Here is a 57,671-nt window from a genome sequence, read left to right on the forward strand (position 1 = left end):
TGACGAATCCACCGCGACGGCCAAGGCGACGGTGAGCGTGGGCGGGACGGGCAGCAACCCCGGTACGCCCAGCCAGCCGGCGGCTTCCACGGGTGGCGGCTCAGGTGCCCTGGGCGGTTTGTTGCTGCTGCCGCTGCTGGGCTTCGGTTTGGCCCGCCGCCGCGGCTAGTCCCCGCTGATGCGGACCTGCGGCGTGCTTGCCGCAGGTCCGGCTGCCTGACAACGCCCCGCCAGGATGATCTGGCGGGGCGTTTTTTATGTCGGGGGGCTGGTGCCGTCGAGCAGGTGTGCGGCGTGGGTTTGGAGCCAAGCCAGGGCATCATCGGCGTCCTGCTCGAACCAGGCCTGGGCCGAGCCCAAACGAAAACTGTAGCCCCAGGCATCCATGTCCGCCCAGGCACGCCGGCGTCCGAATCCGGTGATGCGGTCAGCCAGCAAGATCTGCAGATAGCAGACCGCGTTCTCCTCTGCATCGTCGCTGGCAGCGTCGGTGTGCAGGTGTCTCCGGCCGCGGGCTTGTGCGCACAGCCAGTGCCCACCTTCGTGCAGTACCGAGTGGATCGGCGTATCGGCTCGCAGGTAGAGCCGGTCGTCAATCAGACCGGCTTCCTCGTCCCCCCAGTAGCTGCCCGGGATGGGGTCATCCGCAGGGACTTCAATGAGCGTGAGACCGTGCGGCGAGAAGAGTGCGTTCAACTCCGCCCGCCGCACGTCCGCTACGGTGAGGACGGTTGTCGGTAGGCCGGCGGCCATGGGTCGTCGGTCTTGAGGTAGCGATCACGCAGCAGGGTCTGCCGGCTGGTCATCGATTGAAGGCGCCCCTCGATGATGACGGCCTCCGCCGCGGTGGTCAGCTCCAGCGGGTCGCCTGACCAGACCACGACATGAGCTCGCTGACCGGGCATGACGCCCGCTTGCGCATGCTGCAGGCCGTAAATCTTCGCCGGGTTCACCGTAATGGCCGCCAGGGCCGCATCCCAATCCAGGCCATGCGCCACGGCGTTGCCTGCCAGCTGCCGGATGTTCCGTGACTGATGTGACTCGCCATCCTGGGTGATGGCGATGAGCACGCCGGCCCGGTGCAGAATGGCGGCGGCATCGGCTCGCGCACCCAACTGCTCGAAATTGGCCGGGAGGTTGGCTGTTGGATCGAGAATCACCGGGACCGACGCATTCGCCAGCGCATCTGCCAGCATCCAGGCTTCGGTGCCGCCGGCAATAATCAGGCGTAGGCCGAAGGCTTCACCGAGGTCCAGTACAGCCTGAATGTCGGAGGCGCGATCAACCCGCGCGACCACGGGCAAGTCGCCAGAGAGTGCCTGTTGCAGCACTTCGCGAGCCGGGCGTCGCACCGCGTATCCGGGATTGGCCACGGCCTGCTGGGACTCGGGGAGAGCCGCCCAGGCCTGGGCGTCCTCCAGGGCCTCGCGTAATTGTCCGAGCGTGCCCGCGCGGGACCCACCGGCAAAATCGGCCCCGTGCTCGCCCAGAGTGACGAACAGTGCGGCACGTGGCTTGAGCACCACGTCACGCGCGGCGGCCAGATGCACGATGCTTCCCCGGCCGGCGAACAGGCTGCCGTCAGGTGTGCTGAGCCAGGCGGAGGGACTGGATGGGGCCACCATTGCGCGGGTGACGCCTTCAATGCGGTTAATCGGAAACAACGTGGACCGCGGATTAATGGCGCCGGTGATGTCGAAGGCAGCCCCGAGGTGGGCGCTTTCCGCCGCGGAGTCGACGGTTCCGGCGACGAGTTCCACCTCTTCGGTGCCCAGGTCGGACAGCGCATCGAATAGCCCAGGGGTTACGACTTTGCCTTTGCCCTCGATGCGGTGGGTGTCATCGCTGACGGCTAGCTTGGGTCCAAGAGCGGCAATCTTGCCGTCGCGGATTAGCACGGTGGCCCGGTCCAGGGTGCCGGCTTCGCCCAGGCTGTGCACGGTTGCTCCGGCAATGGCCAGAGGCTCGGCGGCGCTGGCGCTACCCAGGGCCAGACCGGAGGCGCAGGCCAGTGCGATATGCAAGTGGGTGCGGCTCACGAGTTCACCTCCAGAATGCCGAGTTTGAAGTCCCGCTGTGGTTGGCGGCTGGGGTCATGCCGGTCGTAGACACGGGCGCCATCGATAAAGACCTGGTCGGCCAGGGTATAGACCGAGAAGGGGTCGCCAGACCAGATGACCACATCGGCCATCTTGCCGGCCTCGAGCGTGCCGGTACGATCCAAGATGCCCAGGGCCTTGGCGGGATTCGCCGTGACCCATCGGATGGCCTGCTCCGGTGCGATGTCCAGGCCGGCGCGGTTGCCGGCCGCCATGGCCTTGGCCGCCTCCTGATTCAGGCGCTGGATGCCGTATTCGTCATCCGAGTGCACGATCGCACAGCCCTTGGCTGGCGCATCGACCATGGCGATGTTCTCGCGAATGCCGTCGAAGGCTTCCATCTTGAAGCCCCACCAGTCCGCCCACAGGGCCGCACAGACTTCGCGCTCGGCCAGCAGGTCCGCGATCTTGTAGGCCTCGACTGCATGGTGGAAGGCGGTGATCTTGTAGCCAAACTCGTCGGCGATCTCGAGCATCGTGGCCATCTCGTCACCGCGGTAGCAGTGGTTGTGGACCAGAATGTCGCCGCGCAGCACGCCAGCCAATGTTTCCAGTTTCAGGTCACGCTGTGGTTTGTCGGCCGGGTCGGCCTCCTCGCCGAGGGCCAACCAGTCGTCCCATTCCTGACGATAGGCCTCGGCCTCGATCCATGCCGATCGATAGCCATAGACATTGCCCATGCGGGTATATGGGGTTTGGCGGCCTGGGCCGTAGACGCGTTTGGGGTTTTCTCCGCAGGCCATTTTCAGGGCGTGGGGTGCCCCCGGGAACTTCATGGCCTGATAGGTCACGGCGGGGACATTCTTGAGGGTGACGCCGCGGCCACCGAACAGATTGGCCGAGCCTGGGAGGATGAGCATGGATGTCACACCGCCGGCCAGCGCGGTATCAAACCCTGGGTCTTGCGGCCACACGGCGTGCTCGGCCCAGACGCCGGCGGTGTTGTTGCCGGTGATCTCATTGCCGTCGAAATGTGGACCAACCGACGGCGAGGGATAGACGCCCAGGTGCGAGTGCGCGTCGATTAAACCGGGGGTCACCCAGCGTCCCTCGGCATCGATGCGGACTGCATCGCGCGGGGCGGACACCCGGGTGCCGATGTCGGCAATCCGGCCATCGCGCAGCAGCACACTGCCGCCGTCGATGCGCTCGCCGGTGCCGGTCAGCACGGTGGCGTTTTCTATCAATGTCGTCTTTGACGGCAGGGGCTGATAGGTGGATGCGAACGGCGTCCGTTCTGTGTCCTGTGGGTCCGTGGAACTGCCGCAGGCAGCCAGCAACAAAGTGACCAGGGGCGCAACAAGCCAGCGCGATGACATAGGTGAATTCCGCAGGGAGCGATGGTGGCAGCGTAACCGAGCCGCCAGCCTGGGGTGAAGCCTGTTGAATCCGCCTCCACTTGGCCGGTTGTGGGAATCTTCTGCCAACCGGCTGATTTGTCGGGGTAAACGGCGAGCTTGGCGGTATCTTTGCGTGTAACCAAATCGTAAAGTTATCGGTGAACGCCTGACATCGCATCGGGCGGCGTTCCGGAATCTTGCGCCGGAACCGACAACATCATCCTTCACAAAACCGCAGCCAGTCGGCCAGGCCGACAGTGTGGCTGCACGGAGAACTTGGTCATGGGGTTCGCTATTCGTCCTTTCGCGGCGGTGCTGTCTGCCAGTGCCGCCCTGCTCATGTCTGTGCCAGTAGCGCAGGCTTCGGAACCGCCGTCACAGGACGTGACCGCGCCCACCAACATCGGCGACACGCTGGTGGTCGAATGGACCGGCACCGCCCTGGCGGGAGCCAGCGGTGCGGCCACCAATGCCTGTACCCAGGGGACCGACGATTCACATGACATCGTCCTGGCCCTGCCTGACGACTACTACGATGGTCGCTCGCTCATCGCGGACTTTCATATCGAGTGGCCGGTGGGCACCAATGTCGGCATCGTCACCGACCCCGATCTGGTCCTGACCGTCTTCCAAGATGGCGCGGCGTTGGGATCCAGCGATGGCGGGTCGCCGGAGGAGAACGTTCGCGTGGTCGACCCCGCGGCAGGGACGCTGACGGCGGTCGTCTGCCCCTTTTTCGCCAGTGCGACGACAGATTACACCGCGAGCCTGACGCTCACCGTCGAGGGTGAGGCGGCCTGCGTCGCAGCGCCGACCAAGGCCATTGCGGCGGCATCACCCGTGCCCGCCTCCAGCGGTGCCACCGGTCCGGAAACCTTGCGCATCCGCAACTTCGACAAGTTCCTGGCCGAGGACGCCACCAGTCTATCCGCCGTGCCGACCACGGGATTTGCGGGTCGGCTGCAGCACGCCCAGTTTGATCGTCAGTTGGGCGTGCCGACGTTCCTGTGGGCCGAAGCCAATGCGCCCAGCGCCTCTGTGGGCGCGCTTGCCAGCGACCGAGACATCATGATCGCCAAGGCGCGTGCGCATCTACGGCACGAGTCCAAGCTGCTCAATCTGACGGATGCGCTCATCGATGAAGCCGAGGTCAGCTTCGCCGGCTTTAACGGAGCGGGCCCGGCTGTCGTACGTTTCCGCCAGCGGGTGGGAGGCCTGGAAGTCTTCCAGCGCTATATCAATGTGCTGCTGGACCGCAATCTGGATCCGGTGGCGGTGTCGGGTTACTTCGCGACCGCGTTCGATCCGGTCGAGGTCGCCAATCACAGCACCACGCGCTCGGCGGCCCAGGCGATTGCCGCGGCCTGGGGCACGTTGGGTGGCGTGATAAACGTCCTGGATCTTGTGCCCGAGGAGATCGACGGCGAGTACACCTGGTTCTCGCTGCCCGCCCTGTCGGGTTCGCATGCGCTGGAACGACGTCCCCGCGTGCGGTCCATGTACTACCCGCGGGCCAACACGCTGGAACCGGCGTTCTATGTCGAACTGTTCAGCCGCACCCGTTCCGGTGGTGCGCTGAGCGCGTTTGCCTTTGTGGTCTCGGCGCAGACCGGCGAAATTCTGCATCGCAAGAACCTGGTGAGCGATGCCACGTTCACCTACCGCGTGTTTGCGGACACGGTGGCGCCCTTCACGCCCTTTGACTCCCCGCTTGGCAACGAGCAGACACCCTTCCAAGGTGCCGGGCCCGATGTCGAGGTCCCGCGCATCCCGGCATCCGATGTGCTGGTGACGCTGGAGTCCGGTCCCATTAGCACGGGTGATCCGTGGCTGACGGAAGACGCCACCCAGACCATTGGCAATAACGTCGAGGCCTGTATCGATGCGGTCGATACGCCGGTGTCGGGCATCATTTCCAACCCGCTGAACATCTGCACCGAGATCACCCAGGACACGCCGGATATCTACGCACCGACTAACGGTGAGCGGACATTCGACTACACGGTGACACCCGATGGCGACCCCAGCGAGCAGGAAGCCCAGTACGGTGCCATCGTCAACATGTTCTACATGGTCAACTGGATGCACGACTGGTGGTACGACCATGGCTTCGATGAGCAGTCGGGCAATGCGCAGATGGTCAACTACGGACGGGGCGGGGCCGAGGGTGACCCGATCCTGGCCCAGGGCCAGGATGCCTCTGGCCGTAACAATGCCAACATGGCAACGCCGGCTGACGGTTCGTCGCCGACCATGCAGCAGTACCTGTTCGATGGCGAACTCAACGGCGAGGTCAAGCAGCTGACGCCGGAGGAACTGGAGTCGTTCAACTTCACCGGCGCTTCCTTCGGGCCATCGACCTTCGATGTAACCGGCACGGTCGTCCCGGTTAGCGATGGCGTGGGTGATTCCGATACCGATGGCTGCGGCCTGACCGATCCCCTGCTGGGCCTGGTCAGCACGCCGGGCGTGCCCCAGCCGAGCCTGGCGGGCAACATCGCCCTGGTCGATCGCGGTGGCTGTGCGTTCACGACCAAGGCGCAGTTCGCACTGGTCTCGGGCGCTTCGGCCATGGTCGTGGTCAACAATGTGGACACGGCTCCGATCACCATGGGGAACGGCGATGTACCGATCGTGCCGGTGCCGACCAGTCCGACGGATCCGCTCTATCAGATCCCCTCGGTGATGATCAGCAAGGCCGATGGCCAAATCATCAAGGACAATCTGGCGGCCGGCGAGGTGACCATGCGTGTCAACCGCGAGGAATCCATCGACTCCGACGGCACGCTGGACAACCAGATCATCGCGCATGAGCTGTTCCACTACGTGCATCACCGGCTGACCGACTCCAGCAACCAGCAGGCTCGCGCCATGTCCGAGGGCTGGGGCGACATCAATGCCTTCATGCTGTCGGCCCGGGCGGATGATGCCAACGCGCCGTTCAACGAGAACTATTCCGGTGCCTATTCACTGGCCGGCTATGTGACGCACAACTTCTGGTCGGGAATCCGTCGTGCGCCGTACTCGACTGAGTTCTCGCGTAATGCCTTCACCTTTAAGCACATTGCCGATGGTGAGCCGACGCCGGATGGTGGCGATGGGGCCACGAACTCGGCCGTGCACAGCTCGGGGGAAATCTGGGCCAACATGATGTGGAACTGCTACGCCGGTCTGATCAACGACCCGCGACACAGCTTCGACGAAGCCCAGTCCCGGATGAAGGACTACATCATCGGCGGCTTCAAAATGACGCCGGCCAACGCGACGTACACAGAAGCCCGTGATGCCGTGTTGTCGGTGGTCCTCGCCAACGACTACCAGGACTTCGAAGCCTGCTCCAATGGCTTTGCCGAGCGCGGCGCTGGCCTGTTCGCCGTGTCACCATCGCGTGACAGCGCCGATCATGTCGGCGTGGTGGAGGACTTCACACCGTTCGTCTGCGAAGCCAGCCAGGGCGGTGGCGATGGCGGCAGTGACGGCGGGGACCGCGTCGCGCCGACCGGGTCCAGCGGCAGTCTGGGTCTGGGCGTGCTCGGGGTCTTGTTGCTGATGAGCCTGCTGTTCACCGGGCGTCGATTCTCGCAGTCGCGTTTCAACATTTAACGCCTGATAGCCAACCAGCCGGGCGCTGAGTCATCAGCGCCCGGCTTTTTTGTGCCCGCAGTGAGGCAATGAGGCGACACGGGTTCGCAGTTTGTGACCAGGCTTGGCACCTCGAAGTCACAGGCTGCCTGCTGTTCAACTGAACGGGTCTGCGGTGCCGCCGGTCCTGTGTTGTGCGGCAGCGGTCGGGCGCATGTGCAGCGATTGGCATTAAACCCGCATGCTGGTCGCCATCTGGGGCATCCTGACGCGAAGGGAGCGGGATGATGCGAGTGTTATTCGCGCTGCTACTGGGCAGCGTGTTCATGGTGGCCTGCTCAGGCGACTACAGCGGGGGCGATGGGGCAACGGCCCCCGGAGCAGGTGCCGGTGGGGGTGGCGAGGATGTGCCGCTGAACCTGGCGGGACGTGATCAATACCTTGCCCAATGCGCATCCTGTCATGGCGGCGACGGACAGGGCACGCCGTCCGGGCCCACACTGGTGGGCTGTGCGACCTGTGGCAGCGTGGACTCGCTTGCCAGCCGGATCGGCAACACCATGCCGCTGGCCGATCCTGCGCTGTGCGGGGACGCCTGCGCCACGAACACGGCGGAGTACGTTCTCGCCGCGTTCAATACCGCATTCGACGATACCGCCGCGAAGGCGGTGCTGGCGGAAATCGTACCGGCCGACCCGGTGGTCACCCTACGCAAGGCCACCCTGAATCTGGCCGGTCGTCTGCCGACCGCCGCTGAGATTCACAATGTCGAGACGGGCGGTGAGGCCGAGTTGGTCCAGGTGCTCGACGTGCTCATGCGTGAGGATGCGTTCTACCAGCGGCTGATCGAGATCTACAACGACGACCTGCTGCAAAACAAATACCTGGGCGGCGAGAACGCCGTGAACCTGTTGCGGGCCAGCGATTTTCCACAACGTCGCTGGTATCGGGACCTGGGTCTGGACACCGAAGACAGCGACCAGCGGGCCTTGTTCGACTATCTCAAGGCCCAGACCAACGACGCCGTGGCCCAGGAGGCGCTGCGTCTGGTCGAGTACATCGTGCGCAACCACCGGCCGGTGACCGAACTGCTGACCGCCGACTATATGGTCGCGAACTACTACTCGGCGCGTGCCTACGGTGCGGAGCATCAGCAGGCCTGGCGCCGGCTGCCGGAGCCGCCGTTCCCCGAGTATCCCTACGACCCTGATGATTACCGGCCGATCCGCATCGCCAATGCCGACTACGGTGAGATTCCGCATGCCGGTGTGCTGACCTCGGCCATGTTCCTGAATCGGTTCCCGACCACCGAGACGAATCGCAACCGCCACCGGTCGCGCATGGTGCACGCCCTGTTCCTGGATACCGATGTGTTGCAGCTGTCTGGGGTGCGCCCCGGTGAGGCGGTGGACCTGGACAGTGCCACCCCCACATTGGACAACCCCGCCTGTTCGGTTTGCCATACGGTGGTGGACCCCGTGGCTGCGGTTTTCCAAAACTGGAATTCGCGTGGGCAGTACCAGCCGAGCCGGCTGAATGGTGGCTGGCATTCCGACATGGAAGCCCGCGGTTTTAACGGCGCGGCCATGCCGCTGGCCGGCAACGTCGACCGGTCGGTGGCGTGGCTAGGTGAGGTCATGGTGCAGGACCCTCGATTCGCTCGGTCGGTGGTCAAGCGTCTGTTCCGCGGGCTGACCGGCCAGGTGCCGTTGCCGGTGCCGGCGGCCGATGTGCCTGCCGATGCCCCCGAACGGCTGGCCTATCAGGCCCAGACCGTCCATTTCAACGCGCTGCGTGATGCCCTGATTGCCGCTGACTACCGCATCGAACCGGTGATACGCGGGATCGTGCTGGGCCCTTATTTTCGCGCGGATGCGATCCGGTCCGATGCGGCCTCGACGGTTGCGGTCCATCAGCACAGTGGCAGCGAGCGGCTGCTGACACCCGAAATGCTGCATCGGAAGATCGAGGCAACGCTGGGACTGGCCTGGGAGCGCTGGGGGCACCCCCGCCTGACCAGTCGGCGCGGCGACAGTCTGGCGGTTCTCTACGGCGGCATCGACTCGGACAATGTCATTACCCGCATCGTCGAGCCCAATGGGCTGATGGCCTCGCTGCAACAGCGCATGGCGCATGAAATGGCCTGTGCGGTGACCGCACGCGACTTTTTCAGGGCGCGGGAGCAACGACGGTTGTTCTTGCACGTCGATCATGAGGACAGCCTGCTGGACGAGGCGGGCAGCATCGATCCGATCGTTCGCCCGCGGGTGGAGCAGACGTTGCAGCATTTGTTCTGGTCGCTGCTGGGTCTGCAGCTGGACCCGGGGGATCAGGAGATCCAGCGGGTGCTGAACCTGATGGTCGAGGTGCAGTCACTGGGGCGGTCGGAGTACGACGACCGTATCAACTACAGCTGTGACCTGACCCGGCATCCCGACACCGGTGAGGACCTGCCCAGCGAGGACAAGATCACCCGCGACCCGACGTACATGCTGCGGACCTGGCAGGCGGCACTGGTCTACCTGCTCACTGACTATCGTTTCGTCTACGAATGAGGCCGGCACCATGAATCGACGCGACCTCTTGCAGCTGCTGGGCTCTGCGGGCCTGGCGACCATCGCCCCGCTGGGTTCGACAGCCCGCGCCCAGTCTGCGCCCAACCGCCACTTCGTGTTCGTCAATGCCGGTGGGGGCTGGGATCCGACCAGTCTTTGCGATCCGAAGGGCCATGCGGAGCGGCCCGATGGCCGCGGCCCGGTCAATCACTATCGTGCCGACCAGATCGGTACCGTCGGTGGCACGGATCTCCGCTACGCGCCGTTCCCCGATCCCGAGTTGGCGACCTCGACCCTGCGTGACGACAACCCCATCACCAGTTTTGATGCCTTTTTTCAGGATGTCGGGCCTGAGTTGCTGGTCATCAACGGGATCGACACCGAGACCAACAATCACGACACCGGCTCCCGCACCGTTTGGAGCGGCTCGGAAGCGCAGAACCAGCCGGCGTTGGCGGCGCTGATTGCCCAGGCCCAGGCGCCCGACAGTCCGTTGGCGTTCATCAGTAATGGCGGCTACGACTATGCCAACGGGCATATCGCGCCGACGCGACTGTCGGGCACCAGCGTGTTCCGGGAGCTGTCGCATCCGAATCGCTCGAACACGAACGACAATGCCGATCTCGCCAACGAGCAGACATATTTTTTGCCCGATGCCGTCGATGCGGCCATTGCCCGCGCCCGCGCGGATCGCATGGCGCGCCTGGCCCAGCAGTCGGCATTGCCGATGCGACGGGCGGCCGCCAATGCCCTCTTTACGGTGCAGGGCGGCGATAGCAGTCTGTCGCGCCTGATCGAATTTCTGCCCGGTGACGTCTCCAGCGGTCTACGCGGTCAGGCCGAGCTGGCCGTTGCCGCGTTCCAGGCGCAGGTCGCCGTCTGCGCCAACCTGACCACCGGCGGTTTTGATACCCACGGCAACCATGATCGCGATGCCACCTATCGCATGGCGGTGCTGATCGATGGGGTGCATCACCTGTGGCGTAGCCTGCGTGATGCCGGCATTGCGGACCGCACGACCGTATTGATCGGCTCGGACTTCGGCCGCACGCCGTTCTATAACGACGGCAACGGCAAGGATCACTGGAACGCCACCAGCCTGATGGCGTTTGGGGCCGGGGTGGCGGGCGGTCGAGTCGTCGGTGGGACCGACGCCAACTTCACCGAGCGGCGCATCGACCCGACCACGTTGCGGGCCACCGACGACGGTGGCCTGCGCCTGCGGTTTGCCCACGTCCACCGCGCCGCCCGGCGCCTGGCGGCTGTCGATGGCAACGCCGTCGTTCGCGCTTATCCGCTGGACGCCGAGGATCTGGACCTGTTCGGCTAAGCCTGTCCGTTGCCGGGCGTGTGTCTAGCTGCGCGGGCCATCGCAGGCCGGCAGTGGCGTCTCGCCAGGCAGCATCCAGATCGGGCTGGAAAAGGCGATGGGTTGTCCGCTCTCGGCGTCGCGGATTCGCAGGAAGATGTAGGACTCGGCGTCCTCGACGGTCACCGATGTATTCAGCTGCGCCGTGGTCTCGACCGCCAACACGGTATTGCCCCTCGTCACCAGTTCAATCGTAGCCGGCAGGGGCGTGCCGGCCCGTCTGACCGATGCCGTCAAGTCTAGCTGGCGACCTGCCGGACGCCGTAGCCGTGACCCCATGGGCGCGCCGTCGATGCGGAAGTCGACGCGCAAATCCCCGTAGTGCTGCGCCGTGGCGTACATGCGCCGTGCCAGCAATGCCTCCTTGAGATCGAGGCGGTCGCGTGAGCGGGCGATGAGTACGGTTTTCGGCAAGCTGCTGGCGCCCCAGTCGGTGCCGTGGTGATCTTCGGAACTCACGGCGCCGACGTGCCAGCCCTGATCTAGGGCATGGGCGAGCCAGGAACCACCCGGCCCACCGGAATCGTACTCGGAGCCCTTTCCGAAGACTTCGAGGCCGACCGCGCGTTGATCCATGCCAGGGACATGCCGAAACCCGTTGAAGGCGTAGGCCGGGTCGCTGCCGCCGATTTCGCGGACGAAACTCTCGATGTCGTCCTCTCGCCCGGGGTGGTTAAAGCTGATCAGCGCGTCATCGCCTCCGCCAAACTGCGCCGGGTACATCAGCCATTGCCAGAAGTCGGCCATCGACACGGCGTAGCCAGGGGTGGTCTTGGCGTTGATGACGTGCTCGGAGAACAGCACGTTGATGTGCCCAAAGCGATCAGACGTCCACTCGAATCCACGAATGGCGGTGAAATCGGGCGTGGTCGCCGCGGCCACCTGCTCGGCCGTGGCCTGCCACTTGATAAAGGAATTCAGCGGGTCGTCATCATCGGCGATGACGCATTCAAGCAGCTGCTCCGAGGCGCAGTCACCGGTCACCGTTAACGGCAGGTGGGTGTTGTCCGAGTGTTCGGTGCTAATCGCAAAGTCGTATCCGCGCTCTGCAACCTGTGCAAACACGTCTGCGGGGCGGGTGTTAACGGTGCCGTCGGAGTAGCCCGTGTGCTCGTGTACGGCACCAATGTAATGCTCGAATCCACCGTCCTGATACAACGGATTGCAGGCTGTCGCCGGGGCATCAGGTGGCAAGCGCTCCAGCAGATAGCTGGGGTCGACGAGATTGCCCAGCAGATCGGCACAGGCCTGGGTGTCCAGATTGCCGAGACAGTCCAGCAGATCGGGGTCGGTCAAGATGAGCTCGGAGAAGGGGCAACCCGGCGTGGTCGGGCCTGCCGTGCAAAGTGCGAAGTTGGCGGGGTCGAGCAGATCAGCGGCTGGGCCAAGCGGGCAGCCAGCCTGCAACGGGTCGGTCAGGCAACTCAGCGGGTCGGGGGGCGGGGCGCTGCGCCTGTTGGCCGGCAACTCGATGTCGCGGGAGGCGCTGGCCAGACCGTCGCTGGCCGAGATGCGGAAGCGGAACCGGGTCTCCGCGTCTAATGCAGGCAGGGTGATCCCAGCCTGGGCGCTCTGGGCATCGCGAATGGCGACGGCAGGCGCTTCGCCGGGCAACTGTTCCCAGTTCAGTGTGATCGGGTCGGATTCCGGGTCGCTGACGCTGGCGGACAATACGATGTCATCGCCAGCGTAGCCGACGCTGGGGTCGGCCAGGGCCTCGTCCACGCTGGGCGCGGAGTTGGCCACCGGCAGAACGGTGACCGTCAGCTGATCCTCACCCTGGGCACCGGCATCATCTGTGGCAACCAGTGCAAAGACCAAGGCGGTTTGATCGGCGACGGTCGGGGCCACAAAGGTCGCGGTACCTGGCCCGGTAGATTCCAGCGTGACGGCGGGCTGGTCGAACCGGGGTTGCCATTGCAGGCTTACGATACTGCCGTCCGTATCGCTGGCGCTGCCACTGAGCATGACGGTGGAGCGGGCATCAACGGTCTGATCGTCTCCGGCTTCCACCACGGGCAAGGCATTGGCCACCACATCGAAGACCTCGACATCAACGCTGTCCTGGGCCTCGAAACCGCTGGAGTCGGTCGCGCTGAACCGAAACGTCAGTCGGGCGGTGGCTTCGACCTGCGGCGCGGTGATCAGCAGTCGGTTCTGGTCGGACGACCCGGACACGACGGCCGTGGGGCCGGCGACCTGCTCCCATCGCAGTCGACGAATCGACCGTCCACCTTGCGCCGTGGCGTTGCCGAAAAGTTCCAGCGATTCGCCTTCCTCCACCTGTTGGTCGTCGCCAGCCGAAACGTTGGGAGCCTGCGTGGCATCCGACCGATCCAACACGGTCAATTCCAGCGTGCTGCTGGCGAGGGCGCCGGCGTCATCCATCGCCTCGGCCGTGATGAGCAGACTGGAGCGTGTCTGGACCTCGGGCGCCGTGAAGCGGTAGAGCGTTCCATCGGCCTCCGGTGAGACAGGGCTGGCCGTACCGCCGGTCACCTGCCAGGTCAGTGCCTCGATGCGACCGTCGATATCCGAGGCTTCGGCGCGCAGCGTGACGGCATCGCCCTCCAGGACTTCGGCGGGCCCGAACACCGCAACCCGAGGTGGTGCATTGGTCACGGCGGCCGGCTCGGGATCGCCCCCAGCACAGCCGTGGAGCAGGATGACAGCTGCAGTCAGCAGCCAAGACGGTATTTGCTTCATTGTGAGGTTCCGGCCATCAAGGGAACGCCCCCTAGCGTGGCAAACACGCAGGCGGTTTTTGTTTAGCGAGAGCTTAACGCTGTTTGGTGACGGCTGGGTTGCAGGTAGCCAGAGATGCAACTTCAAGGCGCGGCCGCAGTCCGTTATCCATACACATTGTTCCCGCCGCCCCCCTGACACTTGACGCAGGAAGCGTCACGGCCCGGGCGGGCTGGGGCGTCAGGAGGATGCATGATCCGATGTCTAACCGGAGCCATTGTGCTGGCCTGTGTGCTGCCGGCATCCGCGGCCGATTGGTTTGTCAGCCCTGATGGGCCGCCTGAGGCCGAGGGCCGCTCGGTCAGTTCGCCGATGGGCAGCATTCACCGCGCGTTGGCGCGGGCGCAGCCGGGCGATACCGTTTATCTACTGCCGGGGGTGTACGAGCAGGACATCGAGACCCAGCGCGACGGGCGGCCGGGAGCCCCCATCACAATCGCCGGTCTGCGTGACGATGACCTGAAGAATCGCCACGCGGTGGTGTTACCCGCCACCGTAAAAGGTGCCGGCCGGGCGCGGGTGGTGCAGATTCGCCACAGCTATATCCATCTGCGCGATTTCACGGTCGACGGACTCCATGGTGACCCTGCTGATCCGGACAACATTCGCGACAAGCTGGTCTTCGTGCATAACGAGGAGCGCAAGGGCGGGCTGCGGGGCGTGCGTATCGAACGCATGATCCTCACCCACGCCGGCGGTGAGTGTCTGCGGCTGCGCCATTTCGTAACCGATAGCGAGATCGCCTACAACAGTATTAGCGACTGCGGGATGCACGACTTTCCCTTCTCGGCTGCCAGCAAGAATGGAGAGGCCATCTACGTGGGCACCTCGTTCAAGCAATGGGACGATGGCAAGAACCCGACGGATGGACCCGACGTGTCCACCCGCAATCGCATACACCACAACCTGTTGACCACGCGTGGCAATGAATGCGTGGACCTGAAGGAAGGCACCACCGGCAACGAGGTGTACGCCAATCACTGCACCGGCCAGCTCGACGCCAACTCGGCTGGCTTTAATTCTGCGGGCAACGGCAACCTGTTCCGCGACAACGTGGTGTATGGCAACGCCGGTTCAGGTTTTCGTTTTGGCAGCGATCGGTCGGGTTACGGCATCGATAACACCGCGATCGGCAATCGGGTCATGCACAACGCCCAGTTCGGCTTCAAGATCATGGACGAGCCCCAGGCCCGTCTTTGCGGGAATGTCCTGTCCAGCAATGGGAAGGGGGCGTGGTACTCGGATCGCGATGGGCGTCACGCGCCGGGCGCGCCCTGCTAGCGGCGTGGAGCGCGGGGCGCCGGCTGGATAGAATCCCGAGGGCATCGTCGCCTGCCTATCCGGATCTGCCGTGGCCTCTTCTTCCTGGCATCGAAACCCCGAGATGATCGTGGCGCTGTCGGCCCTCGTCGTCAGCATCTTCACCGTGGCGATTGGCGCCTACTCGGCATGGATCGATCGCAGTTACGCACGCGCCGCCGTGTGGCCCCGGCTGGAAGCCGGTCGGGGGTTCGACGGCGCCCAGTTCACCTACGTTGTTGCCAACCGTGGTACGGGGCCGGCGCTGATCCGACACGTACAGGTCGCCCTGGATGGCGAGCCGGTGGCTGACTGGTCGGGTTTGTTCGACCGTTTGGGTACACCGCAGCGGAGCTACTTGCAATCTCAGGTGTCCGGCCGGACGTTGTCCCCCAATCAAACCGTGGAAGCGCTGCGCATCGATGACCCCAGGCTGCTCACGGCGATGGTCGAGGCCAGTGCGGCAGGCCGGTTCGATGTGCGCCTCTGTTACTGCTCGATCTACGAACAATGCTGGGTCACCGACGGTGGCTTGCAGGCGCAGGAGGTGGCCAGTTGCACCGTCCCGGAGCACCAGCGCTTTATCCAGTAGGTCGGCCGTGAACCGGCCGGAAGGGAGACACGATGGAAATCTGTGAGGGCACGGTGTTCTTTGTGGACATGCGCAACTTCACCTTGTTGTGTTCGCGCATGGCCGGAAACTCGGACGAGGACCGCGTTGGGCCCTCAGGTCAGACGCAGTACGAGGAGCGGCTGAGCTTTCTCGTCAGTGAAATGACCGAGCTGTACGCGACCTGGCGAACAATCATCCGTGTGCACGTCGATGCCGGGCATATCGATCGCTATCTGTTCCAGGTGTTGGGCGACGGCGTCATGATCGCTGTCGATGGACCGCGGCATGCGCAGGTGGCGTTTAGCGCCGCCCAGGACATGGCGGCCAAGGTCCATCAGCGCTTGCGTGAATTCTCCAATCCTCGCATCGAGTCACTGGGTATTCGCCGTCGCGCAGACTGGCTGGATTTCGGGATTGGCATCTGCTCCGGGCAGTTCGCCTACGTCAAGGTGCCGGATGGCGGTCAGGAAGATGGGGATCGCTACACCATTCTCGGAACGGCAGCGAACTATGCCTCCCGTGTCGAAGAGGCCAATAAGGATCATTTCGATACGCGCATCACCATCGCCCAACCGACCGTTGATTTGTTATGCGCCGACGTCGGACTGGACCCGACAGCCTACCGGGCCATCGAGGACCACTTTGGCCTGCGCTATCTCTGGAAGCATCGTATGCAGGGCGTCAAGGCCATCGGGCTCTACATCTACCCGGTCACGACTGCCTAGGCCGCCATACGCTATCTGCAGGACGCTTTTGCCTGCCGTCTGCGGCATAGTCTTTCAGGGATTCGTCAGGGGCGGCTGCGTTCAGCAGGGGGAGATTGGGGATGGGGAAAGGCTTTGCACTGGTCGTCACGCTGTTCGCGATGAGCGTGGCTGGCGCCAGCGACCGCGTGGCGCTTTTGGTTTCGAATAGTGATTACGAGACGCTCCCGCAGCGGTCGTCGGAGGTTGCGACGGTCGAGGCGGCATTGGAGACACAGGGGTTTACCGTCACCTCGGTGCACGATGCGCCGCTCTTGGAGCTACTGGATGCCGTGGAGGCCTTCAAGCAGGCGAGCGCCAGTGCCGCCCAGGTTCTGGTGTACCTGGATGGTTATGCCGGAGCGGTCGATGGCGGCATGGTGTATGTCCCTCAGCAGGCCAGCCTGGCCAGCAAAGCCCGGCTGCCGTACGAAACCATCGGGCTGACCAGTTTCGCGGCAGCAGCCGAGCAAGCTGCGGAAACTGGCGTGGTCATTGTCAATGCCATTTCGCCACCGGAATCACTTGCACTGGAACCGGTTGCTTCGATCCCTGACGAGCCGTCAGTCGCCATGGTGGTCCATGCCGGTGCGGACTCCGGCGACCTACCCAACGCATTGGCGCGGGCATTAGACAGTGATCCGAAAACGTTGGGTGCTCTGCTAAGCAAGTTGGCCCCGCTCGGCGTTCGGGTGGCAGGGACCAGGGGCCGCCTGGGTCTGGCCTGGTCAGGTGCTGCGGAAGCGGCCGCATCGCTTAGCGGCGGGCTGTTTCTACCGCCCCCGCCCAGTCGATCCTCGCTGACCAAGGCACAGGACCAGGAGACGGTTTACTGGCAGTCATCGGGTTGCACGCAAGGCGAGGCGGCCGGCTGCAACGCTTATCTGCAGGCGTTTCCTGATGGTGTGTTTGCCTCGCTGGCCACACTGCGACTCGCCACCGCGGTGCTGGACTTCGAGATTGAAGCGACCGAAGCGCAGGGCACCGCCACCGAACAGAGTTCCGCGCGCTCTGGGCCGGGTGCTGAGTACCCGGAATTGGCGATCATCGACGTGGGCGATCGACTGGCGATTACGGGTGCGGTGACCGCCGTGCCGTGGTGGCGAGTACGTCTGGACAGCGGCCAGGTGGCCTTCGTGCCGCAGGCTGCGCTACCGGCTGGCTCTGCTCCAGCGGCGCCCGCTGATATGGCCGACCCGACCGTCGAGGCCGTCCGGACCTCGGTGGCCACCATCCCCGATGGTTTACCGGATCCGTCGCAGTGGCTGCGTTTTGGTGAGCCAGCGGGATCCTGCTCGGCTTGCGTGGAGCTAGTCGATGTCTCCAAAAGCCTGTCAAGAATCCAACTAACCTTACGGAACAAGTACTCGGATCAGGGGTTGCAGCGCCTGGATTACCGAAAGCCGCGACGACTCTGGATGGCCCGGACGGAAGTGACTTTCGATCAGTTCGATGCGTTCGCTCGGGCCACGGGGCAGCCTTTGCCCCATGACAGTGGTTGGGGACGCGGCCAACAACCGGTGATCAACGTGACGCACAAGCTCGCCACGGCCTACGCAGACTGGTTGTCATTGATGACCGGGGCGCAGGTTCGGCTGCCGACCGAATTCGAGTGGGAGGCCGCAGCGCGTGGCGGTGAACGCAGCCAGTACTGGTGGGGGCGTGACGTCGGCGACGGTCGGGCAGCCTGTCGGGAATGCGGCTCAACATGGGATGGGCGCCAGCCGGCTCCGGTCGCGTCATTCGACCCGAATCCCTATGGGTTGTACGACACGGCGGGCAATGTCTGGGAGTGGGTGGACGGATGCCGGAACGTTGGGGATTCCCAAGTCGACGTGAAGACCGCACCCAGCCGATTCCAATGCGATGAACCTTTGCATCTTGGCGGGTCCTGGAACTCACCTGCCCGGCACTTACAACCGAAGTATCGCTATCTGTCCTCTAATGCGAGAGAGAATCCCGATATCGGGTTTCGCGTGATCGTGACCGAGTACGAGTAGACCCTGTGTCCGTCTCAGAGTGCACGAGGTAGAAAATCGTCGACAAACGTCTCCGGGTCGATCAGTCGGAGCTGCCGTGTCGATAACTCAAGAGTTTCTGCTTCGACCGCACTCGATTGACGACCCAGCGATTGCGTGTGGGTTCCCAGTACATGTCGCAACCCTGTTCTGCAGCGAGCCGAATGGCCTGTTCGATGGTCATGATGACGTGTCTTTCTCACTCCGCTAACTAGCAGATCGTTGCGGAAGCGCCATGTCGAATCATGTCGAAGGGTGACAAGCGCTGCGGTCGAGGGCCCGCTATCGATCTGGAGTCAGGTTGGTGCCCTGTTGCGCACATGGCCCAGCCAGGTTGACGTTTGTCGACTCGACCGGGACCCGGTGACGACGCTAGGCGTGGCTCGCATCACGACCGCGTTCATAGAGCTTCGCTGCTGCGGTCCGCAAGGATGGAGGCGGCAATCGCCTCGCCCTTGGATTCCTCCACGAAGTGGCCTGTCTCGGGATAGAGGTGCAGGTCCTCGTCCAGCCGTGGCAGGGCGTCTCGCCATTGCTGGATGACGCTGGGCTTGGCGCAGGGGTCCCAGGCGCCGAAATGGCCGGAGACCGGGATGTTGCGTCCGGTCGGTCCCCAGTTGGCGGGCAGCGCCTGCTGGAGGGTCGCGTAGAACGCGTGATTGTCCTGCACGCCATGCCGGGCGTCGGTGTAGCGGTATCCATGGCCCCAGCAAGGTGTTTGCAACACATTGCGTTGGGAGCTGCGGGCGTTGGCCCGGCTGCGGAACTGCTCCGAGAAGACATGGCCCGCGGTGCCCGGCTCAATGGCACGCCGTACGAAACGCCATTGCATGCGTGCCGAGCGAGCCGCCAGGCGGATGAAGGGTTGGGGATCGGCGTCTTCCAACACCGTGGCCGCGACACCACCCCAGGTGGCGTCGGGCATCAGGCGAGGGAACACCGACCAGGGCATCCAACGCGCCGGCCAGTTGTTGTAGCGAATGCCATCTGGCGGCATCGGGAAGACGGTCGTGTTCAGCACAACCAAGCGCTCGACCCGGTCCATCATGCCGGCGAAGCTGCCAATGCCGATCGGGCCGCCCCAGTCGTGGACCACCAGCGTGATGTCCTGCAGGTCCAGGTGGCGGATCAGCTGGGCCAGATTCGCGGCGTGATGAACGTCGACCATCTCGAAGTCGGCCTGGTCCGATAGCCCGAAGCCAATGTGGTCTGGAATGACGATGCGCAGGGCTGCGCCAGATTCGATCAGGGCATCCCGGCAGCGTCGGTAGGTGTAGGAACATTCCGGGTTGCCGTGCACGAACAGCACCGTGCGGTCCGGACTGTCAGGACGGGTCTGGTGGTCGATGTAGAACAGCTGCTTGCCGGCATCCAGACCATCGGGAATCTGAAACCAGCGGTCAGCGCCGGCCGGGCAGTAGTCGTGGGGTGGCTGGCGCAGAGGAGTGTTTGAGGCAATTCGCATGATCACCGCCCGGGCGCGGGAATATGTTGGTCGATCAGGATGGCGTTGCCGTCCGGGTCCGTGAGGGCGATGTGCGCTGGGCCCTGTCCTTCCGGGTCCGCTGTGGTTGTGAGCGTCAGGCCGGCTTCCTGGAGTCGGGCCTGGATGCTGCGCACGTCCTCGAAACTCTCAACGGGGTTGCAGTGCTGATCCCAGCCCGGATTAAACGTCAGGACGTTGCCGTCGAACATGCCCTGGAACAAGCCGATGGTGTGCTCGCCGTTGCGGAGGATTAGCCAACCTTGTTCCATCTCTCCGGCGACTGGCTCAAATCCCAGCTCGCGGTAGAACGCGAGCGATGCCTTGATGTTCTTGACGGCAAGGCTGACTGAAAACGCGCCCAGTTTCATCGGCTGTGCTCCCATGGTTTGCGGCTGCTTGAGTGCACATCATGGAAGTGCTTTGCGCAGCGCGCCAGTCATCCGGCGGTTAGGCTGGCGCGGGTCCACGCGCACGGCTCAGTTGCCAGAGGCCGACACCGTGGAGCCCGCCCAGCGACAGGCAGATTAGAGAACTCCAAAGCCAGAACATCGGGCTATTACCCATGACGGGCTCTGCGACCCAGTACAGCCCGACCAGACCCCGCAGCAGATAAATGCCCGCAATCAGGCTGAGCGCCGTCCGTAGCAGTGGCAGCCTGGGCAGCAGTCCGGCCCCTGACCAGGCAACGACCGCCCAACTGGAGAGCACCAGCACGATGGCCGATGTCACCAGTGTGGGCATCACGTGACCGGCCTCGGCGAGTCGGGCCATGTGCTCCCCGGCGCCGAAGAATCGATACCAGGGCCCGCCAAACAAGATGCAGCCGATGTGCAGGAGTGCAGCGACTGCGTTGCAGGCGCCCGCGATGGCCAGAGTCCCCTGCACTATGGGTTCATCGGTGACATCAGCGATTGCGTCCGTACTGCTCATGACTGGTCACCCAGTCACCGGTGGCCACGGCTGCGGCCAGCGACAGTTCGCCTGCAAGGACGGTGGCGCCGATGATCTCGGCCAGCTTGAGTGATTTGCCCTGACCGTAGCAGTCCATCATCTCTAGGCACTCGCGCTGGCTGGGTAGGCCGGTGCCACCGCCGTAGCTGGCGCAGATCAGCGAAGGCAGGGTGATGGAGAAGTAGTAGCCATTGTCATCGGTCAGTTCGCCGACGGCTGCACCGACACAAGACTCCGCGACATTCGCGGCATCCTGGCCGGTGGCAATAAAGGTTGCGGTGATGCCATTGGCGGCATGGGCGCCGTTGTTCATGGAGCCGGCCATGAACGCGCCGGTCATCGACATGATGCGGCGCTGGTACAACGACTTGCTGTCGATGCCCATGATCTCGCGCATGAGCTTGTCCGGCACCGTGCATTCAGCAATCACCCGCTTGCCGCGACTATGCAGGAAATTGACCTGTGATGGCTTCTTGTCCGTGTCCATATTGCCGGACAGCGAAAAGCGTTCCACCGCGTAGGGCGTGTTAGCCAAAATCCACTGACAGGCCGCGTGCGTGGCTTTGCCACACATGTTCTGGCCGGCGGCGTCGCCCGTGGTGTAGTTGAATCGCAGGTAGAGAAAGCGCGCGGCGGCGTAATGCTCGATATCACGCAGTTTGCCGACACGGGTCGTGGCTTCGGCGGCATCGCGAATGGCGGGCATCTGCTCTTTGATCCACAGCCCGAAGCGCTTGGCGGTCTGGGCATTGTCGAACGCGAAAACCGGTGCGCGCTGCATGGCGTCGTCGGCGACCGTCACCGTCACGCCACCAGCCTCGCGGGTCAGTCGCATGCCGCGGTTGTAGCTGGCGACCAGCGTGCCCTCGGCGGTGGCCATGGGGACATAAAACTCCCCCTGGGCATGCTCGCCATTGACACGCACGGGCCCCGCGACGCCCAGCGGTACCTGCGACACGCCCATGAAATGCTCGCAATTGCCCTTCACCGCTTCGGGATCGAAGCTGTAGCTGCCGGCGTGCTTGAGTTCAACACCTGTTTGCTCCCGGACAAAATCGCGCCGCATGCGCGCTGCCTCCGGGGAGTAATCATTGGTCCGATCGCGGGGGATGCGGTGTCGATCGACCTGGTGGGATGTGCTCATGACCTGTCTCCTCTGTTGTCGCGGCCTGCGGAACGCCGGCCAGGCCTATTCCGCGGCCAGTAGTTGTTCGATATGTCGGTTCAGCACCGCGGCCGCGCGCTGAAGACGCGCCGGGTCATCGGGGTGCTGGGTCAGGATGTGGATGCTCAACGACTCGCTCAGCAGGATGATGCTGCGAGCGATTAATGGGTCCAGGTCGCGGCCTTCCGCCTCGCGGAATACGGCGCAGTACTGGTCCTCAATCTGTTGGTGCATGGTCAGCCGCAGCGCGTAGAGCGGGCTGTCCGGGCGCAGCGCTTCGGTGGTGATCACGCGGACGACCGGCCCGGCAGTGGCCACAAAGTCCAAGTACACGGCCTGTGCTCGCTGCAAGCGTTCGGGGCCGCTGCCGGGATGTTTCATGGCTTCCCGGCGGCATGCGTACAGATGATTCAGCGACCGCTCATAAATGGCCGCCAGCACGGCGGATTTATCTGAGAAGCATTGGTAGAACGTGCGCCGTGAGACGCCGGCCGCATCGAGAATGGCCTGCACGCTGGTGCCGGCAAATCCCTGCTGTCCGAAGACCTCAGCCGCGCCCTTGATGATGCGCAGACGCGTGGCTTCGCGCCGGTCCGGCGGTGGCGGTGGGGTGGTGCTGGGGTGCTTGGCAGCTTGCATCGGGTCGGTTGGGCGGTGCTGATTCATGTCGGGCCGAATCGGGACTTTACCCTGGCTCGTCTCCTGGGGTATACACTGTGTTTACTTGTTGCGGCAAGTGACGGTGATCCGCTCATGAGAGGCGGGCACCGGCTCCAAGCGGTTCGTCACAAACTACCAACACTGCACTATGGGGGGAGACACCACCATGCAAGCGTCCAAGCCCGTCAGCCCTGGCGGCTACTCACCAGCCTATGCTTGGTTTGTCGTGGCCATCTTGATGATGGCCTACGTGTTTTCGTTCGTCGATCGGCAGATTCTCAACCTGATGGTCGGACCAATCCGTGCGGATCTGGGAATTACCGATACCCAGATGAGCTTGCTGATGGGTTTCTCGTTCGCGATCTTCTACACCATCATGGGCATCCCGCTGGGCCGCATGGCCGATTCCAAGAGCCGACGCGGGCTGATCACGGTTGGGATCATCGTCTGGAGTGTAATGACGGCCCTTTGTGGCTTCGCCAAGCACTACTGGTATCTGTTTCTCTGCCGCATCGGGGTCGGCGTCGGCGAGGCCGCGTTGTCCCCGGCGGCGTATTCGATGATTGCCGATTACTTCCCGCCGGAGAAACGCGCCACGGCGATTAGCGTGTACTCCATGGGGATTTACATCGGCTCCGGCATCGCCTTTTTACTGGGCGGGCTGATCGTCGAATTCGTGACGGCCCAGGGAGCGGTTACGTTGCCGCTGCTGGGCGAAACCCGACCCTGGCAGGTGGTGTTCTATGTGCTGGGCTTCTCGGGCCTGCTGTTCAGCGCGGCATTCTTGATGGTGCGTGAACCGGTACGCAGCGGGGCGGGCCCCAGCTCCTCCGTACCCATTAAGGAAGTGCTGGCCTATCTCAAGCTTAATCGGCGCACCGTGCTCAGCCACAACATCGGCTTTGCGATGATCGCCTTCTGCAGCTACGGCACCGCTGCCTGGATTCCGTCCTACTTTTTGCGTGTCCACGGCTGGTCCATTGGCCAGATCGGTCTGGTGTTCGGGCTCATCGTCATGATCTTCGGCTCGGCTGGCATCGTGTTCGGAGGGCGTTTGTCGGATCGATGGACGGCGCAGGGTCGTACGGACGCGCCGATGCGGGTCGGCGTGCTGGCTGCGATTGCGGTGATTCCGTTCGGAGCGGGCTACATGCTGTCGCCCAACGGCATGGTGGCTGGCCTGTTTCTCATCCCGGCCACCTTCTTCATCAGCATGCCGTTTGGCGTGGCGCCCACCGCCATCCAGGACATCATGCCCAACCGACTTCGCGGTCAGGCGTCGGCGTTGTACCTGTTCCTGGTCAACATGATTGGGCTGGGCATCGGTCCGACGGCAGTCGCGGTCGTCACGGACTTTTTGTTCGGTGACGACAACATGGTGGGCTGGTCAATGTTCATCGTCAGCGGGGTGGCTGGCGCCGTGGCCATCACGCTATTGGCCACGGGTTTGAAGCCTTATCGTGAGAGTCTGGCCCGCATTCGCGCGCAGACCGCCGAGTAAACATCTGGTGCCCCGCCGCCTGCTCTGGCGGCGGGGCAGACCGCTGGGTGCCCGCGCCGCGAAGTCGCATTCTTGTTTCAGGTGGCGGCTGCTATCTCGTCACGACGTCGCGTAAATCTGCGGTCCGGCGGTGGCGGTCCGGATGACAGCCGTTCATCGGTCCATCTTGGAGCTGGGAATAAATTCCGCCATGCTCGGGTGACTGATCCTCGATGATCAACTAACGGTTGGACATGGCGTCCGCCGTTCACAACTTGGCCTGCGAGACTGGGGAGTCTGATGGGAATTCGAATTTCGGGCATGGGCCCGCGTGCGGCTATTGCCGCGTTGTTATTAGGGGCTGGCGCTCAGGCGCAGGCCCAGGCGCTGCCCTGTGCAGCAGAAGGCGACGAGCTGGTGCTGCATGAGTGGTCCGGGGTCGCGCCTTCGGCGGCGGGCGGACTGAATGCCGCACAGACGCGGGAAGCCTTGCCCGCGCTGGATTGCGCCTACGATGCGCTGGATGTCGTCGTGAGCTGGGACAATGTCATCGAGGATCTTGACCTCGATGTGGTTGATGAGCGGCAGTTCGTCGTGGCCAGCTCCGGCAAGTTCAATGCGGAAGACGATGGCACGGGGCCGGCTTTCGAAGCTGCGACGGTTGGCTCGCCGGTTGGCGCCTACACCGCCGTCGTCAAGAGCTACACCAACTACGACACCGCGTTCACGGCCAGCGCCACGGCCCGCTGTACCACGGCGGGTGGTTGTTTCGCCCCGGTGACCACACAACCGAGTTTCGAGGAGGAAACCCGGGTGGTGGTCGCGGTGATCGACAGTGCGATCAACCTCTACCACAGCTTCTACTATGCCGGCGGTGAGGGGTATCCGAACTCGGCGCCACAGGGGCTCTCCGACGATATGCTCGTCGAGCTGGGCGTCCCGCCCGAGAATGTCTTCGAACTGACCCGTACCGGCACGCTGGCCGAGCGCATCGCCGCTGACCAGGAGCGGGTCTGGGACAAGATCGAGCGCGGTCAGCGCTACTACTTTGTGGGCACCAATGTCGTTGCCCAGTCGTTTGCTGGCAACGATGACGATGGCAATCCGCATCCGCTGCTGGTACCGACCACCGACAAGAGTCCGCATGGTGTTGGGACCAGCTCGGCCGTGCTCAAGGCCAATCCGGAAGCGGTGATCCTGTTCCTGGAGACCGAAGGCGCGCTGGCCAACGATGCCTCGCATGTGGCCGCTTTCCGCGATCCGGCTGTCGACATCATTTCGACGAGCTACGGCATCGGGGCCGCTGGTGTCTTCCCGCCCGAACTCTGGAGTTTCCACCAGAGCTTCAAGAGCGTGGTGTATGACGGCAAGCTGCACTTCTCGTCCGGTGGCAATGCCCCGGGCTTTACGCCGGGTCGTGCCGGCGCGGGTCCGTGGTGGTCCATCGGTGTGTCCGGGTCGGAGGAAGATACCTCCAACGGTCGCACAACGGTCTCCGGCAACCTGCCCGATTTCATCTCCGACTTCACCCAGGACCTGGCCCGGTGCATGGACTGCGTGACCGGTCTGGCACCCTATGGCGGCACCAGCTTCTCCACGCCGCGCGCAGCGGGTGTGGCATCCAAGGTTCTGCTGGAAGCGCGCCGCGCACATGGCCACCTGGGCGGGATCAAGAAGGTCGATAATGTGCCGTACATGGTGCTGGCTGATGACAGCGTCGGCGAGTTTGATCTGACGAACTGGATTATCCGGCGCTCGCTCGAAGAGGCCGCGTACGTCCCGACGGTGGATGACTACGACCCGGTTGCTGCGGTGCTGGACGATCTGGGCGCACAGCCGATTAATCCCGTCGCCCCCTGGTTGCAGACCGGTTGGGGTGACCTGACCGCAGCGCCAACCCGAGGCGTGGTCAATGCGGCCTTAACGCATCTGGGTCTGGCGGCCTCGCCGCGGGTGAAGCCACAGGATTTCTGTCAGTTCCAGACCACCTTGGTGCAGGAGCGCAAGCTGTACTGGGATACGCTTTCGCCGCTGGTTCCCGCCGTAGGCCTGGGGGATCGTTCCGAGCCGCTGGACGACGATCCGTTCATCTACTGTGACTCCGGCCTGCCCGCGCCGTATCCCGCCGCTAACGATCCGGGTGGACAAACCTACGATCCGGCTGGTGACTTCGATGGTGACGGCGTCTCGAATGCAGACGACGAATGCCCCGAAGACCCGACGAATGACTGCGCGCCGGATACCGACATCGACGACGATGGTATCGATGACGCGGACGACAACTGCCCCACGGTGCCCAACGCCGACCAGCGTGACACCGGTGATGACGGGGTGGGTGATGCCTGCGAAACCGGCCCAACCTCGGATGCACCGCCGACTGGGGGTCGCAATGAGGTCGCCCGCTATGAAGGTCCGGGCGCAACGGTCGTCACGCCGGTGGTCGGCCTGGGTGCAGGGTCTGGCTCCGACGGTTTCGCGACCAGCGAGTACCGCTACCAGTTGCCGGGTGCGTTCGAGTACGACCTGATCGAGTTCACGCTCAGCGCCACGCAGGGCACCCAGCACTCCATGCGAATCTACGGCCCTGACGGCAACTTGGTTGCCATGGAAGGTCCGGACTTCTTCGCAGGTGAGTTTGGCAGTGAACCGTTGAGTGATGGCGAGTTGCACGTCAGCCTGGCCACGCCGCCACAGGGTCTGTACCTGATTCAGATTCAGGAGCAGCTGGGCGCGGCCAATCAGCCGTTCACGGTCACCGTCCACGTCACCTGTCCCGAGACGGGTTGCGTCCTGGTGGACACCGACGGCGACGGCGTGCCGGATGTCAACGACGCCTTCCCGAACGATCCCACAGAGACCCTGGACAGCGATCAGGATGGCGTGGGTGACAACGCCGACCCCTGTCCTGAGGACCCGGCGGATGAATGTGGCGCCACCAATGGGGCCGCACCGGGCGATGTGTTCGTCGTCATCTCCCATCTCGTGGGCGAAGACGGCCTGACCGTGGCCTTCGACGCCAGCGCTTCGTACAAGTGTGCGTCAGCCTGCGAATCCGAGCTGAACCACCAGCCGCTGGAATCGCCGGAGTTCACGTTCTTCTTCCGGGATGACACGACGGGAGATGTCAACGCAGCGACCTTCGATGCGGATGGAGATGGCCTGATCACGCATCGCTATGGTGCGGCGGGCACGTTCCGCCCCGACGTTGTGGTGCGTGACGCCAATGGCAACGCCGCGGCCGGCTCGACGGAAGTCACGACGACCGTCACCGTGGATGCCGGGGAGCGGCCGGTTGAGAACGCCGCACGCCTGGTGGTCGATTACGATCGTGCCAATCCTGTGGTGCCGTTGGAGGTGGTCTTCGATGCCACGCTGACGACGGTGGCCGAAGGCTTCACCATCACTGGCTACACCTTCGACTTTGATGATGGGACGGTGATCCAAACCGACAACGCCATCGTGCAACATGTCTACGTGACGGCCGGAACCTACGAACCGGAGGTCACTGTCGAGTTCACGGATGGCGATGGTGCCCAGCAGTTCTCCTCCGCCAAGTCGCAGGCGGTACAGGCCAGCGCATCGGGCACGAACGACGTGCCGTCGAGCCGCTCGGGTGGCGGGTCAGGTGCGCTGGGCGGCTGGCTGCTGCTGTCGCTCATGGCGTCGGGCCTGCTCCGGCGTCGGATGCGTCCCGCGGTCTGATTGACGCGAGCGTGTATGACAAGAGCCCCGCTTCGGCGGGGCTTTTTTGTGCGCCGTGCAATCTGTGATGAGATGGGGCATCTGAGCCAGATGCTGCGCGGTCAGCGCGGCATCGACAGGGAAGGGGCGTGACAGGGCAGGATGGAGCGCCACTCCCCTCATCGAACACCCCGATCAGCGTGTGGACGCGGCGTTTCGGGCCGGTGCACAGCTCGTGAGGAGCGACGATTCCATTGCGAGGCCGGTTTGTGACCGGCTCGCCAAAACCAACGGAGCAATGCATGACCGCAGCCCACTTGGCCTTGTCGGCCGCCGGCAGTTTTCTACTGGTCGGGATGATCACCGGCATCTGGAAGTACCACCACATGATGCGTGCGGCCGATGCCCAGGCCCCGGTCTACGTGGATGTCTGTCATCGCACGGCGTTGATGTACGCCTTTGCCTGCCTGGTGCTACAGCAGCTGGCGCTGCATAGCCGCTGGAGCCCCGTGGTGAATCTCTGGGCGGTGATCATCCCGGTGTTGTTCTTCGCGTCCGCCGTCGCGACCTATGCCTTGCATGGCTGGCTGCGTGACACAGACAACCAACTGGCACGCCCCCACCGGTTGGGTCACAAGACCGTGCCGGGTGGGCTGATCCGCGTCTACATGTTTGGACTGATCGCCGGCGAGATCGGTGGCACGGCGGTCCTGCTGGCGGGTGTGTTGTAGGCGTTACCGGATAATCTGGTAACGATCCGCTTCCTTGCACTGCGCGCGGGCCAGCGCGCGTAGCGGTTGTCTGCGCGGACCGACCGTCCATTCCAGCTTTTCACGCGTGCGCCGACATTGGTCGATCAGACGCTGCTTTTCCTTCGCCCTGCATTCCCGGTACCGGATGGAGCCGTATTGCAGTTGCGTGCATTGATTTACGTAGACCCGTGGCGTCGGTGCCTGCTTCGGTGGTGACGGTTGGCGTTGAGTGCTCGCCGAAGTGGCCGCGCGAGACGGCGACGGCTTGGCGGGTGGCTGCGCGTGTTTGAGTAATCTGGCGTACTGATCGCAGGGGTTGTGGTCCTTGAGCCCCGGCGCCTGGCCGGACCGGGCACTGGAGACGCATTGCTCGCGCAGGCTTTGACGCCGCAGTTCGAACGCTAGGCAAGCCCGCCGCCGGTCCAGGTCGGTCGTTGCCCGACCCTGACAGGCTTGCAGCAGAGTCATCGCCGACTGTGTGGTGGTGGCGCGTGGCTGCGCTGCCGCGGCGCCTGCCGGCGGGTTGGTGGCACGCGCCGGCTGGGCGTGGTCGGGCGCTGGCGACGGCGTTAGACCCTGATCGTCGACTGCACTTGCCCAACCGAGCGCCGGTTGAGCAATCGTGGCCTGGAACCATTGTGGTGCCACTTGGCTGGCGGTGAGCAAGCCCGCCAGAGGCAGGCAGCAGATCAGCAGAAGCCGGGTCAAGGTGGGGTCCGTTCTCAGGGGGGCTATTCCAGAACGAAGAATCGCACCCAATCCGGACAAGCCCGGATGTCTGTCAGGCGCCTGTCAGCGTGCATCGGTTTGATAAGAGGCCGACCCACAGGCGGCGCTGGCCGCAAATCGAGGCCCAGATGCGTTCTCACTGGCGCTTGCTTGTACTCATACCCTTGCTGCTGGCATCGGCATGTGGCTATCACCACAGCCATTCCGATCACCTGCCTGAAGCCCGCCTGAATGGCGATTGGGGGACAGGCTGTCAGCTCATCTACGACGCTGATCCGCATGACCCCTACGATGCCCGCAGCTACATCGACACGTTCAGCTTCTGGGACGGCGCTTACTTCGGGGCCTACGAGACCTACGCCACCGATAATTGCGGCGGCGCGCCGCTGGATGTCGTGGTGAGCGAAGGGGAGATCTACCTGGAGGGCTGGACGACCACAGCTGATGGCGTGCGCGCCGAGCGTCTCGACTTCGAAGGCGAGTTCACTTGCTACACGCTCATCGACCACGACCCGGTGTATGAGACCTTCGTACTCGGGGATTTCCAGGGGGCTGGCTACGACGACTGTCGCTCGCCGGCGAGGCGGCATCGCTACCTGGATTTCGAGGCAGTTTACTTCCGGTATTAGCCAGTTGGCTCCAAAAGGGGGGCGGCGCGGGGGCGCGCCCGAGCGACCTGCTCGGGCTCGAGCTTAACGGGATGATCGGTGGTCCTGCCTCGCATCTAGCGCTCGACCGGCCATTTGGTGGTGTGTGTTCATCAATGTTTCCCTGAAGGGGTCTGTGACCAAGCAGGAGGTCTCCATGTCACACCCCAAGCAGGTCGTCCTAATCACGGGCGGTAGTCGAGGTCTGGGACGGGCAGCGGCCTTGGCGCTGGCGGATCAAGGTGACGACGTCATCATCACCTACCGGGATCAGGCCGGTGCCGCTCGCTCGGTGGTCGAGGCCGTCCAGGCGCAGGGAGGACAGGCCGCATCGCTGCAGTTGGATGTGGCGGATGTCGGCTCATACGAGGCCTTTGTCACCGCAGTCCGCGAGCGGCTGCAACAGCAATGGAACCGGACCGACTTCGACGCGCTGCTGAATAACGCGGGTCACAGCCTGAACCGGCCGTTCGAGCAGACCACCGAGGCTGCGTTCGATGCCCTCATGGCCGTGCACGTCAAAGGTCCGTTCTTTCTGACCCAGGCGCTACTGCCACAGCTGCGTGATGGTGGCCGCATCCTGAACGTCTCGTCTGCACTGGCGCGATTTTGCCTGCCGGGCCACACGGCCTATGGTGCGGCCAAGGGTGCGGTTGAGGTGATGACGCGTTACATGGCCAAAGAGTTGGCACCACGTGGTCTATCCGTTAACGCCATTGCACCAGGTGCCACCGAGACCGACTTTGGTGGTGGCGCCGTGCGTGACAACCCGGAAATCAACGCCCAGGTTGCGGCCAATACGGCTCTGGGGCGTGCGGGTCGCCCCGAAGACCTCGGCGTCGTCATGGCGCAGTTGCTGAGTCCGGAGAGCCGATGGGTCACGGGCGAGTGCATCGAAGCCTCTGGCGGCATGATGATCTAAAGCTCGGGCTGATCGACCGGCGGATCAACCTGATCAAGCGGTGCCGCTCGAAGTCGGTGGACTACTGCGAGGGCCGCCACCGATGTTTGCGTCGCAGAAAGGGTTGTTCGACAAGCCGGTAGGACAGCTCGGCGGCGGCATAGGTGGAGAAGGCGAAGAGCGGAAACCACATCAGCAGGCAGGCGTAGAAGCCGGCGCCGGTCCAGTGGTGCAGCGTGAACACCAACGGTGAAAGCGCATGCGCCAGGGGAAAGTGCCACAGGTAGCCGGCGTAGGACACGCGCCCGACCCGGCGTAGCGCCGGGTGCACCAGGGGCGGCCATTGGGGCGCCCGGCCGGTGAGCCAGACCAGCAGCAAGGTCACGGTTATGTTGAACAGGCTATAGCCCCACAGGAACTGCCGCCCATTGGGCAGCGTGTTCGGCCACCCCAGCGTGGCCCAGGCACCGAACTGCTGCGCCGGCGCCCAAACCGGATTGTCGGGGACCAGCCCGCCGGCGCTTGCCAGCAGCAGGCCGGCCACGGCGACGCACCAGCCAGGCGGATACGCGCCGGGTCGAGCGGACAACCACCAGGCACCCAGACCGCCCGCAGCAAAGGCGTCCAGGTGGCTGGTGGTCAGCAGGGCCAGCGCATGGGGTGATGAGAACGCTGCCCCGCCGTGGCTCGCCATCAGGATGCGCGTGACCAGCCCCAGTAGAAACAACGCAACCAGGGCGGCGCCCAGTCGGGGGCCTTTGAGTCCGATGATTAGCAGCGGCCAGACGAGATAAATGTGCTCCTCCACGCATAGCGACCAGACGTGTCCCAGCCAGTGAGAGCCGGGAATCCAGCCGCCGGCCTGGCCGATGTTGTAAGTCAGGCTCAGCGCCATCGCCCATTCACGTGCCGCAGGCGGCCGCTCTGCGAAGGGCGCGATCCCGGCCAACACCGCGAGGAAGACCAGGTAGGCCGGTGCGATTCTAAGAACGCGGCGTAGCCAGAACCCGCGTAGCTGGGCACCGGCCGGGGCGTCGGGTTCGCGTAGCAGGACGCGCGTGATCAGAAAGCCGGACAGGACGAAGAACAGCTGTACACCCAGCCAGCCCGCGCCAAGCAGATTGCCGTGGTAGGCCATGACCAGCAGCAAGGCCACGCCCCGCAGCCCATCCAGGGCCGGGACATGATCGGGCGTCAAGTCAGCTTGGGTTGCTGTGGCGTGGGGCACGGTCGGGCAGTCAAAGCAGCAGCTGTCAGTGTAGAGCGCGGCTGGGCTGCGGGCACAAAAAAGGCGCGACAGCCGAAGCTGCCGCGCCAGAGGTGCCTCCTGGAGGAAGGCCTATCGGCGACCGCGCGACCGCAAAGCAGCCGGACGGAAATCGTTCTCGGTGGCCTCGATCGGCTTGTAGACCACGTCGTAGTCGTTGGTGAGTCGCATGGCGATGTAGCGCTTGGCATTGAGGTCGTGATGAACCTCGACACCGGCGGATAGCATCGGCAGATCGTAGAAGTTCAGCGAGTGCAGTTCGGCCACACGCCAGAGCTGATCGCGATTGTCGTACTTGTCGACAACATGCACGGCCCAGCTATCTTCATCCAGGTAGAAATCCCGGCGCTTGTAGATATGGCTGGTGCCATCCTTGAGCGTCGCTCGTACATGCCAGACGCGATGGAGCTCATACCTCGCATACTCGGGATTGATATGTCCCGGGCGGATGACATCGGAGATGCTGATCTTGTCGCTGTTCAGCTCGTAGGTGTTGTACGGGATGTAGATCGACTTCTTGCCGATGATCTCCCACTTGTAGCGGTCGGTGGCGCCATTGAACATGCCGAAGTCGTCATTGGTGCGCAGGCTGTCCGAGGCCGTACCCGGATTGTCGTAGGCCACATTGGGTGCCAACCGCACACGGCGTGAGCCGGGGTTGTACACCCAGGCCTTGCGGGGCTGTGCGTTCTGGTCGGCGTATTCATGCACCAGCAGGATGGAACCGGCCAGGCGCGGCGGAGCTGTGATGGCCTGCAGGAAATACAGCAGCAGGTTCTCCTGGCGCTGACTGGCGGTCTTGCTTTGGTTGCCGTAGATGAAGTCGTACTCGTAGTCGAACTCCACGAGGTTGTAGTCCCCGCCGGTGGTCACCGGTGCCTGGGCCCAGCTCGTGCCCCAGGTGTCGCCCTTGTAGGCCGTCAGGTGGTTCCAGATCACCTCGGTGCCGTTCTGCGGAATCGGGAACGCAATGCCCGAGGTGGCACCGGTAAACCCGTTGCCGCCGTCAACCAGGGTCACCTTGGTCGCATTCTCGCGGGTGGCGTCATAAATGCCCTGCGGGAACGATGCGGTGCGCCGGCTCGGATACACCTTCATTTTCCAGGTGGGGTACTGCTTGAGCAGCGCCATCTGGCCGGGCGTGAGGTGATCGGCGTACTGATCGGCATTCTGCCCGGTGATGACGAACTGGACCGCATCGTCCGGGAAGGGGTTGGGATAGTGCTTCGTGGGTTCAAAGTCAGGATGGACTTCCGTGATGCCGCCATCCCAGGCCGGAATGCCCAGTGCGCGGTTGCCGGCTTTTTCGGCGCCCATCGGTGTCAGGTCCTGGCCGAGGCGTGCCGCTTCGGCTTCGGAGACAGCGGCCCCTGCCAGCATGGGCAGGGCCGTCGCCATGGCTGCCGTGGCCGCCAGTGCGGTTGTCAGCAGTCGATTGGTTCGTGCTTGCATGGTGCTCTCCATGAGATTCGGTTCGCGAGACATCAACAAGGCGGGCTTAGAACGCATAGCTGATGGACAGGCCGAGGAAGTCGCGGTCCGCGGAATCATTCGCGCGGGTGGCAAAGCTGGCGGACTGGGTGTTCGGGTCGCCAGTGGCTGTCGTGCCGATGGGGGTGGTTTCACCCGGTGCATAGGGGTCGGTGCCGGAATAGGTCTCGCCGCCCGTGAACACCGTATAGGCGATGTCCGCCTGCCAGCGCTGCAGGTAGCTGAAGCCAATGCCGGCGCTGACGATCTGGTTGCCTTCGGTAAACGTCGAGCTGATGCCGTTTACGTCATGGAAAAAGACCAGTCGCGGCGACATGTTCACCGAGGCGAACACATTGGAGTAATCCAGACGAGTCACCAGTCGGTAGCCCCATGACGATTCGGTCTGGAAGCCTTCGCCACCGGCAATGGCTTCCTGGCAGGAGCCATTGGCAATCGCGATGATCAGGATCGGATTGTTGTCACAGGTCGGCAGTGCTGCACCGGCTGCCGAGTACGGGCTGTCGTCCAGATCCTGTCGCGTGTAGCCCACCTCGCCCAGCACAATCCACTGGCTGGCGCCGAAGCTGGGGCCGAAAGCCTTGGTGATCGTGGTCTGGACCTGCCAGGTCTCGATCTCGTTGTAGCCCTGGATGTAGTCCCCGGGATTGTAGGTGCCCAGCAACATTCCGTCGGTCAGGGCGGCGGGAACGAGGTCGCCACCGCTGTACTGCACCGGCGCATTGGGTCGATAGCTGATTTCACCCTGCACCGCGGTGCCGAACGGCCCGTTGGTGTTCATGCTCAGACCCCACAGCGAGATGTCCTCGTCGTATTCGATGAAGTAGGACGCGCGGCAGCTGGTCGGGTCGCTGCCTGGGGTAGAGCAGAGCGGCGCCTCGAAGGGGCCGCCGGGCATGTTCGCCACGTTGGTGGCGGCATTGCGCGGCGTGGGGTTACCGTCGTTGGGAACGCGGGCGCCGCGAATCAGCGAGATGTTCGGCGTGCGTGAGTGGTAGTTCACATAGTAGAAGCCGAACTCGGTGGAGTTCAGATTCTCCGCGAAGTAGCGGAAGGCAATACCGGCCTGCGACGTTTCGTCATCGGGGGCCCGATTGCCTTCACGTGGGACCCAGGCGTGGGCATCACCCTCACCCATGAAACCCGTCAGGGGGCGGGTATTGTTGTCCAGGCGGCGGCCGTAGCTCAGGAAGATGCGCTGGCCGTCATCCGAGGCCACGTCATTGGTCGAGAAGAAGTTGCCGCGCGGGTCGATCTCCACCTGCTCCCAGTCGAACTGCCAGACCACGTCCATGCTCAGGTTGTCGGTGAGCGACGTTTGCAGCGACAGCATCGGGATTGGCGTGAGCGCTTCCTTGATCTCGGAGCCTGGCAGCCGGATCTTGGACACATCAATGGGGTTCAAGATGTTGATGCCATTGCGGATGAAGGTGCTTTCACCCCAGCTGACGACCTGATTGCCCAAGGTCATGGTGATGTACTGTCGACCCAGCGAGAAGCTGCCGTAAAGAAAGGCATCCAGCAGGTCGGCGTTGTGATCCAGGCGTTCGTGACCGCGTTCGCCCAGTTCGGCCTCGCCCCGTGCACGTGACACGCCGGCGCCGCCATTGGCGTTCAGGCGATCTTCGATGGAGCCGGCATCGGACGCCTCGGGGTTATAAAACGCGCTGCCACGCGTGAAGATGCCCCAGTTGCGGCTAAAGGCCAGGTCCATGTCGACCGTGATCTTGGCGGCCGCGGACACCAGGTCGCCTTTTTCGTAGCCGTAGTTGCCGTCATCGCCATTGGCGGAGCGTGACGTACCCCCATTCGTGATGCCGATCAAGGCTTCATTGGGGTCTTGCATACGAAACGCCACGCCTGCGGATAGCGTGGTGTCGATCTGGGCTTCCATGCCGCCGAGATTCAGCGTTGCCGCGGATGCATGGAACGGAACGGTCGCCGCACCAACAGCGGCCAGCCGCAGCAAACTGCGTGAATGCATCTTCATTGAGGTCGTCTCCCTTCTGGGTCGTTGAAGTCTGTTGTGATGACCGACGCACGGTCTTGGGCGGCTTGATGCGAATGGCGGGGTGTCTCTCCATTGGCCTGGCCGACCTGCTTGTTGTGCTGTGCGCCGCAGCATCTCTCTGACTGATTAGTCAGTTTGTGTACGGCGAAGTACTTTACGAGAGCGTTTGTACCCAGGTCCGCGTTAAGCGGATGTAAAGCATTGTTTTTCATGTCAAATGGGGTGGGGGTGCAGTGCAATCGACCGCTGCGCTGCATACGGGTCAATGCCCGTTTGACGGCGCATCATCGCCCGGCTGAACGGCGCCTGGCAGATGGGCCGGCGTCGCCTCGATCGTCCCAGGGCGATCGGCCCCGGCGAGTTGCCTGAAACATGCATCGTCTCCTCCAGACGCTGACGTCTCTAGTCCGGCCAGGTTGTGCCCCGTTGATGAACCCGCCGCTCGCAGAATCGGTTGGCGTAGGGGGAGGCCGGTGATTTGTTCGGATCATGTACCAGCGGGTTCATGATTCATAGGCCCGCGAGTGGCCGATGGAGGAGATTTTCCGGGTATGGGAAATTGTTCCTTGAGAGGGGGCTGCCCGTACCTAGTTCAGCTGTTCGTCGAGGAAGGTGGTGACGCGGGGGTCGTCGAGCAGGTCCCAATGGTTCATGCGGGCGAAGACGCGCGTGCCGGTTTCGGCCCAGGCCATGGCCGCGCGGCCATCCTGCGTCTGACCCAGGGCGCTGTTGACCGGCACCAACCCATCACCCAGCAGATGGGTGCGTCGGGCCCCGAGTGTTCCGGCGGCCGCGATGGCATTGATATGTGCCGGTAGCGGGGTGAGTTCAGGCCGATGTTGGCTGCGTTCGAACCGATCCCGTCCCTGCCAGTCGCTGTCGCGGGTAAACCCGTGGCGTAAGTCGGTAATGCCGGCGCTGCGCAGCCAGCCCAGGCGCGCAATGGGTGCGGTGTAGGGGCTGAGCCGTCCGAGTGTGTCCACCCAGTTGCCACCGCGCTCCAGCGGCGCGCCGAGATGGGGCGTGCCGAGAAAGGCAATCTGGCTGACGAGGTCCGGCCAGCGCATGGCATCGGCCTGGAGCAGCGCACTACGCGTGACCAGACCACCCATGCTGTGAGCAAGAATACGGATCGACTTGACCTTGGTCGGCCACGCTTCGATCAGCGCCTCGAGCTGTCTGGCGAGATCGCGGCCGTTGTGCGAAATATGCCGCCCGGTGTTGTAGAACAAGTCCACCTGGGTCGCACCCAGCCGGCGTGCCTGGTAGGCGGCGTGATTGTGACCGTTTCGGGTCCATTGCCGGTCGTTCATGCACAGGCCGTGGACCGTGATCAGCAGGTGGCGCGAGGGCTTGTCGACGCGCAGCCGTAGCTCGTCACGGTCCATCGGCAAGGGCGAGCCGAACTGCCGCCACTGCATCTCCAGCGCCAGCGGATTGTCGCTGCTGAGCAGGTAGTCGCCGACCACGCCGTTGAGTGCCGAGACCACCGCCTCGCGACCGGGGCCAGGAGGTGCGATGTCATCCAGCGATTCGGCGAGCTGACCCAGCACCAGATCCACCGACTCCCGCGTCACGCCGTTGATGCCGCGTATCGTCGCGTGCACGAATCCCGCAATGCCCCGCGCGCTGCCCGTCGGCGCCTCGCCAATGGGGGGAGACGCTGCGGCAATGTTGCGGTACATGTCCTCGACGACATGGGTAACGCCGTCAACAGCATCAAATGCCAATCGGGCCGCGCCACGCAGGGTTTGTCCGGTTTTCATGGTCGGTTCTCCAGTGCCGCGATCAACGACGGCTCTTCCAATGCGGGACGCCTAGCAGAATCAGGCGGAGTTGCTGCTCGGCCCGCTTCATGAGGGCCGTCTCTCCCTCCTGGTCATGGGCGCCGACATCCAGCACGTCAACGGCAATCGCGACCATCGCATTGACGATGAGCGAGGCGATCATGTGCAGGTCGGGCGTATTCCATTCCTTCAGGTAGGGCAGGCGCGCCAGGTCGACGGCCAGTTCGGTCTGGACCAGTCGCAGCTCGCGACGAATGGCGTTGCGAACCGTGGCGCTGCCACCAAAGCGCTCGCTGGCGATGAACGCAAAGCCGGGGCGATTGGCGGCAATGTGGCGATAAAGCGACTGCACGACGCTGGAGACCAGGCGTTCGGCGCTGCGCGTGTCCTTGCGGACATCCTCAAGAATCTGCCGCAGCGAGCGGAATGACTCTTCGACCAGGGCCAAGCCCAGCGCATCCATATCGGGAAAGTGGCGATAAAAGCCGGTGGGCACGATGCCCACTTCGCGCGTCAGCTCTCGCAGCGACAAGCCATCGAAGCTCTTGTCGCCATCGAGCATGCTCAGTGCGGTGTCGATCAATAGTTTGCGGGTATCTCCGCGCCGGCTAAGGCGACGGGTTCCGCGCGACAACTTGTTGGCCCGTGTGCTCATTGACATAGTGTACTGCATTCGCCGGTTTGCGCACTTCACGCGCACTGGATCACTCGTAATTGGTTATCAAATTATTGTAATTAAAGACAATAAACTAAAATTAGTGAACGACTGTTGACATGCTGTTGCGGCTGGTGGAAGGTGTGTACACACGTACACATCACCTGGTCTCGCTCCTATGTCGAACCGCACCTCGCAAGCTCTGATTCGTCGACCCGCCGCACTGGGCGCGCGTGTGCTCTCGGCGCTGACGTTCCCGCATCCCGTCGCCAGTGTTGCGGAAGCGCTTGATACGCGGCTGCGTTTGCGGACCTCCAGCGGGCACATCCCTGCGCGGGTGGTGGCGGTGGACCGGCCAACCGGCGACAGCGTTCGGCTCACCCTGCAGCCACTCGGCCGCTGGTCGGGTTTTAAGCCGGGACAGTTCGTCCAACTCGCCGTCGAGGTCGATGGCGTGCGCCGAGTGCGCTGCTTCTCGCCGGCGCAGTCGGCGCACCGTGAAGGTGGCCTGCTGGAGTTCACGATCAAGGTGAACGCGCAGGGTCAGGTGTCGCGTTATCTGTACGAGCACGCCGTGCCGGGGCTGTCGCTGGCGCTATCCGAGCCGCAGGGTGATTTTCACCTGCCCGTATGCCGGCCCGATCGGATTCTGCTGATCAGCGGTGGCAGCGGGATCACGCCGGTGCTCTCCATGCTGCGGACGCTGGTGGATGAGGGCTATGCCGGGCGTGTGAGCTTCTTGCATTACCTGCGCCGGCCGCAGGATCAGGTGGCCGCAGAAGAACTCGCCGCCATTGACCAAGCGCAGGCCAACATCGATGTCCATGTCGTGTTCACCGATCCGGACCACGCCGATCAGGGGGCTGATGCCGGTCATTGCACCGCGGCACAGCTCAAGCGCCTGGTGCCTGACTTCGACCAGGCCGCCACCTGGCTATGTGGCCCGGCTGGATTAATGGCCGCCGTGGAGGCCATCTACAGCGAGCATGGCTGCGCTGAGCAACTGCAGACCGAGCGGTTCTCGCTGGCCCCGATCGAGCTGGCCAGCGGTGACGCCGCCAGCGGCGAGGTGCGTTTTGCGCGCAGCGAGCGATTGATCGACAACAGCGGCGCGACGCTGCTGGAACAGGCCGAGGCGGCCGGGCTACGCCCGCAGCACGGGTGCCGCATGGGCATTTGCAGCACCTGCACCTGCCGCAAGCAGTCCGGCGCCGTGCGCAATCTGCAAACCGGCGAAATTTCCACGGAGTCCGATGAGGACATCCGAATTTGTATTTCACAGCCCGTGGGTTCCGTGACGCTGGACATCTAGTCCCGCCCGTTCCCCGGCTGATTACCCGAACGCTAGACGTCTCAAGGAGGCATCCAATGGCTGAATCAACTGCATCTCAGGCACCCGTTTTAACCCCTGAACAACTCGAGGCTTTCGGGCAGGAGCTCGACGCACTGCGTGACCGCGTGCTGGCGGATCTCGGTGAACGTGACGCCCGCTACATTCGCAAGGTCATCAAGGCGCAGCGTCGTCTGGAGGTCGGTGGCCGAGGCCTGCTGTTCCTGAGCTTCTTCCCCCCGGCTTGGGTTGCCGGCACGCTGGCGTTGTCCGTGTCCAAGATCCTGGACAACATGGAGATCGGCCACAACATCATGCATGGCCAGTACGACTGGATGAACGATCCCGAACTGGCGGGCGCGAACTTCGAATGGGACACCGCCTGCCCGGCGGACCAGTGGCGTCATTCCCACAACTACATGCATCACACCTTTACCAATGTGCAGGGTGTGGACCGTGACATTGGCTATGGCGTGCTGCGTATGTCCGAGGACAAGGCTTGGCACCCCTACTTTCTGTTGAACCCTCTCTGGGCGTTTCTGCTCGCCGTGTTCTTCCAATACGGTGTCGCCTTGCATGACCTGGAGGTCGAGCGGCTGCGCAAAGGCAAACGTGATAAGCGTGAGGTGATGGGCATCGCCAAGGGCATCTGGCGCAAGACCAGCCGCCAGACACTGAAGGACTACGTGCTGTTTCCGCTGCTCGCGGGTCCGGTCGCGCCACTGGTGTTCGCCGGCAATATGACGGCGAATCTGGCGCGCAATCTATGGAGCTACACCATCATTTTCTGCGGTCACTTTCCGGATGGTACGCACCAGTTTTCCCGTGAGGTGCTGGATGACGAGCGTCCGGGGCATTGGTATTACCGCCAGCTGCTGGGCTCGGCCAATCTGACCGGCGGGACGTTGTTCCACATCATGAGCGGCAACCTGAGCCACCAGATCGAGCACCATCTGTTCCCGACCTTGCCGGCACATCGCTACGCGGAGATCTCCGACGAGGTGCAGGCGATCTGTCAGCGCTACAACCTCCCGTACAACAAGGGCCCGCTGCGCAAGCAGTTTGGCACCGTGGTCAAGCGCATCGCGCGACTCTCGCTGCCCAACCGGCTGGTCGGCCTGCCTGCCGCGGCGGCCGCCTGATGGCCTGCCGGTCGGGGTCGCGGGACGCCGGCCGGCGGGGTGCTACGCTCTGCTACCGCGATTCGGTCTGAGGACGACATGACAAGCAAGGATGCATTTGCCGGCTCCAAGGCCGAGGCATTGCTGGAGGCCCACGTGGCCTGGCTGGTTGCCAGATGGGACAGCGAGGGCCTGGAAGACGAAGTCGGGCGCCGGCTGGATGCCGCCTTGGCCGTGGCCGATCAGCTCAAGCTGGAGGATGTGGTCACGCTGCGATCCATTCAGCAGACGGCCATTGGCTATGCCTCAGACATGACGCTGGGCGGGGCCATTCCAGCACTGGTGGGCGACATTGCCACAGCGCTTTATGAGCATCCGGTCCACGAGAAGACCCGCCTGGAGCAGCTGATGCCGGACAAGCAGTTCGAGGAGCTGCTGGACAAGGTGCTGGAGCTGCGTGAACTGCGCGAAGCGGTGGTGCATGAATCCGTCTCCAACCCCATCTTCGCGAATCTGATTACCGAGCTGCTGTACTCGGGCGTGCGCGACTATGTTGCGACCAGCACCAAGTTGGCCGGCAGGTTGCCCGGGGCCAAGTCCGCGATGAAATTTGGCAAGGCGTTTGTCGATCGGGCGCGGCCTGAGCTGGGCAATTCGCTGGAAGACGGCATCAAGACCTACGTCAACAAGAACACCCAGACCAGTCTGAACGCCAGCGAACGCTACCTGCTGGATGCCTTCGAATCTGACGAGTTCCGGCAGGTGGTGCTGGACTTGTGGGACGAGAACAAGCATCTCTCGGTGGCCAGCGTGCGGGATTTTGCCGGTCAGCTGGATATCGAAGAATTGTTCGTCATTGGCTACGAGTACTGGCAGCACCTTCGGCAGACTCCGCTCTACCAGCAACTCATCGAATCCGGCATCGAGGTGTTCTATGACACCTATCGCAAGACACCGCTGACCGAGATACTCGAAGACATCGGTGTGACGCGCGACATGATGGTGCGTGATGCCATGCGTTTCCTCCCCAAGATCGTCCGGGCCCTGCGCAAAAAAGGGTTGCTGGAATCGGCTATCCGGCAGCAGCTGGAGGATTTTTACCGCTCTGACGCCGCCGCGGCCGTGCTGAACGACCGCTGAAGGCTTTGGGAAACACGCGCGCACTCACGGCGCCTCGGCAGCGCGACGTTTTGACGCAAAACGGGGCGGTTATCGGACGCTTGAACGAAGTTCGTGCCGTTTAATTAATTGCTCAGGCGTGTCTTGGCGCGGCGGCCGGCCTGTAGCTGGTGGTAACGCGACACCAGCGAGGCCCAGGGGTGACTCAGGTCCAGTTTGGGGAATTTCGGCGTATGAATGGCCTGGTGCCCCTGTGGGGTCAATTCCAGCAGCCAGTCATCGCCGTCGGGGTGCGGTGCCAGGCATTCCTCGTCGATCAGGTGGCGTAGCGCCGCAGCGACGTCTTCGGTGCGGACCTTGGCGCGCTGTCCGATTTCATCCAGCAGTGTTGTTCCCAGCAGCCGTCCTGTCGCCGAGATATTGAGATCGCGATAAATCGCCAGAATCATTGTGGCAGCCACCTGCACGTACTCGTCCGCCGGCTGGTGTCTGCGGTCCTCTGATGCGCTCAGATTAATGGGCTCGTTCATTGGCGATTGCTCCAGAACTTGCGTGAACTGAGGCGAACACTGGCGTTGGCGCCCAAAGATCATATCTGTGGATTACGGTTGGCAGTGGTCGGGCCGTGCATTATCGCGATGGCCTGTGAAGGCGCCGTAAACGATCAGTCCACGCTGTTAACGGGCCGCACATGTCGATCGCTATCGACCAGGGCGAAGGTCACCGCCTCATGGTCGAGTGGGCTGCGGCCGACCGGGCCGGTGAGGTCGAAGACCAGCTTGCGGTCATCCCAGGGGTCGGTGCCCCAGCCGCGCTCGAGAATTTCGATGGTGTCGCCCTGGACCTCGATGTAAGCGTAGGAGACATTGTCGCTGTCGTCGGTCTCCAATACGTAACCCATCTCGTCCACGATGGAGCGCACCACGTAGCGCCCATTCGGATTGCCGTCGAACTCCACGTACATGCCGGGTCGCTGCCAGCGGTAGACGTCGCCCCAGCCCACCGACAGGCCGATGGTGCCCGCCGTGGGTGAAAAACAGTTGTCCAGCGGGCTGTCGCCACCGGGGGTTTCATAGCCCTGCTCGAAGGCGTACCAGTTGCCGAATAGCTGGTCGGCTGGGCAGAACCCGGACTTGGTTCCCAGCCCCGCCGCCACCAGCGCGCCCAATTCGGTGTCGGTCACTTGGTAGAGCTCGAACTTCAAGATGAAGTCGTCGTGGAAGTGGACGTGGATGGGATGAAAGGAGTACGTCCCGGCCGGTCGGGCGGTCTGGCTGCCGTCCGTCCAATGCACCACCTGGGTCTTGGGCCCGATAATCGTGCGGGAAAGCAGCTCATTCGGTGCGATTTCGGTTTCTCCGGCCAAGGTGTCGGCCAGCAGCTCGAAGCGCATGTCATAGATACCCTGGCCCACATTGACCGGCCCTGAGGTAAAGCGCAGGCAGCGTATGGCGCCTGCGCCCCCAATCTCCACGGGGGCGGCTTCATCGACACTACAGGAGATGGGCTCGATGCCAGCCACCGACAGCGGCGGATTGACGGTGTCAGGCGGGTACAGTCCATTGAGTGGATTGGCGGGCGCGACGAACCCGAATTCGTAGGGGGGCACCGTGCGCAGATTGGGGAGCAGCGGTTCGGGATCAGCGGGTAAAGCCGGGCTGACCGTCAGCGCCGATTCCAGCTTGGCGCGCATGCGAAAGCTGGCGTAGGTGGCATTGTCGGGCCGGATCTGAACCCGCCAGAGGCCGGCGGTGGGTTCGTCAATCAGGACCTCGGAGTTGAACTGGTTGAAGTTGTCATCTTCGCCCGCCAGGCTGCCGTCGGGAGCAAACACGTGGATACCAAAGCTGTCTGTTCGCTCGGGCGTATCCAGCCCGATACGCAGGCGCTTGCCGCCGGGTGCCACGTCGAGCAGGTAGCTGGGACAGGCCAGATACGTGTCGCATAGCGACAGGCTGGGCACCTGGCCGTTTAGTGTTTCGCCCTCCCAAAACCAGGCTTCGTCGATATCCAGCACCGCATCCAGCGTGGCCGCGGGCGGGACGCCGGTCTCGTCCGTGGTATCGGCCTGCGGGCCGCCCGAGCAGGCGTAGCAGAGCAGCAAAGGGGTCAGGCTGAGCCCGAGTCGGCTGGGTCGCATCAGTTCACTCCCTGAACAGGCTGGATGGTGGCCTGATCCCACGCTGCAACGGGTGTGCCAGCGACTGCCTTCAGGGGGGCGGGTCGCCCGGCAATGCAGGGCGCCGGCGGTGCAACGTGGCTTGCTCGTAGGCGTAGGCCAGGGTGAACAGGGTCGATTCATCCCAGCGTCGGCCGAAGAATTCAATGCCGACCGGGCGGGCTGGCGTGTCGCCTGTGAAGCCGGCCGGCACCACGATGGACGGCATGGCCGTGGTGCTGCCAAACGCGCAGTTGTCGGTTTGGGCCTGGCCGGTGGGCTGGGCCGCATTCTGAACCGGTGGGTAGACCAGGGCATCCAGGCCCAGGCTGTCGAGCTGGCCCTCGACGTACTCGCGCACGGCTTCGCGCTGGGCCAGCAGGTCCTGGTAGCGCGTTGAACTGGTGTCGCGCAGCAGCAGGCTGGCACCGACCAGCGCCTCGATGAAGGGATGGACGAGGCCGCTGGCAAACACCTCCTCGGTGTTCGCGCGCGGGGCATCGAAACTGGCGAGATATTCGTCCAGGTGGTCGGCAAACTCCTGCACGATGAGCGTCTTGGAAATGTCGACAAAGTCGGGCAATTCGACGGGATCAACGATCTCCGCACCGAGAGCGGCAAGATCGGCGAGTGCCTGGTCCATCACGGCGTTGATGTCGGCGTCGTCACCAAATGCATCGGTGCCCCCATAGCTGCGCAGCACACCAATGCGCCGGCCCGCCAGCCCTTGGGCATCCAGCGCATCGACATAACTCGCAGGCTGATAGCGATCGGGCACCTGGGTGCGCGGATCGGCAGGGTCAGCCCCGGCCATCGCATCGAGCATCAGAGCGGCGTCGCGCACGCTGCGTGTAATCGGGCCGCCCACATCCATGGTGTGCGACAGCGGGACCAGACCATCCTGCGACACCAGCCCTACGGTGGACCGTACGCCGACCAGGCTGTTGTTGGCCGGTGGCAGGCGGATCGACGCGCAGGTATCTGATCCGGTGCCGATTGCGCCGAAGTTGGCTGCAATCGCGGCAGCCGTTCCGCCGCTGGAGCCACCAGCATCCAGGCTGGTGTCATAGGGCAGGCCGATGCGCTGGCTGACGCTGTTAAAGCTCTGCGTCCAGTAGGCGTATTCGCTCATGCCGGCCTTGCCCAGGATCAGGGCGCCGGCGGCGCGAAGGCGTGCCACCGTGAAGGCGTCATCTGGTGGTTGGGAGCCTGCCAGCGCCAGTGATGACGCGGTGGTGGGAAAGTCGTCAGTGTCGTACAAATCCTTGAGGATGACCGGGACACAGTGCAAGGGACCAACAGGGCCGGTCGCTGCATAGGCATGATCCAGCGCTTCAGCCTGGGCCTGCCACTGCGGGTTGAGACTGACCATGCTGTTGATGGGCAGCCCGGTGTCCACGTGATTGTCCAGGGTCTCGATACGCTGCAAATAGCGCTCTGCCAGTTCGACGCAGCGTAGCGGCTCGCCGTCTGCATCTACCTGTTCACCCCGCCAGGCCGCCTGAATGTCTTCAATGCGGGCTTCGAGCAGTTCAAACGGGACGGGCTCGCTGACGGTGCCGGATTCGCCGGTCGGAGAGGAGGGGCCGCAGGCCGCGAGCAGCAGCGAGCAAAGGGGCAAGCACAGGCAAATCGGGCGTGATGGCATCAGCAGGCATGGCGGAGAATGACCACGCCCGGCTCGCAAGCCCCATGCCAGTGGCTAGTCGGGGCTGGGTTCAGCCGCCTGGGCCGCCTGGGCGGCGTCAACCGCGGCTCTGGCTTCTGCCGGGGGTTGGCGGTGATAACTCACCCGGACCGGATAAACCTTGCCGTCGGCCTGCTGCATGTTGCCAATGCCGCGATACTGCTTGAGCTGTCGCGTCTCCCGGTCGTATTCGACAATGAGCGGGTCGACGAACACGCCCAGCAGCGAGTCCAGCGCCACCTTAATCTGGAGGGTGGGGCGGCCCTCGAAGCTGGATTCACCGACCCGTTCGGCCTTGAACTTGTAGGCGTCGAGGCGGCCGGCGGCGATGAACTGGAACTTGATCCGGTCGCCGGCAACAAGCGCGTCCCAGTGCTCGCGGACGAAATAATCGAAGCCGGAGTCCGCGCAGGCCTGCGTTCGGGGCTTGATATCCGTGGTCGACGCGGTGGCTTCATCCGCCTTTTGCCGGTACAGGGTGATCGATTCGCCGCCGATATCGCGTATTCCCTCGCGGTAGCCGGTGCGGATCATGTGAAAGTCATAGCCCGGCACCGCAGGATTTTCACCGATGTGGAACTGCTTTTCGGCGATTCGGTTGCCATCGGCATCCCAGAAATCCACGCGCCATTCGGTGATGGCACCGGCGTCGTTGACGACTTGCCGGTGATGTTCGATGTAGCGGAACCTGTCGCCCTCCAGCGTGTACCCATAGCCAAAGAACTGCTGCTCCGCCGCCGGGACGGGCCCCGTCACGGCAGCCAGCAGGGCCGCCGCCAGCACCGGCAACAGGCGCCCCATTACGCGGCCTGGGCGTCAGCCGCCGCATCGCCGGTGGCCGGCTGGGCGACGGCCCGGGGGCGAAACAAATAATGCCCCACGCCCCATTCCCGGCCATCGCGGTAGCCGAAAAACTCCGCCACGGCCATGTAAAACATGCGCCAGCGCTGAAACCAGATCCGGCCTTCGCGGGCGTTGCCATAGGCGCGCTCGAACAGCGGCATGATGCTGTCGCGCTCGGCGTCCATGCGTTCCAGCCACTGGTTGGAGGTCTTTTCGTAGTGCTGGCCGCCCACCCACCAGTGGTCGGCGATCTGCATGTGTTCCTGAAAATGCATCAGCAGGTGCTGGGAGGGCATGACCCCGCCGGTGAAGAAGTACCGGGTCATCCAATCCTTGTCTCCCCGGTCCTCATAGGGATAGGCCAGATGCGGATGGGCAAAGATATGCACGAACAGCAACCCCTCGGGCTTGAGCCAGCCACTGATGCGACGCAGCAGCTCCCGGTAGTTGCGCATGTGCTCGAACATCTCGATGGACAGCGCGCGGTCGAAGGCGGCGGCCTCATCGTGATCGGCGGGGTCGAAGGCGTTGATGTCGCAGGTGATGACGTGAATATTCTTGAAGCCGCGCTCGGCCGCCTGGTGCTCGATGAACTGCCGCTGACCATGCGAATTCGAGACCGAAACAATCTCCATGTTCGGAAAGTGTTCCGCCATCCAAAGGGTTAGCGAGCCCCAGCCGCAGCCGATGTCCAGCACGCGCATGCCGTCTTCCAGCTGAGCCCGCTCGGCGTAGAGCGCCAGCATCGCGTCCTCGGCCTGCTCCAGTGTCTCGCTGCCCTGCGGGTAGTAGCAGCAGCTGTACTTCAAACGCTGGCCCAGCGAGCGATAGAAGAATTCGGCGGGCACCTCGTAGTGTTGGGCATTGGCGGCGTCGGTGTCCTCGGCAATTGCGCCTTGTGACCAGTCCGTGACCAGCTGGCGGATGGCTTCGGAGCGTGCTTCGGGGTTCGACGCTTCCTCGCTGTCCAGCCGCTGCTGGATCAGCCGGCGCATGCCGGCACGGGCCAGCACGTCGGGCACCAGTCCACGTTCGCAGAGTTCGATAGGTGACAACATGTTCAAACCTTGTGCTTGCTGGCCTTGGGTGGCCAGGGGATAAAGGAACTGGTGGTGCGGACGTACTCGTCGTAGCCCTCGCGTTTGCGCTTGCCCTCCGGTGTCTCAACGCCGGGCACGCCCGACACCTTGAGCAGCAGCCAGGCCATGAGCAGCGGGCTGACCAGGGTCAGCCACCACAGCGAGCTGCCCAGCGCCAGCGGGATGTACGCCACCCAGTGCAGTGACTCGAAGAAATAATTCGGGTGCCGGGAGTAGTACCAAAGCCCTTGGCGGCACACCTTGCCGCGATTCGCGGGGTCAGCCTTAAAGGCCATGAGCTGATAATCGGCCAGCGCCTCGCCCAGCACCGAGATGGCCCAGATCACCACGCCCAGCACCAGTAGGGGCGCCGCGACCACTGCTTGCTGATAGGCCACGACCAGAAAGGGCAGGGAAAGCACCCAGGCCATCACACCCTGGAACAGATAGAACAGCAGCATGTTGCGGTCTTGTGCCTGCCCCCATTTCTCCCGGAGGGCGGTGTAGCGACTGTCTTCAGGTGCGCCCACATTTCTTAAATAAAGATAGCCGCCAAGGCGTGCGGACCAGACCAGTCCCAAGACTCCTGCGAGCAGGCGCATCACGGTCTCGCCATCAGCCAGCAGCGCATAGATGACCGCTGCCAGGCCCAGTGAAAACGACCAGGTGATATCCACGTGCCCCGCATTGCGTGTCTTGAGTTGGAGCACCCAAGTCGCGATGAGCACGGCCGTGATGGCGGCCAAGCCAATGAGATAAGTCGTGATCACGCGTCGCAGCCTCCTGTTTGTCCAACGCAGACCTGAATTCGAACGCCGCGGGCAGTTGGATGCAAGCCGCGCAGCGTTTGAACAATCCATGACCAAGCAGCCCGGCGTGAACGCGCTGCGACCCGGCCCAGTCATCCACTGTCACACGACCGTCAAATTCCACTCTTAGTCTCTGCCGCCGAGTCGGGGGTCAGAGGGAAGCAGGGCCGCAGGGTTTGCGGCACCGGTCCCCGAATGGCTCGAGCGACGAGACCGGGTTCATCCGGGGCCATCCAGGCCACTCGTCATCGAGCCGCACCAATTTCAAAAACGGTCAGCCGCCACCGGTTGTGTATGGCGGTTGTGCCGTGTCAATTCTTACGAGTGAAGGGGTCGGGATGAGCCTGCAAGGTGTAAGAGGAATCGTCGCCATGGCTCTGGCCGCGAGCATGGGCTTTGCTCACGCGGCTAACGAGTTGGTCATTCACGCCTATGAGGATGGTGCCGCAGGTACCGGCCTGGAGGTCGTGCTGGACGATGAGCAGACCGCAAGACTGGACGCCAGTGGGTCGGCCACCTTCGATCTGAATGCCGGGCCTCACACGGTCGAAATCCTGCTGGGCGGCGTGCCCATGCACGATTTCAAGTTCAGCTCGGCCGCCGGCCAGCTGGTGGACATCACCGTCACGCTGCAAAGCGGTGAAGACCCCCAGCACTTCGTTGAGAGCTACTTTCCGACCGAGACCGCACGTGACCGCGCCTCGGCTCCCAAGGGCACTTACAAGGGTCGTGTGGCCTTTGATGGGTCTGCACTCGGCGGTGCGACAATTACCGTGCCCAAGCTGGGGGCCACCGCAGAAACCGACGCCGGCGGCAACTTTTCGTTGACGCTGCCGCGCGGTGTTTACGAGCTGCAGATCACCCACCCGAACATGGATAGCGCGCAGAGCGAGCAGGTCCGTGTGGTCAGTGGTGTGACCAAGCAGGCCCGCTACCAGTACGGCGCGACCACGACGGCCGGCGGGGATGTCGAAGAGGTGCTCGTGCTGGGCTCCTTCGACCCGACCGCATTCGGCGAGTCGGAGCGGTTCTCGGTCAATGTCATCGAAACCCTTGGCATTGAGCAGCTTGCGCGTTTCGGTGATTCCGACGTAGCGGCCTCGGTGGTCCGCGTGCCCAGCGTGACCGTGCAAAGCAGTCGCTTCGTGTTTATTCGTGGCCTGGGTGGTCGCTACATCACGACGACGCTGAACGGCGCGACGCTGCCGTCGACCGACCCCACCAAGCGTGAGGTGCCGCTGGATTTGTTCCCCAGCAACATTGTTAAGCAGCTGGACGTGAAGAAATCCTTCATCGCCGGCATGCCGGGCGAAAGCACGGGGGGCAACCTCGTCATCAACACCCGGACCTTCCCGGAAGAAGCCGCCGGCAAGCTGTCCTTCAGCCTGGGCTACACCGATGGCCTGACGGGTGAAGACGTGGCCTTCGACCCGATCAGTGGTGACTACGATGCCTTCGGCTTCGACGATGGTTCCCGCGATGTCCCCGGTGGCGTCGAGGCGATCTCGGCGCTGCTGAACTGCAGCGAGTGTGAAGGCAGCTTCAGCGATGGCACGCGCCAGGCGCTGAACCAGATCGCAGCCGTTCAGCTGATGAACGACATGGATCTGGGCACGGCCACGGCCGACCCGAAGGTCTCCCTCGGTGCCAACTACGGCAATCTCTTCAACATCGGCGGCCGTGAGATGGGCTTCTTCGTCGCCGGCAACTACCGCAACGATTGGGGCCAGCGCGCCGAAGGTGTGCGCCGGACCTACAACACCGACGGCGGCGTGTTCGATGACTTCACCTTCGAGGAAGCATCCAACACGGTGGACACCAGCGCGCTGATCTCGCTGGGCATGAACGCCGGCGACAGCAGCTACCAGTCCACGACGCTGGCCTCGCGTTCCACCGAAGCCGCCACCCGTGTGACCCGTGGCCGCGATGGTGACTCCGGCTCCGAGACCTACCGCTACTCCATTGACTGGGAAGAGCGCCAGTTCCTGTCGCAGCAGTTCTCGGGTGAGCATGTGTTGGGTCAGGGCGGTGGTCTGGTGGCCAGCTGGCAGATCACCGGCAGCAACGCCCGCCGCTATGCGCCGGATCGCCGCGAGGTCCGCTTTGACCTGGAAGGCAACGACGGCGTGTTCGATCTGATCGTGCCGGAGCTGGTCCGTCGATACGACGACTTGTCCGACGACAACCTGGACGCGTCCACGGATTGGGAATACCTGTTCTCCAACGCCCTGGGCGATGCCACGTTCGAGACCGGCATCAAGCTGATCCACCGCGAGCGTGATTCGGATTCTCAGGCCTACGGCTACATTGGTAACGAGTCGCAGTACGACCAGAATGCACCGAACCTGCTGGTCAGCGACGTCATTACGCTGGACAACATTACCGGTGATCAAAGCACGGGCCTGGCTTTCGCCGACCGCACGCTGCCCAGTGACAGCTACGAAGCCGAGATGGACCTCAACAGTGTTTACGGGTCGTTCTCACAGCGCTTCGCCAGTGTCTACCAGGTGATCTTCGGCCTGCGCTACGAGGCCTACGAGCAGACCACAGAGACCTTCTCGATTCAGGGTGATGGCGCTCCGGTGCGGTCCTTGATCGATGACGACGTGCTGCTGCCCAGCCTGGCTTTGAACTGGGAGCTGGGCGCTGACCAGCAGCTGCGCTTTGCGGCCAGCCGCACGGTCTCGCGGCCCGACTTCAAGGAAACCTCGAACGCCACCTTCTACGACAACCAGTTCAACTTCCGTGTCCGCGGTAATCCGAACCTGAAGGTGTCCGAGATCACCAACCTCGACCTGCGCTGGGAGATGTACGGCGACGGGGACGAGAGCCTGAGCGTCGCCGCCTTCTACAAGGCCATCGATGACCCCATCGAACGCGTGCTGCAGCTGGCTTCCGGCACGGCTGGCAACTCGCGGACCTTCCAGAACGGCAACCAGGCGGACATTTACGGCATCGAGTTCGATGGTCGCCGGGACTTTGATCTGAACACGGCCGGCTCCCGCTCCATCTTCGTCGCGCTGAATGCCAGCCTGATCGAGTCGGAAATCGAACTGGACGGCGGCGAGACACGCAAGCTCCAGGGCCAGCCCGATTACACCTTCAACCTGGCCGTTGGCCTGGATGACTACGCCGGTGACATCCGCCAGGAAGTGACCCTACTGATTAACCAGTCTGGCGAGACCATCGTCGATGTCGGCCTGACCGACTTGCCAGACGTCGTGGAAGAGCCGCGCCTCGATCTCGATCTGAACTACAAGGCCTTCCTCACCGAATCCCTGGTCTTCAAGGCCAAGGCAGGAAACCTTCTGGACGAAACCGTCGAGTTTACGCAAGGCGGGCAAGTGTTCCAGGAGTACAAGCAGGGCGTGACGCTTGAAGCAGGCATCGATTGGAATTTTTAACCGAGTGCACGATTTGTCACCCCGTGTGACGCCCCTAGTGACTCAAAGAAACTGACGGAGTTGTTATGAAGTTCTCGAAACTATTGCTGGTGAGCACCGTCGCCGCAGCCGCTGTGGGCTTGCACGGTTGCACCGAAGGCGATGAAACCTCGATTGTTGTGGAAGGCGGCACCAGTAACGGTGGTGGCGGCACGGTTGGGGGTCCTTCGACCTGCCCTTCCTTTGCCTCTGCGCGCCCGCAGCTGGCCGACGGCACCAATGTCTGCCAGTTGCCGTCCACCATCACCGCGGATACCACGCTGACGGCTGACACGCTGTGGCGTATCGATGGCCGTGTGACCGTGGGCAACGGCAACCTGGAAATGTCCACCACCGAAGGCACGTTGGCTAACGGCGCCGCCGTTATCGATGCGACGTTGACGATCGAAGCGGGTACGCAAATTGTGGCCGCGCCGGGCTTCTCCAACATCGTGATCACCCGCGGCTCCAAGATCGAAGCCAACGGCACGGCATCGGCTCCGATCATCATGTCTTCCGAGGATGATGGTTTCGACGGCAACCAGGAATGGGGGGGGCTGATCCTGCAGGGTTATGGCAACCACAACACCTGCACCGCGGGTGCGGCCTGTAACGTCGACTCCGAAGGTGAGTCTGGCTTCGCCGGTGGATTCACCCCGGACGACGACAGCGGCACGCTGCGCTATGTCATCGTCGCTGAGGGTGGCTACGAGTTCGCCGTCGGTAACGAGATTAACGGCATCTCCTTTGTCGGCGTCGGCTCTGGCACCACGGTCGAGTACATTCAGGTCCATGGCAACTTCGACGATGGCGTCGAGTTCTACGGTGGCAGCGTCAACGCCAAGTACGTCGTGCTGACGGACAATGGTGACGAGTCGCTGGACTGGGATGAAGGCTATGTCGGCAACATCCAGTATCTGCTGGCCGTGCAGGCTGCGGACGAGGGTGACTACTGCGTCGAGGCCGATACCGAAGGCGCGGCTTCCCCGCTGTCGATCCCGACCATCGCCAACGCCACCTTCGTCTGTGACGGTGACCCGGAAGATGCCGGTTTTCGCCTGAAGGCCGGCACCGGTGGCTTCTTCCACCACACGATCATCGACGTCGACGCAACGCCGGGCACTCCTGACGTCTGCATCGAAGTTGAAGGCATGGCTGCCCAGCAGAACGCCACGGCCAACCCGCCGGCACTGGACATCAACCAGTTCATCTGTGACGCCGCGACGTTCGAGACCGACGCCAACGCCCAGACGAACAACATCCAGACCGCTCCGGTGAGCACGGATGACCCGGCGCTGAACGCCCGTTACGCCGCCACGTTGGCTGCTGCGAACAACGTCACCCCGACGGACTACGCGGCCTACAACGCCGGCAACAGCAACAGCACGGCCATCCCGAGCTTCCTCGACCAGACCGATTACATCGGTGCGGTTGATCCGGATGCCGCCACCGCTTGGTGGGAAGGCTGGACCCTGGACGGGACGCTTTAAGGTCCCGCGCCAGCCGCATTCGCCAATCGGACGGGTGCGGTGACCGATAGACGAAGCGGCAGTCTCGACTGCCGCTTCGTCGTTTCTGCCGTCGGGACTCGGGTCGGCGTCATCGTACCGTCACATTCTGGCGGCACCCTTCGCCACCCAGTCTTCGGATCGCACCGTTTCCCTGGTGCGAGAAGCCCGTTCGGCCGGGCTTGATGCCATCCGGCATGAGCCGGAGCAGACGCATGGGCCATGCGCCCGCAACCTGACGCACGAGGATCACGTCATGACACACTCCCCACGCATGGGCCGGCCGGTGATCGCCGCGTTCGTGCTCGGCCTGACTGCTGCCGCACCACTGGCCGCCCAGACCCTCGACCAGGTGGTCGATCAGGGCAAGGCCAAAGCGGCCGAGGGCCGTCAGTCGCAGGAGAAGATCGACAGCATTGTCGACGCCAAGCAGGAGAAGCTCATCACCTACCGCGCTTTGCTGAAGCAGCGCGAGGGCCTCGAGCAGTACAACAAGCAGCTGTCGACCCAGATTGAGGGGCAGGAGGCGCTGATCCGGCGCTTCGACACGTCCATCGATCAGGTGGCGCAGATCGAGCGCCAGATGCTGCCACTGATTACCCGCATGACGGAGGCCTTAACGGACTTCGTCGAGCTGGATCTGCCCTTCCACGAGACTGAGCGCCTTGAACGCATCAATTTCGTGCAGGACAGCGTCAGCAAGCCCGATCTGAACGTGGCCGAGAAATTCCGCCAGGTGCTGGAGGCCTATCAGATCGAGAACGACTACGGCCGCAAGATCGACACCTACCAGGACATCATCGACATCAACGGTGAAGAGCGTGAAGTCGACGTTCTGCGCGTGGGGCGTGTGGCACTGGTGGCCCAGACCCGCGATGCCGCGACCACCGTGGTCTGGAACCACGATGAGAAAGCCTGGCAGGAGCTGGACGCGGGCACCTACCGCAACAGCGTGCGCCAGGGCATCAAGATGTCCAAAAAGCAGGCCTCCATCGACATGGTGACCCTGCCCATCCCCGCTCCGACTGCCGCGGAGACCGAAGAATGAGCCGCCCGATGAATCGCCGCGGTGTTGCGGCATTGCTGTCTGTTGCCGTGCTGGCCTGTAGTCCGGCTGCCATGGCGCAGAGTGACGAACTGTCCATGCGCGAGCTGCTCCAGGAAGTGAAGCAGGGGCGTGCCCAGGCACGTGAGGAGAACCGCAAGCGCGAGCAGCAGTTCCTGGCCGAGGAGGCCGAGCAGGACCGGCTGATTCGCGAGCAGGAGCAGGCCATTGCCGCGTTGGAACGTCGCTCCGCCGAACTGGAGAAGCGCTTTAACGCCAATGAACTGAAAGTGGAAGAAAAGCGAATCCAGCGTGATGAGCGTCTGGGTTCACTCAAGGAGCTATTCGGGCACCTGACCGGCGCCGCCGGCGATTTGCGGGTGCGGTTGCGGAACTCCATCACCAGCAGCCAGTTCGATGGCCGCCAGGCGTTTCTGGATGCGCTCATCGCCAAGATGAACGATGACACCGACCTGCCCACCGTCGAGGAGATTGAGCGACTGTGGTTCGAACTGCACCGTGAGATGACGGAATCTGGCGCGGTGGCGGCCTACCCGGCCCGTGTCGGGACGCAGGACAACCGCGAGGTCGTGCGTGTCGGCCTGTTCAACCTGGTTTCAAACGGGGATTACCTGGCCTGGGACGAGGGCACGCAAACCGTTTCTGTGCTGCCGAGACAGCCCGAGGCCTACACCGGTGGCGCGCAGAAGCTGCAGGCTGCCGAGTCCGGCTACACGCCGGTGGGCATCGATCCGACCGGTGCCGCCGGCGGAGGCTATCTGAAGGCGCTGATCAACTCCCCGACGCTGGTCGAACGCTGGCATCAGGGCAAGATCGTGGGCTACGTGATTACCGGCGTTGGTCTCTTCGGCCTGGCGGTGGCCCTGTGGCGTCTGCTGGCCCTGATGGCCTTGTCGGCCAAGGTAGGCCGCCAGCAGAAGTCCGATGAGGTGTCGGACAGCAATCCGCTGGGTCGCATCATTCAGGTCGGGCAGACCCATGCCAATGATGACGTCGAGACCCTGGAGCTGAAGCTGGGCGAGGCGATCATCAAAGAGCGCCCGGCCATTCATCGCGGGCTGCCGCTGATCAAGATCATCTCCATGGTCGCGCCGCTCATGGGGCTGCTCGGCACCGTGACCGGCATGATCATCGTGTTCCAGGCCATCACGATTTATGGCGCCGGTGATCCCAAGGCCATGGCCGGCGGTATTTCCAGTGCGCTGGTCACCACGGTACTGGGCCTGATCGTGGCGATTCCGATGATGCTCGCCCACTCGATGTTGTTCGCGCGTGCCAAGCGGATTCTGCACGTACTGGAAGAGCAGAGCGCCGGCATTGTTGCCGAACGCGCGGGACGATAGTCGCCATGCTCCTGCTACTCGACGCCCAGGAGGCGATCGCCAACTTCTTCGGCTCCGGTGGAGTCGTGCTGTTGCTGATCGCCGCCCTGACGTTCGTGATGTGGGTGCTGTTGTTCGAGCGGTTCGTGTACTGCCTGTTCTTCTTCAAGCGTGACCTGAAGCGGGCGCTTGAAGCCTGGCGGCAGCGCTCGGATCAGACCTCTTGGTACGCCAATGCGGTCCGGATGAAGCTGATCTCCGAGATGCGGGTGTCCATCGAGCAAAACCTGCGGCTGATCAAGGTGATGATCGCCTTGTGCCCGCTGTTTGGTTTGTTGGGCACCGTGACCGGCATGATCGAGGTGTTCACCGTGCTGTCGATCACCGGCGGCGGCGATGCCAAGTCCATGGCCGGCGGTGTCTCTCGCGCAACGATTCCCACGATGGCCGGCATGGTCGCTGCCCTGTCCGGTCTGTTCGCCAATATTTATCTGAACCAGCTGGTCACCCAGCGGCGGGCGCGCGTGGATGCGCAGCTCGAACCCGTGCACTGACCCGGCTGCCTGCGAGGAAACCCCATGGCCCGTTCATTCTCATCCCAGGATGAAGCCGAAGAAGAAGGCAACGTCGACCTGACCCCGATGCTCGACGTTGTGTTCATCATGCTCATTTTTTTCATCGTCACCGCGACCTTCGTAAAGGAAACGGGCGTTGAAGTGAACCGCCCTCAGGCCAATACGGCCGACCAGAAGAACAACCCCTCGGTGCTCATCGCCATTCGCGAGGACAACAGCATCTGGGTGGACCAGCGCCGCATCGACATTCGCTCGGTACGCGCAAACATCGAACGCCTCCATGCCGAGAATCCGGAAGGCGGCGTCGTGATCCAGGCCGACGAACTGGCGTCGGTCAAGACCTTCACCGAGGTGCTGGACCAGGCCCGCGAGGTGGTCCCGCCCGAGAAGGTATCGCTCGCCACGGAAAACGGTGGCTAGGAGAACCTCATGCTAGGAATCGTTCGTACATTCATTGTCATGCCACCAGCAGCCGCCGTCACCGGCGGATTGCTGATGACCATGGTCACGCTGATCGAGTTTGCCGACCGCGATTTGGACAAGAGCCCGCTGGTCAAGCTGCCAGACGTGTTCATGCCTGAGGCGGAGATCCGGACCCAGCGTTCGGTCGAGAAGCCGGAGAAGCCGCAGTTGGATGACACCCCGCCACCCGAGGTGCCGCAGCAGGCTTTCGACCAGATCGACGGCAATGCCACGGTGGGTCAGTTGGCCGCGCCTCAGGAAGTCGCGACGAACCTGGATCTGAGCATCGGCGGCGGCCTGTCGGCCAGCGACGGTGAGTACCTGCCCATCGTCAAGGTGGCGCCACGCTACCCGCGTGCGGCACTGAGTCGCGGGCTGGAGGGCGAGGTGGTGCTGGAGTACACGGTGACCCGTTCGGGTACGGTGCGCGATCCGGTGGTCATCGAGTCAACGAACTCCGTGTTCAATAGCTCTGCCATCGACTCCGCCAGCCGCTACAAGTACAAGCCGCGCGTCGAGAACGGTGAGCCCATCGAGGTGCCGGGTGTGCGCACCCGCGTCGTCTTCCGACTGCAGAAATAACGAGCGACCCTGATGCCGACCACGTGGATGATTCGTCTGGCGGGCGCCTGCGCCCTGCTGTTTGGTGCCGGTGCACTGGCCCAGCAGGGCGGGATCGATGCGAGGACCTTCGATCAACTGACGCGCGCCCAGGAGCTGGCGGAGGCCAACCAGTACGACGAGGCCATCGCCGTGCTGGACGAACTCAAGGGCAGCGACCGGCTTAACAGCTATGCCAAGGCGCAGCTGTGGAATTTCTACGCCTTCATCTACGCCAACCAGGAACAGTACGACGCCGCCATCAAGGCCTACCGCAATGTGCTGCGCGAGCCAGATTCCACGGATGGGCTGAAGCAGCAAGCCAAGTACACCATGGCGCAGCTGTACTTCCAGACCGAGCAGTACGACCAGTGCATTCGCTTCATGGAATCTTGGCTGTCTGATGTGGATCAGCCAACGCCCACCGCTCACATCATGCTGGCGCAGGCGTATTACCAGAACGACGCGCACGACAAGGCGCTGGAGAACCTGGACATCGCCCTGCGTCTGGATCGCGAGGCCGGCAAACCGGTGCAGGAGTCCT

45 protein-coding genes (1 of these 45 running past the window's edge) are annotated in these 57,671 nt (G+C 63.5%); 23 read left to right on the plus strand and 22 right to left on the minus strand.

What is annotated here, in order from left to right; all coding sequences use genetic code 11:
• Nucleotides 1–255: 255 nt before the first annotated feature.
• Genes DEH80_RS14165 through DEH80_RS14175 form a run of 3 tightly spaced genes read right to left on the minus strand, consistent with a single transcriptional unit; the run spans nt 256 to nt 3,418 of the window.
• On the minus strand, nt 256–696 hold the full coding sequence (locus DEH80_RS14165) for a hypothetical protein (protein WP_207774614.1): 441 nt from the start codon (nt 694–696) through the stop codon (nt 256–258).
• A gap of 20 nt (nt 697–716) precedes the next feature.
• Nucleotides 717–2,039: an amidohydrolase family protein gene (locus tag DEH80_RS14170; protein WP_109721171.1), complete on the minus strand. Its 1,323-nt coding sequence runs from the start codon at nt 2,037–2,039 to the stop codon at nt 717–719.
• Nucleotides 2,036–3,418, minus strand: a complete 1,383-nt coding sequence (locus DEH80_RS14175; RefSeq protein WP_109721172.1) for an amidohydrolase — start codon at nt 3,416–3,418, stop codon at nt 2,036–2,038. The genes DEH80_RS14170 and DEH80_RS14175 overlap by 4 nt, the downstream gene beginning before the upstream one ends.
• A gap of 303 nt (nt 3,419–3,721) precedes the next feature.
• On the opposite strand from DEH80_RS14175, the gene DEH80_RS14180 reads away from it, so the two are divergent.
• The 3 genes from DEH80_RS14180 (at nt 3,722) to DEH80_RS14190 (ending at nt 10,906) form a co-directional block, all read left to right on the plus strand.
• Entirely contained in the window at nt 3,722–7,042 is a 3,321-nt protein-coding gene (locus DEH80_RS14180) for a M36 family metallopeptidase (protein ID WP_109721173.1), read from the plus strand.
• Nucleotides 7,043–7,305: 263 nt separating this feature from the next.
• Complete coding sequence (locus DEH80_RS14185) at nt 7,306–9,576, plus strand: DUF1592 domain-containing protein (protein ID WP_109721174.1); 2,271 nt, start codon at nt 7,306–7,308, stop codon at nt 9,574–9,576.
• A 10-nt stretch (nt 9,577–9,586) separates the two neighbouring features.
• A complete protein-coding gene (locus DEH80_RS14190; RefSeq protein WP_109721175.1) occupies nt 9,587–10,906 on the plus strand; it encodes a DUF1501 domain-containing protein in 1,320 nt (439 codons plus the stop codon).
• A gap of 24 nt (nt 10,907–10,930) precedes the next feature.
• On the opposite strand, the gene DEH80_RS14195 is transcribed toward DEH80_RS14190, so the two are convergent.
• Nucleotides 10,931–13,651 (minus strand): PKD domain-containing protein, encoded by a 2,721-nt coding sequence (locus DEH80_RS14195; protein WP_109721176.1) that lies wholly within the window; start codon nt 13,649–13,651, stop codon nt 10,931–10,933.
• Nucleotides 13,652–13,882: 231 nt separating this feature from the next.
• Between DEH80_RS14195 and DEH80_RS14200 the strand changes: the two genes are divergently transcribed.
• The 4 genes from DEH80_RS14200 (at nt 13,883) to DEH80_RS14215 (ending at nt 18,345) form a co-directional block, all read left to right on the plus strand.
• A complete protein-coding gene (locus DEH80_RS14200) occupies nt 13,883–14,971 on the plus strand; it encodes a right-handed parallel beta-helix repeat-containing protein (protein ID WP_109721177.1) in 1,089 nt (362 codons plus the stop codon).
• A 70-nt stretch (nt 14,972–15,041) separates the two neighbouring features.
• Entirely contained in the window at nt 15,042–15,581 is a 540-nt protein-coding gene (locus tag DEH80_RS14205) for a hypothetical protein (RefSeq protein ID WP_133249253.1), read from the plus strand.
• Nucleotides 15,582–15,613: 32 nt separating this feature from the next.
• The gene (locus DEH80_RS14210) at nt 15,614–16,327 is read left to right on the plus strand and encodes an adenylate/guanylate cyclase domain-containing protein (protein WP_109721179.1); all 714 of its coding nucleotides are present in this window, start codon (nt 15,614–15,616) and stop codon (nt 16,325–16,327) included.
• 101 nt (nt 16,328–16,428) lie between these two features.
• Nucleotides 16,429–18,345, plus strand: coding sequence for an SUMF1/EgtB/PvdO family nonheme iron enzyme (locus DEH80_RS14215; protein ID WP_207774615.1), 1,917 nt, complete (start codon nt 16,429–16,431; stop codon nt 18,343–18,345).
• A gap of 61 nt (nt 18,346–18,406) precedes the next feature.
• Here the strand turns inward: DEH80_RS14215 and DEH80_RS17380 are convergent, their stop codons facing one another.
• The 6 genes from DEH80_RS17380 to DEH80_RS14240 all read right to left on the minus strand — a co-directional run bounded on the left by DEH80_RS17380 (nt 18,407) and on the right by DEH80_RS14240 (nt 22,631).
• Nucleotides 18,407–18,547 carry a hypothetical protein gene (locus tag DEH80_RS17380; RefSeq protein ID WP_165831481.1) on the minus strand — a complete coding sequence of 47 codons (141 nt, stop codon included), beginning with the start codon at nt 18,545–18,547 and terminating at the stop codon, nt 18,407–18,409.
• A gap of 216 nt (nt 18,548–18,763) precedes the next feature.
• Entirely contained in the window at nt 18,764–19,828 is a 1,065-nt protein-coding gene (locus DEH80_RS14220) for an alpha/beta fold hydrolase (protein WP_109721180.1), read from the minus strand.
• 2 nt (nt 19,829–19,830) lie between these two features.
• A complete protein-coding gene (locus DEH80_RS14225) occupies nt 19,831–20,232 on the minus strand; it encodes a VOC family protein (protein WP_207774616.1) in 402 nt (133 codons plus the stop codon).
• A 64-nt stretch (nt 20,233–20,296) separates the two neighbouring features.
• Entirely contained in the window at nt 20,297–20,779 is a 483-nt protein-coding gene (locus DEH80_RS14230) for a hypothetical protein (protein WP_207774617.1), read from the minus strand.
• Complete coding sequence (locus DEH80_RS14235) at nt 20,754–21,944, minus strand: hydroxymethylglutaryl-CoA reductase (protein ID WP_109721182.1); 1,191 nt, start codon at nt 21,942–21,944, stop codon at nt 20,754–20,756. Before DEH80_RS14235 ends, DEH80_RS14230 begins: the two co-directional genes overlap by 26 nt.
• Before the next feature lie 45 nt (nt 21,945–21,989).
• Nucleotides 21,990–22,631, minus strand: a complete 642-nt coding sequence (locus DEH80_RS14240; protein WP_109721183.1) for a TetR/AcrR family transcriptional regulator — start codon at nt 22,629–22,631, stop codon at nt 21,990–21,992.
• Nucleotides 22,632–22,791: 160 nt separating this feature from the next.
• Here DEH80_RS14240 and DEH80_RS14245 point away from each other — a divergent pair, with 160 nt between their 5' ends.
• The 3 genes from DEH80_RS14245 (at nt 22,792) to DEH80_RS14255 (ending at nt 28,517) form a co-directional block, all read left to right on the plus strand.
• Nucleotides 22,792–24,126, plus strand: a complete 1,335-nt coding sequence (locus DEH80_RS14245) for a spinster family MFS transporter (RefSeq protein ID WP_109721231.1) — start codon at nt 22,792–22,794, stop codon at nt 24,124–24,126.
• A 279-nt stretch (nt 24,127–24,405) separates the two neighbouring features.
• Entirely contained in the window at nt 24,406–27,807 is a 3,402-nt protein-coding gene (locus DEH80_RS14250; protein ID WP_133249254.1) for a PKD domain-containing protein, read from the plus strand.
• A gap of 281 nt (nt 27,808–28,088) precedes the next feature.
• Nucleotides 28,089–28,517 (plus strand): hypothetical protein, encoded by a 429-nt coding sequence (locus tag DEH80_RS14255; protein WP_109721185.1) that lies wholly within the window; start codon nt 28,089–28,091, stop codon nt 28,515–28,517.
• A 3-nt stretch (nt 28,518–28,520) separates the two neighbouring features.
• On the opposite strand, the gene DEH80_RS14260 is transcribed toward DEH80_RS14255, so the two are convergent.
• Nucleotides 28,521–29,246 (minus strand): hypothetical protein, encoded by a 726-nt coding sequence (locus DEH80_RS14260; protein WP_109721186.1) that lies wholly within the window; start codon nt 29,244–29,246, stop codon nt 28,521–28,523.
• Between the two features lie 149 nt (nt 29,247–29,395).
• On the opposite strand from DEH80_RS14260, the gene DEH80_RS14265 reads away from it, so the two are divergent.
• Together DEH80_RS14265 and DEH80_RS14270 are read left to right on the plus strand one after the other, a co-directional pair.
• Nucleotides 29,396–29,896, plus strand: coding sequence for a hypothetical protein (locus tag DEH80_RS14265; protein WP_133249255.1), 501 nt, complete (start codon nt 29,396–29,398; stop codon nt 29,894–29,896).
• A gap of 175 nt (nt 29,897–30,071) precedes the next feature.
• Nucleotides 30,072–30,836, plus strand: coding sequence for an SDR family NAD(P)-dependent oxidoreductase (locus DEH80_RS14270; protein WP_109721232.1), 765 nt, complete (start codon nt 30,072–30,074; stop codon nt 30,834–30,836).
• Between the two features lie 61 nt (nt 30,837–30,897).
• On the opposite strand, the gene DEH80_RS14275 is transcribed toward DEH80_RS14270, so the two are convergent.
• The 5 genes from DEH80_RS14275 to DEH80_RS14295 all read right to left on the minus strand — a co-directional run bounded on the left by DEH80_RS14275 (nt 30,898) and on the right by DEH80_RS14295 (nt 38,032).
• On the minus strand, nt 30,898–32,043 hold the full coding sequence (locus DEH80_RS14275) for an acyltransferase family protein (RefSeq protein ID WP_109721188.1): 1,146 nt from the start codon (nt 32,041–32,043) through the stop codon (nt 30,898–30,900).
• Between the two features lie 111 nt (nt 32,044–32,154).
• Nucleotides 32,155–33,534 (minus strand): DUF1329 domain-containing protein, encoded by a 1,380-nt coding sequence (locus DEH80_RS14280; protein WP_207774618.1) that lies wholly within the window; start codon nt 33,532–33,534, stop codon nt 32,155–32,157.
• Nucleotides 33,535–33,580: 46 nt separating this feature from the next.
• A complete protein-coding gene (locus tag DEH80_RS14285; protein WP_165831482.1) occupies nt 33,581–35,563 on the minus strand; it encodes a DUF1302 domain-containing protein in 1,983 nt (660 codons plus the stop codon).
• 608 nt (nt 35,564–36,171) lie between these two features.
• The gene (locus DEH80_RS14290) at nt 36,172–37,350 is read right to left on the minus strand and encodes an esterase/lipase family protein (RefSeq protein ID WP_109721191.1); all 1,179 of its coding nucleotides are present in this window, start codon (nt 37,348–37,350) and stop codon (nt 36,172–36,174) included.
• A 22-nt stretch (nt 37,351–37,372) separates the two neighbouring features.
• Entirely contained in the window at nt 37,373–38,032 is a 660-nt protein-coding gene (locus DEH80_RS14295; RefSeq protein ID WP_207774619.1) for a TetR family transcriptional regulator, read from the minus strand.
• Between the two features lie 172 nt (nt 38,033–38,204).
• Here DEH80_RS14295 and DEH80_RS14300 point away from each other — a divergent pair, with 172 nt between their 5' ends.
• From DEH80_RS14300 to DEH80_RS14310, 3 genes are all read left to right on the plus strand, one after another.
• Nucleotides 38,205–39,338, plus strand: a complete 1,134-nt coding sequence (locus DEH80_RS14300) for a ferredoxin reductase (protein WP_109721192.1) — start codon at nt 38,205–38,207, stop codon at nt 39,336–39,338.
• A 56-nt stretch (nt 39,339–39,394) separates the two neighbouring features.
• Entirely contained in the window at nt 39,395–40,498 is a 1,104-nt protein-coding gene (locus DEH80_RS14305) for a fatty acid desaturase family protein (RefSeq protein ID WP_109721193.1), read from the plus strand.
• Between the two features lie 78 nt (nt 40,499–40,576).
• Nucleotides 40,577–41,617 carry a hypothetical protein gene (locus DEH80_RS14310; RefSeq protein WP_109721194.1) on the plus strand — a complete coding sequence of 347 codons (1,041 nt, stop codon included), beginning with the start codon at nt 40,577–40,579 and terminating at the stop codon, nt 41,615–41,617.
• 104 nt (nt 41,618–41,721) lie between these two features.
• Here the strand turns inward: DEH80_RS14310 and DEH80_RS14315 are convergent, their stop codons facing one another.
• The 6 genes from DEH80_RS14315 to DEH80_RS14340 form a co-directional block, all read right to left on the minus strand.
• Nucleotides 41,722–42,126 (minus strand): hypothetical protein, encoded by a 405-nt coding sequence (locus tag DEH80_RS14315; RefSeq protein ID WP_133249256.1) that lies wholly within the window; start codon nt 42,124–42,126, stop codon nt 41,722–41,724.
• A gap of 134 nt (nt 42,127–42,260) precedes the next feature.
• Nucleotides 42,261–43,736: a lysyl oxidase family protein gene (locus DEH80_RS14320; RefSeq protein ID WP_165831483.1), complete on the minus strand. Its 1,476-nt coding sequence runs from the start codon at nt 43,734–43,736 to the stop codon at nt 42,261–42,263.
• Nucleotides 43,737–43,806: 70 nt separating this feature from the next.
• On the minus strand, nt 43,807–45,402 hold the full coding sequence (locus DEH80_RS14325; protein WP_109721197.1) for an amidase family protein: 1,596 nt from the start codon (nt 45,400–45,402) through the stop codon (nt 43,807–43,809).
• A gap of 54 nt (nt 45,403–45,456) precedes the next feature.
• Nucleotides 45,457–46,242 carry a hypothetical protein gene (locus tag DEH80_RS14330; protein WP_109721198.1) on the minus strand — a complete coding sequence of 262 codons (786 nt, stop codon included), beginning with the start codon at nt 46,240–46,242 and terminating at the stop codon, nt 45,457–45,459.
• Complete coding sequence (locus DEH80_RS14335; protein WP_109721199.1) at nt 46,242–47,342, minus strand: SAM-dependent methyltransferase; 1,101 nt, start codon at nt 47,340–47,342, stop codon at nt 46,242–46,244. The genes DEH80_RS14330 and DEH80_RS14335 overlap by 1 nt, the downstream gene beginning before the upstream one ends.
• Before the next feature lie 2 nt (nt 47,343–47,344).
• Nucleotides 47,345–48,133 carry a DUF1295 domain-containing protein gene (locus DEH80_RS14340; RefSeq protein ID WP_207774621.1) on the minus strand — a complete coding sequence of 263 codons (789 nt, stop codon included), beginning with the start codon at nt 48,131–48,133 and terminating at the stop codon, nt 47,345–47,347.
• 410 nt (nt 48,134–48,543) lie between these two features.
• Between DEH80_RS14340 and DEH80_RS14345 the strand changes: the two genes are divergently transcribed.
• The 8 genes from DEH80_RS14345 to DEH80_RS14380 form a co-directional block, all read left to right on the plus strand.
• Nucleotides 48,544–51,576 carry a TonB-dependent receptor gene (locus tag DEH80_RS14345; protein ID WP_165831484.1) on the plus strand — a complete coding sequence of 1,011 codons (3,033 nt, stop codon included), beginning with the start codon at nt 48,544–48,546 and terminating at the stop codon, nt 51,574–51,576.
• A gap of 65 nt (nt 51,577–51,641) precedes the next feature.
• Nucleotides 51,642–53,084 carry a beta-helix domain-containing protein gene (locus DEH80_RS14350; protein ID WP_109721201.1) on the plus strand — a complete coding sequence of 481 codons (1,443 nt, stop codon included), beginning with the start codon at nt 51,642–51,644 and terminating at the stop codon, nt 53,082–53,084.
• Between the two features lie 274 nt (nt 53,085–53,358).
• Nucleotides 53,359–54,150 (plus strand): DUF3450 domain-containing protein, encoded by a 792-nt coding sequence (locus DEH80_RS14355; RefSeq protein ID WP_133249257.1) that lies wholly within the window; start codon nt 53,359–53,361, stop codon nt 54,148–54,150.
• The gene (locus DEH80_RS14360) at nt 54,147–55,511 is read left to right on the plus strand and encodes a MotA/TolQ/ExbB proton channel family protein (RefSeq protein WP_207774622.1); all 1,365 of its coding nucleotides are present in this window, start codon (nt 54,147–54,149) and stop codon (nt 55,509–55,511) included. Before DEH80_RS14355 ends, DEH80_RS14360 begins: the two co-directional genes overlap by 4 nt.
• Nucleotides 55,512–55,516: 5 nt before the next feature.
• Entirely contained in the window at nt 55,517–56,044 is a 528-nt protein-coding gene (locus DEH80_RS14365; protein ID WP_109721204.1) for a MotA/TolQ/ExbB proton channel family protein, read from the plus strand.
• A gap of 24 nt (nt 56,045–56,068) precedes the next feature.
• Nucleotides 56,069–56,485 carry an ExbD/TolR family protein gene (locus tag DEH80_RS14370; protein ID WP_109721205.1) on the plus strand — a complete coding sequence of 139 codons (417 nt, stop codon included), beginning with the start codon at nt 56,069–56,071 and terminating at the stop codon, nt 56,483–56,485.
• A 9-nt stretch (nt 56,486–56,494) separates the two neighbouring features.
• Nucleotides 56,495–57,109, plus strand: coding sequence for an energy transducer TonB (locus DEH80_RS14375; protein WP_207774623.1), 615 nt, complete (start codon nt 56,495–56,497; stop codon nt 57,107–57,109).
• A gap of 12 nt (nt 57,110–57,121) precedes the next feature.
• On the plus strand, nt 57,122–57,671 hold the start of the coding sequence (locus tag DEH80_RS14380; protein WP_109721206.1) for a tetratricopeptide repeat protein. It continues 764 nt past the right edge of the window; 550 of the gene's 1,314 nt are visible here — the first part of the coding sequence; its start codon is at nt 57,122–57,124; its stop codon lies beyond the right edge, outside the window.

This window comes from Abyssibacter profundi (genome assembly GCF_003151135.1).
Lineage (GTDB): Bacteria > Pseudomonadota > Gammaproteobacteria > Nevskiales > OUC007 > Abyssibacter > Abyssibacter profundi.

What these genes read in the sequence shown, in the direction of transcription:
- DEH80_RS14175 (WP_109721172.1), bottom strand. Translation starts at nt 3,418, where the DNA reads ATGTCATCGCGCTGGCTTGTTGCGCCCCTGGTCACTTTGTTGCTGGCT.
- DEH80_RS14180 (WP_109721173.1), top strand. Translation starts at nt 3,722, where the DNA reads ATGGGGTTCGCTATTCGTCCTTTCGCGGCGGTGCTGTCTGCCAGTGCC.
- DEH80_RS14185 (WP_109721174.1), top strand. Translation starts at nt 7,306, where the DNA reads ATGATGCGAGTGTTATTCGCGCTGCTACTGGGCAGCGTGTTCATGGTG.
- DEH80_RS14190 (WP_109721175.1), top strand. Translation starts at nt 9,587, where the DNA reads ATGAATCGACGCGACCTCTTGCAGCTGCTGGGCTCTGCGGGCCTGGCG.
- DEH80_RS14195 (WP_109721176.1), bottom strand. Translation starts at nt 13,651, where the DNA reads ATGAAGCAAATACCGTCTTGGCTGCTGACTGCAGCTGTCATCCTGCTC.
- DEH80_RS14200 (WP_109721177.1), top strand. Translation starts at nt 13,883, where the DNA reads ATGATCCGATGTCTAACCGGAGCCATTGTGCTGGCCTGTGTGCTGCCG.
- DEH80_RS14210 (WP_109721179.1), top strand. Translation starts at nt 15,614, where the DNA reads ATGGAAATCTGTGAGGGCACGGTGTTCTTTGTGGACATGCGCAACTTC.
- DEH80_RS14215 (WP_207774615.1), top strand. Translation starts at nt 16,429, where the DNA reads ATGGGGAAAGGCTTTGCACTGGTCGTCACGCTGTTCGCGATGAGCGTG.
- DEH80_RS17380 (WP_165831481.1), bottom strand. Translation starts at nt 18,547, where the DNA reads ATGACCATCGAACAGGCCATTCGGCTCGCTGCAGAACAGGGTTGCGAC.
- DEH80_RS14220 (WP_109721180.1), bottom strand. Translation starts at nt 19,828, where the DNA reads ATGCGAATTGCCTCAAACACTCCTCTGCGCCAGCCACCCCACGACTAC.
- DEH80_RS14225 (WP_207774616.1), bottom strand. Translation starts at nt 20,232, where the DNA reads ATGGGAGCACAGCCGATGAAACTGGGCGCGTTTTCAGTCAGCCTTGCC.
- DEH80_RS14230 (WP_207774617.1), bottom strand. Translation starts at nt 20,779, where the DNA reads ATGAGCAGTACGGACGCAATCGCTGATGTCACCGATGAACCCATAGTG.
- DEH80_RS14235 (WP_109721182.1), bottom strand. Translation starts at nt 21,944, where the DNA reads ATGAGCACATCCCACCAGGTCGATCGACACCGCATCCCCCGCGATCGG.
- DEH80_RS14240 (WP_109721183.1), bottom strand. Translation starts at nt 22,631, where the DNA reads ATGAATCAGCACCGCCCAACCGACCCGATGCAAGCTGCCAAGCACCCC.
- DEH80_RS14245 (WP_109721231.1), top strand. Translation starts at nt 22,792, where the DNA reads ATGCAAGCGTCCAAGCCCGTCAGCCCTGGCGGCTACTCACCAGCCTAT.
- DEH80_RS14250 (WP_133249254.1), top strand. Translation starts at nt 24,406, where the DNA reads ATGGGAATTCGAATTTCGGGCATGGGCCCGCGTGCGGCTATTGCCGCG.
- DEH80_RS14255 (WP_109721185.1), top strand. Translation starts at nt 28,089, where the DNA reads ATGACCGCAGCCCACTTGGCCTTGTCGGCCGCCGGCAGTTTTCTACTG.
- DEH80_RS14265 (WP_133249255.1), top strand. Translation starts at nt 29,396, where the DNA reads ATGCGTTCTCACTGGCGCTTGCTTGTACTCATACCCTTGCTGCTGGCA.
- DEH80_RS14270 (WP_109721232.1), top strand. Translation starts at nt 30,072, where the DNA reads ATGTCACACCCCAAGCAGGTCGTCCTAATCACGGGCGGTAGTCGAGGT.
- DEH80_RS14280 (WP_207774618.1), bottom strand. Translation starts at nt 33,534, where the DNA reads ATGCAAGCACGAACCAATCGACTGCTGACAACCGCACTGGCGGCCACG.
- DEH80_RS14285 (WP_165831482.1), bottom strand. Translation starts at nt 35,563, where the DNA reads ATGAAGATGCATTCACGCAGTTTGCTGCGGCTGGCCGCTGTTGGTGCG.
- DEH80_RS14290 (WP_109721191.1), bottom strand. Translation starts at nt 37,350, where the DNA reads ATGAAAACCGGACAAACCCTGCGTGGCGCGGCCCGATTGGCATTTGAT.
- DEH80_RS14295 (WP_207774619.1), bottom strand. Translation starts at nt 38,032, where the DNA reads ATGTCAATGAGCACACGGGCCAACAAGTTGTCGCGCGGAACCCGTCGC.
- DEH80_RS14300 (WP_109721192.1), top strand. Translation starts at nt 38,205, where the DNA reads ATGTCGAACCGCACCTCGCAAGCTCTGATTCGTCGACCCGCCGCACTG.
- DEH80_RS14305 (WP_109721193.1), top strand. Translation starts at nt 39,395, where the DNA reads ATGGCTGAATCAACTGCATCTCAGGCACCCGTTTTAACCCCTGAACAA.
- DEH80_RS14310 (WP_109721194.1), top strand. Translation starts at nt 40,577, where the DNA reads ATGACAAGCAAGGATGCATTTGCCGGCTCCAAGGCCGAGGCATTGCTG.
- DEH80_RS14315 (WP_133249256.1), bottom strand. Translation starts at nt 42,126, where the DNA reads ATGAACGAGCCCATTAATCTGAGCGCATCAGAGGACCGCAGACACCAG.
- DEH80_RS14320 (WP_165831483.1), bottom strand. Translation starts at nt 43,736, where the DNA reads ATGCGACCCAGCCGACTCGGGCTCAGCCTGACCCCTTTGCTGCTCTGC.
- DEH80_RS14325 (WP_109721197.1), bottom strand. Translation starts at nt 45,402, where the DNA reads ATGCCATCACGCCCGATTTGCCTGTGCTTGCCCCTTTGCTCGCTGCTG.
- DEH80_RS14330 (WP_109721198.1), bottom strand. Translation starts at nt 46,242, where the DNA reads ATGGGGCGCCTGTTGCCGGTGCTGGCGGCGGCCCTGCTGGCTGCCGTG.
- DEH80_RS14335 (WP_109721199.1), bottom strand. Translation starts at nt 47,342, where the DNA reads ATGTTGTCACCTATCGAACTCTGCGAACGTGGACTGGTGCCCGACGTG.
- DEH80_RS14345 (WP_165831484.1), top strand. Translation starts at nt 48,544, where the DNA reads ATGGCTCTGGCCGCGAGCATGGGCTTTGCTCACGCGGCTAACGAGTTG.
- DEH80_RS14350 (WP_109721201.1), top strand. Translation starts at nt 51,642, where the DNA reads ATGAAGTTCTCGAAACTATTGCTGGTGAGCACCGTCGCCGCAGCCGCT.
- DEH80_RS14355 (WP_133249257.1), top strand. Translation starts at nt 53,359, where the DNA reads ATGACACACTCCCCACGCATGGGCCGGCCGGTGATCGCCGCGTTCGTG.
- DEH80_RS14360 (WP_207774622.1), top strand. Translation starts at nt 54,147, where the DNA reads ATGAGCCGCCCGATGAATCGCCGCGGTGTTGCGGCATTGCTGTCTGTT.
- DEH80_RS14365 (WP_109721204.1), top strand. Translation starts at nt 55,517, where the DNA reads ATGCTCCTGCTACTCGACGCCCAGGAGGCGATCGCCAACTTCTTCGGC.
- DEH80_RS14370 (WP_109721205.1), top strand. Translation starts at nt 56,069, where the DNA reads ATGGCCCGTTCATTCTCATCCCAGGATGAAGCCGAAGAAGAAGGCAAC.
- DEH80_RS14375 (WP_207774623.1), top strand. Translation starts at nt 56,495, where the DNA reads ATGCTAGGAATCGTTCGTACATTCATTGTCATGCCACCAGCAGCCGCC.